The organism is Cryobacterium sp. SO1, assembly GCF_004210215.2.
In the GTDB taxonomy this organism is placed as follows: Bacteria; Actinomycetota; Actinomycetes; order Actinomycetales; family Microbacteriaceae; genus Cryobacterium.
The window spans coordinates 2,103,781-2,160,771 of record NZ_CP067394.1 but is presented as its reverse complement, the minus strand read 5'-3'; the positions used below and the strand labels follow the sequence as shown (position 1 = coordinate 2,160,771).

Below are 56,991 nucleotides of genomic sequence, written 5' to 3'. Positions count from 1 at the left end.
CTTCCGGGTGATGGAATAACCTAGGATCCTATGCAGTTGCATACACCTGAGGGCGGCGAATCCACCGGCCCCACGGACTTGAGGAGCAGCATGAGCGACATCGACACCACCACCATCCCCGGCTACAAAGCTGGAGCCTGGACCATCGACCCCACCCACAGCGTGGTCGGCTTCAGCATCCGTCACATCATGATCAGCAAGGTCAAGGGCACCTTCGAGAAGTTCGACGCTACCTTCGTCACCACCGAGAACCCCCTCGAGACCAGTGTCACGGCCTCCGCCGTCGTCACCTCGATCAACACCAACGAGGCCAACCGCGACGGCCACCTGCGCACCGGCGACTTCTTCGACGCCGAGACCTACCCGACCATCGACTTCGTCTCGACCGGCGTGCGCATCGACAAGGGCGACTACCTCGTCGACGGCAACCTCACCATCAAGGGCGTCACCAAGCCCGTCACCTTCGACTTCGAGTTCGGTGGCTTCGGCGGCGACCCCTACGGCAACTACAAGTTCGGCGCCACCGCGTCGACCCAGATCAACCGCGAAGACTTCGGTCTGACCTACAACGCGGCCCTTGAGACCGGCGGCGTGCTGCTCGGCGAGAAGGTCACCATCACCCTCGAACTGCAGGGCGCCCTCCAGGCCTAGACCCACCGCAGCAGCTGTGAAACGGGGATCCCCACCAGGGGGTCCCCGTTTGTGCTGTGCGCGGTACGGATCAGCCGGCCGCGCCGTCTGGCGCCGGCCTGAGCACCCCGGTGCGCCGTAAGACCACGCTGATCAGCGGGTCCAGTGCGAACAGGAAGAACGCGGCCGACCCGACCACGGTCGCCAGCAGCACGACCCCGAAAGACTGCGCGAGCGCACTCACGCTACTGACCCGCGCATTGTGCACGGCGGCGGCGGACGCACCCTGAACGAGGTGCCGCCTAGGTGAGCTGGCGTGGAACCACTGCCAGGTGCTGAAGAGCAGGATCACGAAGAAGTTCACCGGCAGCAGTGTGCGGCCCAGCAGGAAGCGGTTGAATTCGTCGTTGAGGATCGTCGTGAACGGAACCAGGACCACACCGAGCAGGCGGAAATTATTGAGCCAGACGATGGTGGTGTCCACCCGGGGAATGTACTCGAACTGACGCACGTGGATCAACCACAGCAGGCTGAGCAGCAGAAAGCTGATCACCACATTCAGGATGCTCGGGGCCAGGTCGGTGAGCTGACGCACGAAGTCGGTGTTCGAGGTGACCGCACCCAAGTTGTTGACGGAGACGTTCAGCACCAGGAGGGTGGCGGCGATGGCGAAAACGCCATCTGTGTACGACTCCAACCGCCGGGTGGACAACACGGTCCGCCGCGGAGGCCCGGCGCCGCCGGCGCTGTCCTGGGGCTTCGGACCACCGCTGGGCGGCTCGGGGCTGCTCGACATGCGGGCAGCCTACTCGCCGGTGATCTCCTCGCGCACGCGGCGCAGGTCCTCCATCAGTGCGCCGATCAGGATCCAGTGCTGGGGGTGGGGCGTCGTGATCATCAGCGGCGCCGTCAGGGCGAGTGGCTCGGGAGCCGGAGCCGTCGTGTCGGCCGGCTTGCCCTCCGACGGCACGGTGAGCAACCGCAGGTCGTGCGCGGCCCGTTCCAGCTCGATGGCGAAGGCCTGCACGGTGGGCTCGAGGTGCAGAGAATCGTCGTAGTGGTCTCGCAGCGCCCTCGTCATACCCAGCGCCCTGGTGACCAGGGGGACGAGGCGGGCGTAGAGCTCGGTGTCGGCGTCGAGCACTTCCCGGTGCCGGGCCTGGCGGGGATTGAGGGTGAGGCTTTCCTCGGCCTGGCTGATCGCCCGTTCGGCCTTGGCCAGCATCGGCCGCAGCAGCCGGGCCTGGATCATCAGGGTCTCCAAGTCGGCGTATTTCTGCGGGCTCAGCAGGGCGTTGGCCACCCTGTCGAAGGTAGCGGCCACCTCGAGGGTGAGCCGGGTCACCGCGTCGTGCGCGGGCGTGAGCAGCACCGGCGGTACGATCAACGCGTTGACGATGACAGCGATCGCGGCGCCCAGGATGGTCTCGATGATCCGGTCCCTGGCGTAGGTCGGTGTCGCGGCACCCAACACGAGAACGAGCATCGCGCTGATCGGGATCTGATTGGCCGAACCGGGGGACAGCTTCAGAGCCCAGGCCAGCAGGATGCACAGCACGATCGCCCCGAGAACGATCCAGCTGTCCTGGCCGAACCACAGCCCGATGCCCAGGGCTACCAGGACCCCGCCGACAACGCCGAGGCTGCGCTCAAGGGCCCGCCCCAGGGACTGATTGATGCTGGGTTGCACAACGAAGATGGCGGCCATCGCCGCGAAGATGGGCAGTTCGCCCGGCAGGAGCCACAACGAGATGACCCAGGCCAGGACCACGGCGACAGAGGTCTTGAGGGTCTGCAGCAGCGGGATCCGTCTGGACACTCGCAGGCTGGTCGTTATACGCACTGTCATAGGGTACAAGGCGCCAGGGGCCGGCCGGATCACCGGCCCGGGGCGGGCAGTCTAGGTCGCCGCTGCCACGGTCGGTGGGGCCGGGAGAACGTGCACGGGGCGGCCGAGGAAGCGTGCGTATTCGTGCAGCGCACGGTCGGCGCTACGGGCGAAGGCCGGCGATGGCGCGGCGAACGGGGCCGGGTGCACCGTGATCGCCTTGGCCTGCCAGTCACGGCGCCAGGTGCCGGCGATGCGCCCGCCTCGGACCAGGATCGGGAGGAAGATGCCGGTCTTGCCCGGGACCACCCGCGTCAGATTCTCGGGCTCGATCGCGAAGCTGCGGTCCCGGTAGCCGAGTAGGTATTCGTCGAAGCCGGGCAGGGCCAGAACGGCGTTCGGGCAGCGCCCGGCGGCAGCACGGCCGAGCGGGCCGACATCCGCGCTGCTGGGAAGAAGGTGGGGCACACCGTCCACGTCGAGCACGTCGAGGTACTCTCCCGCCACGCCGAGCGCGATTTTGGCATCGGCCATGGTGACCTGGGACCACCAGGTGAAATCGGTCAGGGGCGCCGGTCCGTGCCCGGTCAGGTACCGCAGCAGGTATTCGCCCAGCGCCTCGTCCCGTTCCAGCCGTCTGGAGACCGGCACCCAGTCCGCCAGGAGCACCAGCATCTGTTGGGAGTCGAGTTGCCGGCCCCAGCACAGGGTTCCCGACTGGGCCAGATGCCAGGTCAGGTGATAGCCCCGCTGGCCGTCGACGTTGATGCCGTGTCGCTGGAGCACCACCTGGAATTCGCCCCGGCTCAGCTCCCGCCCGCCGCTCAACGCGTCCACGGCCACGGAGCGGGCGTGTTCGATGGTCGCCTCGTCCAGGCCCAGTTCGCGGCGCCTGGTGGCTGCACCGGCCCAGAGTCTGGGTGTGCTGAGCTCGAGCAGCCAGGACAGATCCTGACTCGGCACCAGATGCAGCGTCCCCCGCATCGGCCAGGAGCGCACCACGGCGCCCGAATCGATGAGGGTGTCGATGTCGGCGGAGGAGCTGCCCGGTGCCCGAACTGCAACGGCCCACTTCGCCCAGCGCAGGTCCTGAGCCTGCAGCGCCAGCATCCGGTCAACGACCAGGGCGGGATCGCTGATGGCCCCGGTCAGCGCCTGGCTGACCAGGCGACGACGGGTGATGTCGGAGCGGGAGGCACGCGTCATGGACCGCAGCCTAGGGCACGACCGCGCGAACGGGGCCGGTGCGACCGCGCGGATCAGGCCAGATCGTCGTCCGTGCGGGCACCGAAGACGATCTCGTCCCAGCTGGGCATCGACGCACGACCACGGCGACCGGTCTGACCGGCACGAGGCTGCCCGGTGGCCGCCTGGCTGGCCCACACGTTGCGGCTCTCCTCAGGTGCCCCGGACGCCGTCTCGGCGGTCGGGCTGACCTCTTCGACCAGGCGGATACCGGGTTCGGCCGGTGCGCGCTCTGCGCGGCGGGCGTCCGGCACGGCGGAGCCGGGTGTTTCGATCTCCACGGCCGCCGCTTCCCGTTCGCCACGGCGGCGGCGCAGCGATTCAAGCAGGTCCGCGGTCTCGCTCAGGCTCTGCTGAGGTTCGGCGGCCCGCTTGATGGCCGCCTTCGACACTGCTTCGGTCGTGCCGACCGGGCGCGCGTACGGCACCGGATCGTGCAGGGGAGCCGTGTCGTTGAGGATGTCGTCGGCCAAGGATTCCTTGAACGTGAACGCGCCGCTGTCGAAGCGGCTCACGTCGGCCAAGCTGGTTTCGGCACCGACGGCCCGAAGCCGGGGGATCAGGGCACCCTTGAGCTCACCCTGCTGGGAGAGTGCGATGGCCTCACTGCCGATCGGGGACAGGGCGTTCTTCTTCGGCTCGAAGCTCCACCGGGCGTCGTGGTCGATATCGTCCGCCGTGAAGGCGAGCTTGACGATCCAGCCGGCGCCGGCCTCCTTCCAGCTGGCCCAGCGTTCGTTCGACGCACCAAGCGACGCCAGGCGTTCGCGGATGACGCTGCCGAAGTTGGCCTGCTCGTCGATCGGATCGGGGTCGATCGTGGTGTGCACGGGAACGCTGAGCGCGCTGGAGACGATGTACTCGCGTTCGGCGACCACGGGCCCCTCGAAGCGCTTCACGAAGTCCAGTGACGCCCCGGTAACCGCAGCGACGTCCTCGGCCGACATGCCGGCACGAATGTGCGCCTGCACCTCGCGGGGCGACAACTTGGGTCTGACGGATGAATCTGTTTGGGTTTGGCGAAGCCGGGACTGGAGAACCGCATCGATGGGGATCCGAAAACGATCACCCTCCTCTGACGCTGCAAGCAGCGCGCCGTTCTCGACTCCGATAACTTTCAAATCCTGCATGGCGAAAGCCCTCTCGCGATTACTGATGACCCAACCCTGCCATGCGGAGTGGCAATTTTCGGGGAATACTGCGGGCGTGCCGGAAGTTGCTGCCAGTGCCAACCTGAAAGGTTGGTGATTGGTTTGCTATTCCGCACGGATTGTTGCAAACTATGGCCGCCGATTTCGTTTATCGGCGTTAATGAAATGGATGGGCATGGCAACCGATTACGACGCACCGCGAAAGACCGAAGACGACTCAGAGTCGATTGAGGCCCTCAAGGAGCGTGTACCCGACAAAATGTCAGGTGTCGTTGATGTTGACGACTCCGACAACCCCGGTGGTTTCGACCTCCCGGGCGCCGATCTGTCCGACCTCGACCTCGACGTCGTCGTCCTGCCCCCGCAGGCCGACGAGTTCACCTGCGTGGAGTGCTTCCTCGTGAAGCACCGTTCGCAGATGTCGCACGAGACCAAGCTCGGCCCGGTATGCCTGGAGTGCGACGCCTAAGCGCGCTTAGTTACTTGATGCTGGCCGTCGCGATCCATTGATCGCGGCGGCCATTTTCTGTGGCCGACGACTGGACACGAGCCAGTACGGCGACGGATCCGTCGGGTCCGTCAGCGGGATGCGCACCACGGGGGCGATCCAGCCCCGGATCAGCAGCCAGGCGCGGGCATCCAGCTTCTGGCCGCGCTCGAGCGTGGCGTCCGCGCCTTCGAATGGAATGGCTTCACCGAGCAGGCTGGTCTCAATGCGGGCCGGGCCGGCCGTGAGCACCCCGTCGGACACCACGACGGTGGGTGACGCCAACACCAGGAGCAGGGCGCTGCCGAGGTAGAGGCCGGCCCCGGTCAGGACGCCGGCCAGAACTGAGATCGGCAGGAAGACCAGCAGGCTCGCCGGGATCACAAGCGCGATGATGATGAACAGCCACGGGGATGGCCAGAGTTTTTCGCGATAATCGGGCATGGGTCTATTCGACCAGATAACTGCACTACCCTCGACACGTGGCTGAAAGCGTCGAAGTTCTGATTACCGCGTCCGTTCTCCCGACCTACGCCCATCCGGGTGACGCCGGCGCGGACCTGCATGCCTCAGAGGCCCTGGTCCTGGCCCCGGGCGAACGCGCCCTGGTGGGTACCGGCGTGTCGATCGCACTCCCGGATGGTTATGCCGCTTTCGTCGTTCCGCGCAGCGGCCTGGCGGTCAAACACGGCATCACCGTGGTGAACTCGCCGGGAACCGTCGACGCCGGCTACCGGGGCGAGGTCAAGGTCTGCGTGCTCAACACCGACCGAGACACGCCCTTCACCATCAACGTCGGCGATCGCATCGCCCAGCTCATCGTTGCGCCGGTGGCGCGCGCACTCTTCGTGCCGGTAGAACGTCTCCCCGGCAGTATGCGTGGGGAGGGCGGATTCGGCTCGACCGGCGTCGCGCCGAAGGCCGCGGCAGACGCGATTCCCCAGATCCCTGCGTCCGCCACGGCGGATGCCCACCAGAGTGGAGAAAACCTGTGAGTGACAACGTGAATCCCGACACGCGCTCGAACACCAATGGCACCGACCTGGCCGAGGCCGGCCGCTCCGACGCAGAACGCACCGACGCAGAACGCACCGCCGCAGAGCGCGCCGAAGCGGAGCGCGCCGAAGTGGAACAGGCCGCTGCCGACCTGCACGCCAAGTCGGCCCCGGAGGACCGCGACGTCGACGGTCCCCTCGACGACTCTGAGGCCAACCCGGTCAGGCCCTACGTCGACCTCGGCGGCGTCAAGATCCTTCCCCGTGAAGGCCTCCACCTGCGGCTCGAGATCGAAGAGGGCAGCAAGCGGGTCGTGGCCATCGGCCTGGACTACGCCGGATCGACCCTGCAGGTGCAGGCCTTCGCCGCACCGCGTTCGAGCGGCCTCTGGCACGAGATTCGAAGCCAGATCGCCGACCAGATCGCCAAACAGGGTGGCTCGACCACGCCGCGCGAAGGTCCGTTCGGTCCGGAACTCGTCGCCGAGATTCCCGTCGCTGCCGGCCAGGGTCCTGCCGGGACGTCCAGGCTGGCCCGGTTCATTGGCGTGGACGGCCCGCGCTGGTTCCTGCGCGGTGTCATCGCCGGTGAGGGTGCCATCAACCCCGAGGCCGCGGCGCAGATCGAAGACCTGTTCCGCAGCATCGTCGTGGTGCGCGGGTCCGCCCCGATGCCGCCGCGCGACCTGATTCCGCTGCGGATGCCGGCCACCCCGGCAGGAAAGCCGGAACCCACCGGCGCGTAGCCCTCGGCGCTCAGCGCGCCGCCGGCGAACCCGACACCTCACCGAAAGTCACCTGATGACGGACTCCCTCTCCGGGCCAGAGCCCGACTCCCGCAGAACGCCGGACAGTGCTGACGCGGCGCCGGCCCAGCCAGCCCAGCCAGCCCAGCCAGCCCAGCCAGCCCAGCCGGTACAGCCCGACCAGCCGGCAGAACCCTCCGTCTCCGGCGCCCTCGGCGACAGCATGGCCGCGGCCGCCCGGCGGGCCGGCTTCAGCCCAGCCGCCGACGGGGAGCCGATCAGCGGCCACGCGCTGCTGGCGACCATGGGCGGCATCCGTGGCGTGGTCGAGGCCGTGCTGCCGGGCCTGGTCTTCCTGGTCACGTACACGATCACCCGCGACCTGATCCCGTCGCTGATCGCGCCGGTGCTCATCGGCGTGGTCTTCTTCGTGCTGAGGCTGGCGAAGAAACAGACCGTCACCCAGGCCCTCGGCGGACTCGTCGGCATCGGCATCAGCGCGGTGCTGGCCCTGCTCACCGGGCGCGCAGAGGACTTCTACCTGCCGGGCTTCTGGACCAACGGCGTCTACGGCGCGGTTCTGCTGGTCTCCGCACTGATCGGCTGGCCGCTGATCGGCGTCGCGGTCGGATTCCTCATGGGGGAGCAGCTCGCCTGGCGCGCCAACCCGTCCAAGCGCCGCGTGATGGTCATCCTCACCTTCATGTGGGCCGGCCTGTTCGTCCTGCGCCTGGCGGTGCAGCTCCCGCTGTACTACGCCGGCAACGTCGAGTGGCTCGGCGCCACCAAGATACTGATGGGCATCCCGCTCTACGCGCCGCTCCTGGTCGTGTCCTGGCTGATGGTGCGCTCGGTCTACGCGGCCACCGCCGCCGAGACGCCGGACCAGCCGACGCGCTAGCCCGAGCCCTCCGCTCCAGCACAGGCTCTCCCCTTCAACACCGGCTCTCACCGCGAGCCCCAGCCGCCGCGGAACACCGAGCCGTGAACGGCTTCGGTGCTATAGTTATCTCGACGTCGAGATAGTTTCCGGCGCACGTCAGAGGTTCGCGCGGCGGTCAGTACAGCGGTCAGTGCAGTAAGGCTACCCTTGCTGGCAGAACCGGGCGTCAGTTGGTCAGGATTGAGGATTGCGGACGGTTTCCCGTCGGTTTCCACGAAGGAGAGGGCATCGTGTCTGCTGTTAATAGTTTTGGAGCTCGGGACACCCTGCGGGTCGGTTCGACGGACTACGAGGTCTTTCGTCTGGACGCCGTCAAGGGATACGAGAAGCTGCCGTTCAGCCTCAAGGTGCTGCTGGAGAACCTCCTGCGCACCGAAGACGGCGCGAACATCACCGCCGACCACATCCGCGCCCTGGGCGCCTGGGTGCCCACTGCCGATCCGGACACCGAGATCCAGTTCACGCCCGCCCGCGTGATCATGCAGGACTTCACCGGTGTGCCGTGCATCGTCGACCTCGCCACAATGCGGGAAGCCGTCGCAGACCTCGGTGGCGATCCCAACACGATCAACCCGCTTGCCCCGGCCGAGCTCGTCATCGACCACTCGGTGATCGCCGACCTGTTCGGCAGCGACAACGCGCTCGAGCGCAACGTCGAGATCGAGTACGAGCGCAACGGTGAGCGCTACCAGTTCCTGCGCTGGGGGCAGACCGCGTTCGACGACTTCAAGGTCGTCCCGCCGGGAACCGGAATCGTGCACCAGGTCAACATCGAGTACCTGGCCCGCGTCACCTTCACCCGTGAGGTCCCTTCGACAGGCTCAGGACAAGCGACCGTGCTGCGCGCTTACCCCGATACCTGCGTCGGCACCGACTCACACACCACCATGGTCAACGGCCTCGGTGTGCTCGGCTGGGGCGTCGGCGGCATCGAGGCCGAGGCGGCCATGCTCGGCCAGCCCGTCTCCATGCTCATCCCCAAGGTCGTCGGCTTCAAGCTCAACGGCTCCATCCCCGCCGGCGTCACCGCCACGGATGTTGTCCTCACCATCACCCAGATGCTGCGAAAGCACGGCGTGGTCGGCAAGTTCGTTGAATTCTACGGCGAGGGCGTCGCCCAGGTTCCGCTGGCCAACCGCGCCACCATCGGCAACATGAGCCCCGAGTTCGGCTCCACCGCCGCCATGTTCCCCATCGACGACGTCACTCTCGGTTACCTGCGCCTCACCGGCCGGAGCGAAGACCAGGTCGCCCTCGTCGAGGCGTACTCCAAGCTGCAGGGCCTCTGGCACGACCCGGCCCAGGAACCTGTTTTCAGCGAGTACCTGGAGCTGGACCTCGGCACCGTCGTACCGTCGATCGCCGGCCCCAAGCGCCCGCAGGACCGCGTCGAACTCACCAACGCCAAGTCTCAGTTCGAAATCGACCTGCAGAACTACGCCACTCATGACCTGTCACGGGTGGACGCTGCCGTTGAGGCGTCCTTCCCGGCATCCGACCCGATCGGTTTCACCGCCGAGGACGAACAGAGCGCTCACCAGATCTCGCACCAGCACGTGAGCCACGCTCCGGTGTCGGTGTCCAGCCCGGTGCCGATCACCACGGCCGACGGGGGCACGTACACGCTTGACCATGGCGCTGTGGCCGTCGCGGCCATCACGTCCTGCACCAACACCTCGAACCCGTCCGTCATGCTCGCCGCCGGCCTTCTCGCGCGGAACGCCGTGAAGAAGGGCCTCAAGTCCAAGCCCTGGGTCAAGACCACCCTGGCGCCGGGCTCCAAGGTCGTGACGGACTACTACGCCAAGGCCGGCCTCACCGCTGATCTCGAGGCTCTCGGCTTCTACACCGTCGGTTACGGCTGCACGGTCTGCATCGGCAACACCGGCCCCCTGATCGACGAGGTCTCCGCTGCGATCAACGACAACGACCTCGCTGTCACGGCCGTGCTCTCCGGCAACCGCAACTTCGAGGGCCGGATCAGCCCCGACGTCAAGATGAACTACCTGGCCAGCCCGCCGCTGGTCATCGCGTACGCCCTTGCCGGGTCGATGAACTTCGACTTCGACACCGACGCTCTCGGCACGGACACCGAGGGCAACGACGTGTTCCTCAAAGACATCTGGCCGGACTCCGCCGAGGTGCAGTCCACCATCGACAGCTCGATCGACACCGCCATGTTCACCAAGGAATACGGCGAGGTCTTCGAGGGCGACGAGCGCTGGCGCTCACTTCCGACGCCGGACAGCGAGGTCTTCGAATGGGACCCCAAGTCCACCTACGTGCGGAAGCCCCCGTACTTCGACGGCATGACCCTGGAGACCACGCCGGTGTCCGACATCGTCGACGCCCGGGTGCTGGCCAAGCTGGGCGACTCCGTCACCACCGACCACATCAGCCCGGCCGGCAACATCAAGGCCGACAGCCCGGCTGGCGCCTACCTGCTGGAGCACGGTGTCGACCGTGGCGACTTCAACTCCTACGGCTCGCGCCGCGGCAACCACGAAATCATGATCCGCGGAACCTTCGCCAACATCCGGCTCCGCAACCAGCTGCTTGACGGCGTCGAGGGAGGCTACACCCGCGACTTCACCAAGCCGGATGCGCCGCAGTCGTTCATTTACGACGCCAGCCAGAACTACCAGGCCGCCGGCACACCGCTGGTGATCTTCGGTGGCAAGGAGTACGGCTCCGGCTCGTCACGGGACTGGGCAGCCAAGGGGACCAGCCTGCTGGGCGTCAAGGCCGTCATTACCGAGAGCTTCGAGCGGATCCACCGCTCCAACCTCATCGGGATGGGCGTGGTGCCGCTGCAGTTCCCCGCGGGCGAGAGCTGGGCCTCGCTCGGCCTGGACGGCACGGAGACCGTGTCCATCACGGGCATCGAGGAACTCAACGAGGGCCGCACGCCCAAGACCGTGCACGTCGTCGCGACGCCGACCGAGCATTCCGCGCCGGGCAAGGCGACCGTTGAGTTCGACGCGGTGGTGCGGATCGACACTCCGGGCGAAGCGGACTACTACCGCAACGGCGGCATCCTGCAGTACGTGCTGCGTTCTCTCGTGGCCTAACCGGCAATTCGCAGAATCGTCGCAGACTGGCGCGTAGACTCGGGGAATCCGAACTGCGCGCCCGTTCTGCGTTCTCGTGGCGCGTATTTCGTTGCTTCAATATCGTGAAAGGCTGGCCCAATGACCCTTCTGGAGACGATCCACGGTCCCCGGGACCTCGACGGTCTCTCGAAGGAGCAGCTCGTCGAGCTGGCCGCCGAGGTTCGCGCCTTCCTGGTTGCCGAAATCTCCAAGACCGGCGGTCACCTGGGCCCCAACCTCGGCGTCGTCGAGATGACCATCGCCATCCACCGGCTCTTCGATTCGCCGCGCGACGCGATCGTGTTCGACACCGGGCACCAGTCCTACGTGCACAAGTTGCTCACCGGCCGCCAGGACTTCAGCCGGCTGCGCCAGACCGGCGGGCTGGCGGGCTACCCGCAGCGGCGCGAGTCGGAGCACGACATCGTCGAGAGCTCGCACGCATCCAGTTCGCTGTCCTGGGCCGACGGCATCTCCCGTGCCTTTGAGATGACCGGCCAGAGCGATCGGCATGTCATCGCCGTCGTCGGTGACGGCTCGCTCACCGGCGGAATGACCTGGGAAGCCCTCAACAACATCAGCGACGACAACAATCGCCGCCTGATCATCGTCATCAACGACAATGGGCGCTCCTACGCGCCCACCATCGGCGGCATGGCCCGGTTTCTCAACACCGTGCGGTTGCGCGCCAGCTATAAGGCGGCGTACCTCACCAGTCGCCAGGCGTTCGACCACATGGGAGCGCCGGCCCGTGCCATCTTCCGCGGTGTGCGCGGCGGCCTGCACGGCTTTCTCAGCCGGTTCTCCAACAACGAGGCGTTGTACTCCAACCTCGACATCAAATACATCGGCCCGGTCGACGGACACGACATGGAGGCCATGCTCGAAGCCCTCAGCCAGGCTAAGGACTACGGCGCGCCCGTTATCGTGCACACCATCACCCAGAAGGGCAAAGGCTACGACCCTGCCGTGCAGGACGTCGCAGACCAGTTCCACGCTGTCGGCGTGATCGACCCCGAGACCGGGGAGCCCACCGAGTCCGCCGGAGCTCCGTCGTGGACCTCGGTATTCGCCGACGAACTGCTCAGCCTCGCCACTGAGAATCCCAAACTTGTGGCGATCACCGCGGCGATGCTGCGCCCCACCGGGCTGCACAAGATGGCCGAACGGTTCCCGGAGCGGGTGCATGACGTCGGGATCGCCGAGCAGCACGCGGTCACGAGCGCCGCAGGGCTCGCCTTCGGCGGCCTGCACCCCGTCGTGGCCCTGTACGCCACCTTCATCAACCGCGCGTTCGACCAGGTACTGATGGACGTTGCCCTGCACCGTGCAGGGGTCACGTTCGTGCTCGACCGGGCCGGGGTCACCGGGCCGGACGGCCCGAGTCACCACGGCATGTGGGACCTCGCGATCCTGCAGGTCATCCCGCACATCAGGCTCGCCGCCCCACGCGACTCGACCCGGCTCCGTGAGGAGCTCGCCGAGGCGGTTCTGGTGGACGATGCCCCCACCGTGCTGCGTTTCCCCAAGGGCAGCACGGGCGTGGAATACGACGCGTTGGAACGCCTGCCCGACGGCGTCGACGTGCTCCTGCGCAGCAGCCAGCAGGATGTGCTCATTGTCACGGTCGGCCCGATGGCCGGAATGGGCCTCGAGGTCGCGGAGCGGCTGGCTGCCCAGGGCATCGGCGCGACGGTCGTCGATCCGCGCTGGGTGGTGCCGGTGCCGAAGAGCATCATCGAGCTCGCGGCCCAGCACCGCATCGTGGTGAGCATCGAAGACGGCATCCGCGTCGGCGGCATCGGCACGCGCATCCGCCAGGACCTGCGTGAGGCCGGCGTGGACACGGCGGTCACCGAGCTCGGTCTGCCGGATGAATTCCTCGACCACGGCACCCGCGCCGAGATCCTCGAACGGGTCGGCCTGACGCCGCAGCACATCGCTCGAGACGTCGTGGCGATGGTCCTCGGCAGCAAACTGCCGCACGCCCGTGCTCTGCCCGCGGACTCCACCCGAGCCGAGGGCCCCGGTACGGGCAGCATCCCGCTGCAGCGCGCCCCCCGCGACTGACCCTCCCGGTCAGCCGGCGGCCGCGGCGGAGGCGGGCGCCCGATCCCATCTGTTACCGAAACGGACAAATGCGGCCGGTGTACCGGCCGCATTTGTCCGAACGGGCAACAGTCGCGCTGCCGCGACAGCGCAGCGTGCTAGCCGGGCACGGGTACGCCGGCGGCGGGTGACGCCGACCCGACGCCGCGCACCATCGGGGTGTGGAAGGTGCCGCCGAAGACCCGCTCGCTGGCGCCGACCCTGTCGAGATAGGGCGTGATCCCACCCATCTGGAACGGCCAGCCCGCACCGAGCAGCATGCACAGGTCGATGTCCTCCGGTGCGTGCACCACGTCGTCGTCGAGCATCCGCTTGATCTCGTCGGCCAGGCCGTCCTCCACCCGGCGGAGGATCTCCTCCGCCGTGATCGGTGTTGTTCCGCCAGCGACGATCTTCACCGCACCCTTGTCGAAGCCGGTGATCTTCCCGCTGGAATTGCGTTCAAGGATCTTGCCGTGCTCGGCGAGGCGGTGCAGGTTGGTGCTTTCGAAGAACCGGTCGGGGAACGCCGCGTGGTGGGTGTCCAGCACGTGGGCGCCGACCTTGAGACCCACCAGCTCGAGAAGCTCGAACGGTGTCATCGGCAGGCCGAACGAGGCCAGGGCGCCGTCGACGACCTCGAACGGGGTGCCGGTGTCGACGGCGTGCATGGCTTCACCGAGCAGCTTGGCAAGCACCCGGTTCACCACGAAGCCCGGAGTGTCGCGGGTGATGACGGCGTTCTTGCGCAGCTTGGCGGCGATCACCATCGCGGTCGACAGGGTGGCCTCGTCGGTGGCGGGGGTGTTCACGACCTCGATCAGCGGCATCACGGCCACCGGGTTGAAGAAGTGGAAGCCGACCAGCCGCTCAGGGTGGGCCAGCTTGGCACCGATCTGTTCCACCGACAACGACGAGGTGTTCGTCGCGAGGATCGTGGTGGGGGAGACGTGCTTCTCGATCTCGGCGAAGACGTCCTGCTTCACGCCGAGTTCCTCGAAGACCGCCTCGATGACCCAGTCTGCGTCGGCGAAGTCGGCCTTGTCGGTGGTGCCGGTCACCAGGGCACGCAGCCGGTTGGCCTCGTCGGAGTTGATCCGGCCCTTGTCCTGCAGGGTCTGGATCTCGCCATGGATGTAGGCGACGCCCTTGTCGACCCTGGCCTGGTCGAGATCGGTGATCACGACGGGCACCTTGAGCCGCCGCACGAACAACAGGGCGAACTGGCTGGCCATCAGCCCGGCGCCGATGACGCCGACCTTGCCGATGGGACGGGCCAGAGCCTTGTCCGGGGCTCCCGCCGGCCGTTTGGCGCGCTTCTGCACCAGGTTGAACGAGTAGATGCTCGCGGGCAGCTGGTCCCCGGAGATCAGGTCGGCGAGGGCGTCGTCCTCCCGGGCGAACGCTTCGGCTTTCGTGCCGGTGCGGGCGGCCTTGATCAGGTCCAGCGCAGCGTAGGGTGATGCGGCGACGGTGCCGATGCGCGACTCGAGCATCTTGCGCGCGATGCCGATGGCCGCGTCCCACTTGACCAGGCGTTCGATCTTCCCGGGGGCGTTCGGGCGGGACACGCTTTCGCGGCCGGCGATGACGGCGTCGGCCCAGCGGATCGAGTCCTCGAGGAAGCTCACCGAGCGGAACATCCGGTCGGCGATCCCCAATTCGAGGGCGTCCTTGCCGGTGAGGGTGCGGTTGTTCTTGAGCGGGTTCTCGACGATCACCTTGAGCGCGTTCTCGATGCCGACCAGGTTGGGCAGCAGGTAAGACCCGCCCCAGCCGGGGATCAGGCCGAGGAACACCTCTGGCAGGGCGATCGCCGGGACGGTTTCGTCAACGGTGCGGTAGTCGGCGTTCAGGGCCACCTCGAGACCGCCGCCGAGGGCGAGCCCGTTGATGAACACGAACGACGGCACACCCAGCGTGCCGAGCTTGCCCAGGGCGAAGTGGCCCAACTGGGCGAGCAGCTTACCCACCTCGCGGGACGGAATCTCGCTGACCTTGCTGAGGTCGGCGCCCGCGGCGAGGATGAACGGTTTGCCCGTGACGGCCACGCCGTGGATCTCGCCGCGCCCGGCGCGAGCGGTGAGCTCGTCCATGATGGCGCTGAACTCCAGAAGCGTGACGGGACCCAGAGTGTTGGGCCGGGTGTGGTCCCGCCCGTTGTCCAGTGTCACAAGCGCCAGGGTGCGTCCGCCGGTCAGCGGCACATCCCTGACGAAGGAGTGGGTGACGACTTCATCACCGGAGACCACGACGAGGGGGGAGAAGTCGAGGGTGGCGTAATCGATGGGGCTGCTTGTGGTGGTCATCGCTTGGCTGCCTTCTTGTTGAAGTGCGGGTTTTCCCAGATCACGGTGCCACCCTGGCCGAGACCGATGCACATGGCGGTGAGACCGTAACGCACCTCGGGGTGCTCGGCAAACTGGCTGGCGAGCTGGTTCATCAGGCGCACGCCCGACGATGCGAGCGGATGGCCGATCGCAATGGCCCCGCCGTACTCATTGACCCGGGGGTCCTCGTCGTCGATCCCGAAGTGGTCGAGGAAGGAGATCACCTGCACGGCGAAGGCCTCGTTGAGCTCGAACAGGCCGATGTCGGTGATCGACAACCCGGCCTTGCGCAGCGCCTTCTCGGTCGACGGCACCGGGCCAAGGCCCATCACTTCCGGCTCGACGCCGGCGAAGGCGAAGCTCACGAGCTTCATCTTGACGCTCAGGCCGAGTTCTTTCGCGGCGGCGCCGCTGGCCAGCAGGCAGGCGGTCGCACCGTCGTTCAGGCCGGACGCGTTGCCGGCGGTGATCCGGCCGTGCGGACGGAACGGCGTCTTGAGGCCCGCGAGGCCCTCGAGGGTGGTCTCGGGCCGCGGCGCCTCGTCGCGGGTGGCCAGGCCCCAACCGGCGGCGCTGCGGGTGGCGACGGACACCAGGTCCGGCTGGATCTTGCCGGCTTCGTATGCCGCCGCGACCTTCTGCTGGCTACGCAGGGCGTACCGGTCAGAGCGGCCCTTGGTGTATTCGGGGAATCGGTCGTGAATACGTTCGGCGGTGGAGCCCATGTTCAGGGCATCCTCGCTGACCAGCCGTTCACTGAGGAACCGCGGGTTCGGGTCGACCCCGGCGCCCATCGGATGGCGACCCATGTGTTCGACACCGCCGGCGATGGCGAGGTCGTAGGCGCCGAAACCGATCGCGGCGCCCATGGTGGTGACCGAGGTCATCGCCCCGGCGCACATCCGGTCGATCGCAAACCCCGGCACCGAGACGGGCAGTCCCGCCAACAGTGCCGCAGTGCGCCCCAGAGTAAGCCCCTGGTCACCGGCCTGCGTGGTCGCCGCGATGGCGACATCGTCGATGCGTTCACCCGGCACATTCGGGTTGCGTTCCATGAGTCCGGTGATCGCCTTGACGACCAGGTCGTCGGCGCGGGTATTCCAATACATACCCTTCTCGCCGGCACGACCGAACGGGGTGCGAACCCCGTCCACGAAGACGACTTCAGTTCTCTCGGCCACTTTGCCTCCATCACTCAAAACAGGTATCGCACGATCCTAGGGTGACGGATTAACAGGGAGGGAATCCTTTGATTGTTCCTACGAATCCGCATCCGGGGGCACGGAGGCGCTTTGGTGGACTTCCACAAACGCATCCGCGATTAGTTGTGCGGTCGCCTCAATCTGCCAGTCTCGCGCGCCGAGCACGGCGAGGGCGTCACCGACGGCTGCGGCATCGGCAGGTTCCGGCGGCTGCCACGCCACCCGGCGTAGGTGATCGGGGGTGAGCAGATTCTCCAGGGGCACGGCGCGTTCCTCCGACGCGGCCGTCAGAGCGGCTCTGGCGGCCTTGTAGCGCAGGTCGGCGTCGGGGTTGCGGTCGGCCCATGCCCGTGGCGGCGGCAACGCGTCGCCGTTCGCCTTCACCGAGGGCAGGTCGGTAGTGGCCTGGCCGTGCAGAATGGCTTTCCACCAGCGGTCGAGTTCGGTGCGGCTGGCGCGGCCGTTGAACTCGCGCAAATCGGCAAGGGCGGTCCGGCTTGTGGGCATCAATCGGGCCGCGGCCACGAGGGAGGCATCGGGAACCAGACGGCCGGGTGAGACATCCAGCTCCTGGGCCAGGGCGTCCCTGGCGACCCACAGCTCGCGGGCGACCGCGAGGTTCCGCTGGCCACGCACCGCGTGCAACCCGGACAAGCGGCGCCACGGCTCTGCGCGCGCGGGTTTCGCTTCCTTGGCGAGGACCGCGGCGAATTCCTGCTCGGCTATCCCGGTCTTGCCGGATTCGACAAGGAGCTCGACCATGCTGTTGCGAAGGTCCGGAAGTAGTTCAACATCCAGCGCCGCGTACACCAACCAGCTCTCGGGCAGGGGCCGGGTCGACCAGTTGGCCGCGGAGTGCTCCTTCGCGAGGTGGATGCCGAGGAGTTCCTCGACCACGGTGCCGAGCCCCACCCTGGGCAGGCCGAGCAGGCGTGCCGCGAGCTCGGTGTCGAAGATGCGGGCGGGGTCCAGGCCCACTTCCCGAAGGCAGGCGAGGTCCTGGCTGGCTGCGTGGAGGATCCACTCCTCGCCGTCCAGAGCGGCGTTGAGCTCGCTGAAGTCGCCCAGCGCCGGTGGATCGAAGAGAAAGGTGCCGGCATCCCTGCGGAAGATCTGGATCAGGTAGGCGCGCTGGGAGTAGGTGAAACCGGACGCTCGTTCGGCGTCGATGCCGATCGGACCGGTTCCAGTGGACAGCGTGTCGACTGCGGCGAGGTAGGCCGCGCGGGAATCGATGACCTGGTGGGTGAGCACGGCTGGATCAACCACGGGTTGCCCGGTGTGCCGAGAGATCTGTGACGCCCAGCGAGGTCGGAGCCGAGGTGCCGAGAGTGTTGGAGAGCATGCCGAGGTCGCCGCTGTGGCCGAGATCGGCTCCGATTGATTTCACTGCCATGGTGCTCATTCCCGCGGTCTGCCTACCGGCGCGTTCAGCGCCGGACGAATCGAGGCCGGAGATATCGACACCGACCGTTTCCCGGCCACCGGGCTCCCCGATGTCGACGGCCACTCCCAGGGTATGCAATCCGGGGCCTGTTCGCCGCATAGACGTTGCCGCCGGGCCAATCGGCTCGACAGTGCCGAGCGTGATTCCTGAGCCGGCACGTGCCGAAGCTCCCGGCTCGCCATGGTCGTGTCCCGGTCCGCGGCGTTCAGGACTCGCGTTTCCACCAGCCTCAGGCCCACCGGTGTCGTGTGCCTGCCTGTGCCGGGTGGGGGAGGCCTCCGACGGGTGGCCGTGCCGCGGCGGGACCGGCAGCTCGCCGGCGGGTGGCAGACCGGCCAACATGCACAAGAGTTCTGCCCAGCCTTCGACGTGCGCGGCGAGGTCGTTGTCCAGCGGGCTCCACGACGCGCGCAATTCGATCTGGGCGCCATCGCCCTGATGGGAGAGCTCGCCGAAACCCGAGGAGAGGATCTTGGTGGCGGTCCCGGAGGCGGCTGTGTAGTTCGCACCGCGGGCATCCAGGGCATCGACCAGCCAGGCCCACGCCACGTCGGCGAGGAACGGATCGATGCCGATATCGGTTTCGAGCGGAGCCTGGGCGAAGCAGACGACACGGAACGGACCGCCCCAGCTGTCGGGTTCCTCGGGGTCATAGAGCAGAATGAAGCGCCCGGTTCCGAAGTCGGAATCGCTGCCGTGCCGCACGGGCGTGACGTCCGCAGACAGCGCCACGGCGTACGGCGCGAGGTTCCCGGGGGCCGAAATCTCGGTGACCACCAGCTCGGGACGCGGACTGGACGAACGGATCGCGTCGAGCGCCGCGGCAAACTGCGCAGGGCGCTGGGGCTGATCCTCTGAATCGGGCACGTCTGCAGACTAGAGTTTTTTCCGTGCGCTGGTGCGAGGCACGCCGAGCAGCGCGGAGGTAGGCATGACGGGGATCGATGCACGAGCGGCTACAGGCCACGGCCTGGCGTCGGCCGGACTGGTCATCGCCGGTGGCGTGGTCACGGTCGCGGCGATCGCGACGATCGCGGTGGGGGTGCTGGCCGGCGTGATGGCGCGCCGCATCGTGACCCCGCCCACCAAACGCACCGACGACACTCGGGTGTACCGCGTCGACCTCGCTGCCGGGACGATCACCCTCGAAGCCACCATGGACGCGGTTCTTCCCGGTGACTACAGTTTCTGGTTCGCAGCGGACTCCGGGCACGCCCGACTGGGCGCCATCGTGGACCGCACAGCGAAGACCGTGACCCGTCGGATCATCACGGTGGACTTCGGCGATCTCGGCGCTGCCGGCAGGGGCCGTCTGGGCGGATACTCCTTCGTGGGCCCGTGGGACCTCGGACTCGAGTTCACCAATGTGACGGTGCCGACCGAGCTCGGCGCCGCTCCCGCCTGGCTGATCCCCGCCGAGGAGCCCTCCGGCCGCTGGGTGATCCTGGTGCACGGCCGCGGGGTCCGGCGGCACGAGACCCTGCGGGCGGTGCCGGTCTTCAACGCCGCCGGATACTCGTGCCTGCTCGTGTCGTACCGCAACGATGGTGAAGCGCCGCCGAGCGCCGACGGCCGGTTCGGACTCGGCGACACCGAGTGGAGGGATGTCGAGGCCGCTATCGAGTTCGCGGTGGGCAACGGAGCCACGCAGATCGTCCTGATGGGCTGGTCGATGGGCGGGGCGATCGCCCTGCAGGCCGCGACCCGGGCACGTCACGACGGCCGGCTCACCGGCATCGTGCTCGAATCACCCGTGATCGATTGGGCGGATGTGGTGGCCTACCAGGCGCTCACCCTCCGGCTCCCGCGCGCGGTCGTGCGCGGTGCCCTTGTGGTGATGGGACGGCGCTGGGGACGGGCCGTGACGGGCCTGCACCTGCCCATTGACTTCCCGCGGCTGGACTTCGTGGCCCGGGCGAACGACCTGAGCCTGCCGATTCTCATCCTGCACAGCGACGACGACGGCTACGTCCCATCGACGCCGTCCCGGGCCCTGGCCGAGCGGCGTCCCGACATCGTCACCCTGGTGCCGTTCGAGGTTGCCAGGCACACCAAACTGTGGAACTACGATCCGGCCGCCTGGAATGCGGCCATCCTGGGCTGGCTCGGCAGGCTCGGCACGGCGCACCCCGCCGTGACGGCCGGCGGCGACGTGGACGGCACCTCCGGCACCGTCGGTACCGACGTCTGACGCCGTCAGTCCAGGGCGGCCACCCGTTCACGCAGTTGCCGCTTGGTGCGGCCCAGCATGGCCGTCATACCGCGCAGCCGTAGCGGGGAGACGGCCTGGGTGAGCCCGATCGACTGCGGATAGTCATCCGGAACGGCCAGGACCGCCTCGACGCTCAGCCCATCGAGCCCCTGGGCGAGGATCGACGCGAAGCCGCGGGTGGTCGGGGACTCGGCCGGGGCCGTCGCGTAGAGGTGCACGGCGCGGCCGGAATCGACCTCGACAAAGATGAACACGGGTGACTGGCATTCGACGACCCGTTCGAAGAGGTCAGGGTGGTCTCGGTACCGTTCCGGAAGCTCCGGGAGCTCGTTGGAGAACTCGAGCAGCAGCATCAGGCGATCCGGCTGTTCGAGCGCGAGGAAGTCCTCGCGGATCTCGGCGAGCTGGCTGGGCAGATCGACGATGCTCATCGGGCTGCCGGGGCGATTCCGGGCGAGCTGCCCTGCACGATCGGAACCCGCACGGCGCTGCCCCACTCGGTCCACGATCCGTCGTAGTTGCGCACGTTCTCGAGTCCGAGTAGGTGGGTCAGCACGAACCAGGTGTGGCTCGACCGCTCGCCGATCCGGCAATAGGCGATCACGGGCTCGGTGCCGCTGAGCCCGGCCTCGTCCCGGTAGATGGCGTCAAGCTCTGCGCGAGGACGGAAGGTGGCATCCTCCGCTGCGGCCCGAGCCCACGGCACCGACACCGCCGACGGGATGTGACCGGCCCGCAGGGATCCCTCTTCGGGATACGCGGGCGCCGTGGTGCGTTCGCCGCTGTACTCCTCCGGTGAGCGCACGTCGACGAGGGGATGGCCGAAGTGGGCGAGAACGTCGTCCTTGAAAGCGCGAACCGGCGCGTCCTCGCGTTCGATGACCGGGTACTCGACTCGCGCGGCGGTCTCGCGGTCCGTGGTCAGTTCGCGGCCCTCGTCGATCCACTTCTGGCGGCCTCCGTCGAGCAGACGCACGTCCTCGTGGCCGAAGAGGGTGAACACCCAGAGGGCGTAAGCGGCCCACCAGTTGCTCTTGTCGCCGTAGATGACGACGGTGCTGTCACGGCTGACGCCCTTGCGGCCGAGCAGGTCGGCGAAGCCGGCCCCGTCGATGTAGTCCCGCTCGACGGGGTCGTTGAGGTCGGTATGCCAATCGATCTTGACGGCGCCGGGGATGTGGCCGGTCTCGTAGAGGATGACGTCCTCGTCGGATTCGACGACGACCAGGCCGGGGCTGCCGAGGTGGGCCTGGAGCCAGTCGGTGGAGACCAGACGTTCGGGGTGCGCATAGTCCGCAAACGCCGCGGACGGATCTGTTTCGACTGTCATGGTTTCCTCCCGGAGGGCTCGTGAGTCCGAACGACGGCGCGGCCCTGGTGTGCGTACGTTGAGGGGTGTGCGTGCATTTAGGCTGGTGGTCAACCTGAGCACAGGTCTTAAAGGTACAAGGCGGAACCCCGCACCGAAATTCCGTCTGGGTGCCGGGCAGAAACAGAAACCGGATGTCAGTCATGGTCAGTGCGACCCGAACGCCGCCTCTTCGACTCGTCGACAGGTCGCCCTCCATCACCGGCGCTGAAATCGTGTCGGAACTCGTGCCGCCGCCGCAATTCGAGCATGCCTCGTTCGAGTCCTACCGGCCCGACCTCGACTACCCCTCCCAGCTGAACGCCGTCGAACGGTTGAACGCCTTCGCGGCCTGGCGGGCCCGGCCGGGCGGATTCTTTTCCCGCACCCGCAAGGCCAAGGCCGAACTGCCCGGCATCTACCTGGACGGCGGCTTCGGGGTGGGCAAGACCCACCTGCTCGCGGCGCTCTGGCACGGCGCACCCGGACCCAAGTACTTCGGCACTTTCATCGAGTACACCGCACTGGTCGGGGCCCTCGGCTACGCCGAGACCGTGACCCAGCTGACCGGCGCGAAGCTCATCTGCATCGACGAGTTCGAGCTCGACGATCCGGGTGACACCATGCTGATGACCCGGCTGCTTGGCGAGCTGATCGCCACCGGTACCCGGGTTGCGGCCACGTCGAACACGCCACCGAACTCGCTCGGCGAGGGCCGCTTCGCTGCGGCTGACTTCTTGCGGGAGATCCAGGCCATGTCCGCGAACTTCGAAACCGTGCGAATCGACGGCCTCGACTACCGGCGCCGGGATGCGTCGGGACACGCCGACGTCGTGTCGCCCGAGGACTTCGACCATCTGAGCGAGGCCCTGCTCGAGCGCGGATCCCGGGTGACCATCGATGACTTCGGTGCGCTGATGAAGCACCTCAGCACCGTGCATCCGTCGAAGTACATCAAGATGATCAGAGGCCTTGACGTGATCGCACTGCGAAACGTCTTCCTGCTCACCGATCAGACCGATGCCCTGCGGCTTGTCGCCTTCATCGACCGGGTCTACGACGCCGAGATCCCGATCATCGCCAGCGGTGTTCCGCTGCACGACGTGTTCGATGCCGAGATGATGGAGGGCGGCTACCGTAAGAAGTACCAACGCTCCCAATCCCGGATGGTGGCGCTCACCACCGGGGAGCTGCCGCCGCACGCTGAATAGCCTGCAGGCCCGAAACACGCTGTCAACCTGGCCAGCGGTCGGTTGTGGGCATCCATCTTGTCGGTGGCGTCATCGGCACCGTGTACCTGGGCTTCTTCGAGATCGAGGTAGTGTTCGGGTGTGTCTCGCACCCGACGCCTTATCGCCGTCCTTCGTTCTGCGGTCATGGGAACCGCGGCGGGAGGTGCCGGGACTGCCACGACACCTGCTCCTCAGCCCGTTCCCGGCCAATCCGGACCGGATGCCACGATCGAGCTCGATCCGACGAGACTCGGTCGACCGGGGTGGGGTTACGCGCCCGAAAGCGATGGAGCGCTGGACCCCGGTGAAATCGTCTGGACCTGGGTGCCGTATGAGGAGCGGGACGGCCGAGGTAAGGACCGGCCGGTGGCGATCATGGCGACCCTGGGCCGGGGAAACCTGCTCGCGATTCAGCTGACCAGCAAGGACCACTCCGGAGACGACCACTATGTTCCGCTCGGCGTCGGACCGTGGGATCACGACCGGCGACCGAGCTGGGCGGGCATCGCCCGGGTGTTCCAGGTACGCCAGGGTGGCGTGCGCCGGGAGGGAACCGTGCTTGACGCCGCACGGTACGCCCTGATCGAGCGGGCGATGCGGGATCGCTTCCAGTGGCGTTGACGCCACCAGTCCAGATCGCCCCGCAGCATCACGCACAGTCGTCCCGCCCCCTTGACCAGGGCGGGCCACCGCGGCAGTATCACCTCACTGGCGGTGACCCGAACGCCGCGAGAAGCCCCGTCAAGGTCCCGGACATCCGGGGCCTTGACGGAGTACCGCGCGATGGATGCAAATCGAGGACGTTTCCCGATGGCCCCCCACTTTCCCCGGTGGCCCCGCTTACTCCGGCAACGCCACTCACTCGGCCGCTTTCAACGCCATCGGCCTTTGTGCTTCCCGCGGGCCTCGTCGAGGAACCGGACTGGTACCTGCACCGCCCGCGGCTGGACGCCCTTCTGGAGCGTTTGCGAGGCCTGAACGCCCGCATCCTCGTTCTCTGGGATGCCGCCGGTTCCGGAAAGACAACGCTGATGGCGAACTGGGCCAGGCAACTGCGGGCGGACGGCCATAAGGTGGACTGGTTCACCGGATCCGACCTGCACGAGGCCAGGGGCGCCGACGAGATCCGGCGCAGGCTCACGGCCCAAGCAGAAGGGCCGGCGCAAGCAGAAATCCCGATGCCGTCGGAACGCACCGCGCCATCAGCCTGGACCGGAACGGAACCCCGTTTCGTCTTCGTCGACGACCTGCACCTCGCCGAACACTCAGCACGCGACGGTCGCACCAACGTCACCGGGATCCTCGAGGCTCTGGTCGACACACCATCGGGTATTCGCCTCGTCGTCTCCGGTCGGCACCGGCCCGCGGCGGGAACAGCCCCGCTGGAGGCTGCCGGTGTTCTCATCCAGTGTCCCGACGACACCTTGGCCTTCACCCTGGCGGAGACCTTCGAGCTCGCCGCGCTGCACCGCATCGACCTGCCCGCCGACGTTGGCGCTGTCCTCCGGCGCCACACCGGCGGCTGGGCGACCGGGCTTGCTCTGGCGCTCACCTGGCGGCAGGCGGAGGGAGCCGCCCTGGACCTCAGGCGCTTCGACGGCGACAATCCGGCGGTGGCCGACTACCTCGCGGCCGAGGTCGTGGCGGGTCTGGATACCGGTGATCGGGTGGTCCTGATGCACTCGGCCCTCAGCGAGGTCGTCGCGCTCGACCTCGCTGTGGCGGTGTCGGACCGGTTCGATGCCGGCGACGTGCTCGAACGATTGGCTCGCCACAACACCCTGATCGCGCGCGACCCAACCGCGACCGGCGGGACTGGGTACCGGTATCACCCGATCCTGCTCGCCTACCTGCAGGCGGAAGGACGACGACTCGACGCCGGCGCTGCCACCGCCCGCCATCGCCTCGCCAGCCGTTGGTACGCGGACAGGGCCTGCGGTGCAGCGGCGATCGAGCAGTCGCTGCTGGCAGACGACGCCGACGTGGTCGGCGAGCTTCTCGAACGGTTCGGCCTCGGTCTTGTCGTGTCCGGAGCAACCGACCTGGTGCGCCGGGCGCTCGACCACATCGACGGACGGGTGGCATCGACGGCGACCCTGTGCCTGCGCCTGTTGCTCGAGCCGCCCTACGCGCCTGCGCGACGCCGGGTGCACCAGCTCCTCGCGGCCGCCGACGCTGCAGTCCAGGCCCCACCCGATCAGACTCAAGACACCGCGAGCTCGGACCGGTGGGCGTTCATCGTCGAGATCCTGCACTCGTTTCACGCCACCGAGAGGTCCGAGATCGAGAGCCACCTGGAAACCCTGCAGGCCGGCACAACGGCGCCGGCCCGGCAAGCCCTTGCTGTCGACCTCCTGGCGGCGACGGCGGAAGGACGTTGCCTCGACAAGCTCGGTCAGCCGGGTCCGGCCGAAGACATCCTCAGAGAGGTGGCCGACACAGCCAGGCTCGCCGAGTTCGACTGGTTGTTCCTCCTGGCCAGCGACCTGGCGGCGACCGCGGCGGGGCATGCCGGGAACTGGCTCCACGTGGCCATGCTGGAAGGCCAGATGGCCGCGACGGCACCAGCCGCGACGACGTCGACGATTGCTTCGACTGCGGCTTCTGAGCGTCCAGCCGGGCCGCCCATGGACTACGCCACGGGCCGGGCGCTCCTCTACGCGATGATTCATCGGTACGAGGGCTGCGAGCCTGTCGACCAGGTGACGCTGGAGATGTTGGCGGCAGTCGGTGCCACTGGTGCTGATGCCGGGGTGAGCGTTCCTGCCGAGGTCCTGTTGCTCCTCGGCCAGCTGGACAACGCGGCGCGCGCACGACAGGCCCTCGACAGGCTGATCCTCCTGATGCGGGAGGTCGGCGCTGAGCATCCGCGTGCCCTGAGCCTGTGCTGCATACCCCTGATCGAGGTGAGCGGGGCGCTGGACGGGCGCGCGGAAACGCAGCTGGTGGTGCGACTGATCGAGCGGGCGCTGGGGGAGGACTCCCTGGAGTCGCTCGTCATCAGGTTCCTTCTTGTTCCCCCCACCAGGGCGGGCCACCCCGCAGAAGAACGCCTTCGCGCCGCGGCGCTTGAGGAGCTCTCGGCCTGGCGCGGGTCAACCATCGTCAGCGCTTGGCTGGCCCTTGCCCACGTGGCCGAGGTGTCCGGCCGCCACGTCGAGGCGGACGCACGCCTGCTTCGAGCGTTGCGACTCGCGAGCAGGCTGGGTTGTATACGTCCCTTCCTGGCGCTCGGGGGACAGGGCAGCGGACTCATCCGCGGCCGGATCGGCAGGCTCGGCGATCTCGACGACTTCGCCCGACACATCCTGCAGTGCGCCGACAAGCTGCACGCACCGGCCCGGCCGTCAGTCCAGGAGCACAGCCGCAGCAGTCCTGCGCTCACGCAACGGGAGCGTGAGGTCCTCCGTGAGCTGCCGTTCCACCAGTCCGTGGCGGATATTGCGCGTAAGCGCAACGTCAGTCCGAATACTGTAAAAACCCACTTGCGCAACATCTATCAGAAGCTCGAGGCCACCAACCGCACGGATGCCGTGGCGATCGCCCAGGATCGTGGGCTGCTTTAGCCGCGACCGCACTAGATTCACCCGATCCGGGTGACTCGATGGCGTTGGGTCACGGCGACACTGAGCCCGAACCGGGTGGCAGCGCTGCTGCCGCACGTTGGCTGCCGTGCGTTGGCCGGCGCGTCTTGAGGAAGGGACAACCGATGGTGGAATTCAGGTACGGACCCGTGGAGATACTCCTGATCTCCTTCGATGGAGACAGGCCGGGCGCCGCGCTCACCAGGGCGCTGCGCGAGCTGATCGAGGAGAAGACCATCACCCTGCTCGACCTGCTTTTCGTCGCCCGCGACGCGGACGGGGAACTGCAGATCGTCGAGGTGGAAGACCTACCCCAGAAGGCGGAATTACCCGACCTGGAACTCGGCGAAATCGGCCTCGCCGGCCTGGACGATGTCGAGGAGCTAGCGGCGGAACTGCCGCCGGGTACCTCGGCTGCTGTTCTCGTGGTCGAACTTGCCTGGGCGCGGAACTTCGCCAGTGTTCTGGCCGCTTCCGGTGGTGCTGTACTGCATCAGGAGCGCATTCCCGCCGCCGTCGTGAATGAGGTGCTCGAAGCCGCACGCTGACCCGGTGTCGTCCCCCCACCCCTCCCGTTCGCAGCCGGCATCCACCCACAGCCGGCCTCCACCCACAGCCGGCCTCCACCCACAGCCGGCCTCCACCCACAGTTAGGACCAGATTATGTCACCACGTCGAATGGGACGCCCCGGGCTGATCGGCATGGCCGCACGGACAGCGGTTGTCGCCGGTACGGCCACGGCCGTGAGCGGCAATGTGCAGCGTCGGCAACAGTCCCGTGCCCAGAACGCCCAGGCGGAGGCCGATTCCCAGGCCCAAGCCCAGCAGGCCGAGTACGCCGCTCAACAGGAGCAGGCAGCTCCGTCGGCGCCGGCGGGCGACTCCGCCTTGCTTGACCAGCTGAATCAGCTCTCGCAGCTTCACAACGCCGGAGTGCTCAGTGATACCGAGTTCACGGCCGCGAAGGCAAAACTGCTGGCCTGATCGGACACGTGCTCCTGGCGATTCCCCACGCCGGGTGCCGGACCGCTAGCCTACGTGGAGGGAGCGGGGCCTTCTGGCGTCGCGACGTCACGTTCGCCTGTCGCAGACCGGAAGGAAAACATGTTTGAACTCCTCACTCCGATAATCGGTATCGCCTTTCTCGTCATCGTGGTCGGGCTGATCGTGCTTGTCTATGCCCGCTCGGTGTACAAGAACGCCGGGCCGGACGAAGCCCTCGTCATCACCGGGAAGAAGTCAAAGAAGACCATCGTCGACGGAGCGACCCTCGAGGAGTCGGGTCAGCGGGTCGTGCACGGCCAGGGCGTGTTCATCACCCCGTTCTTCCAGAAGGCGTTCAAGATCAGCCTGCGCAGCCGGGCGATCGAGATCACGGCCGTCGCCCAGGACCGCAACGGCATCACATTGACCGTGGAGGCCGTCGCGATCGTGAAGGTCGGCGACGACCCCGCCGCGATCCGCGCCGCCGCCCAGCGCTTCACCGGCCAGGACAAGAACATCGACAACTTCGCGCAGGAGGTGCTCAGCGGTTCGCTGCGGTCGTCGATCGGCGCCACCGACGTGATGACCATCATCCAGAAGCGCGACGAACTGGGCACATCGGTGCTGGCCACCGCCCGGGAATCCCTGGCGAACCAGGGCGTCGACGTGGACTCGTTCGAGATCAAGGGCATCACCGACGCCAACGACTACATTCGGGACCTCGGTCGTGCCGAGCAGGCCAAGGTGCGCCGCCAGGCCGAGGTGGCCGAGCACCAGGCCAACCGGGAGGCCCAGGAGGCCTCGATCATCGCCGAGCAGGCCGTGGCAGAAGCCCAGAACACCCTGGCGCTGCGCAAGGCGGCCCTGCAGCTCGACACCGACAAGGCCTCCGCAGAGGCTGCCGCGGCCAAGCCGCTGGCCGAGGCCAAGGCCCAGCAGAACATCGTGCAGGAGCAGGAACTCACGGCTAAGCGTCGCGCCAGCCTGCGCAAGGCCGAGCTCGACTCCGAGGTCAACGCGGTCGCCGACGCCGACGCCTACCGTGTGCGGGTCTCCGCCGCCGCCGCCGCCGAGGCGCGCGTCGCGGCTGCCAACGCCGACCGCGACAGCCGGGTCGCCTCCGCGGAGGCCATCCGGGCGGAAGGCCAGGCCAACGCCGACGCCATCCTGGCCCGCGGTTCGGCCGAAGCCGAGGCCACCCGACTCAGCGCTCAGGCCGTTGCCGAGCAGTCCGAAGCACTCATCCAGCTCCGCCTGGTCGAGATGCTGCCGAAGATCGCGCACGAGCTCGCGGCTCCGATGGGCAACATCGACCAGCTGACCGTCATCTCGACCGATGGTGCCAGCCAGCTCAGCAAGAACGTCGCCTCCGGCTTCACCGAGGTCGACGCTGTGCTGAACTCCACCATGGGAGTGGGCATCAGGGACCTGCTCAGCGGGCTCATCGGCGGCACTGCGGCCGGCACGGCTTTGGCGAAGGCCCAGGCGGGCGACGGCGTCGTGCCCGTTCAGTCACCGACGCAGGTGCCGGTCCCTGTGCAGCCCGACGCCATGCAGCCCGACGCCGTCTAGCCCAGACGTGTCAGAGCCCTGGCCGATATCGGCCGTCGCCCCGCCTCTGGCCGGCCGGGCGACGGCCAGCCAGCGATGGTCGAATCTGGTCTTCCTGCACTGGCGCGTGACGCCGGAGCAGGTTGCACCGCTGCTTCCGGACGGCCTGAAGCCTGACGTCTTCGATGGGTCGAGCTGGGTGGGACTGATCCCGTTCGTGCTCGACCGGGCGACGGTGTTCGGCAGTCCACCGGTACCCTTTTTCGGGAACTTCGTCGAGGTGAATGTGCGCCTGTACGCGGTGGATGCCCGCGGTCGCCGTGGTGTGGTGTTCGTCTCACTCGAGGCATCCCGCCTCGCGGCGGTTCTGGCCGCACGGGCGTTGTTCTCGATCCCGTACATGTGGGCACGCACCAGCCTGGACCTGGGCGCCGGGGAGCTCCGCTACAGCTCCACCCGTCACCTCGCCGCCGGCGCCCACAGCAGCATCGTGGTGCGCCCCACGACTCGCGCGGTCGTCGGCGAGCCGCTGGCCGACTTTCTCACCGCGCGTTGGGCGCTGTTCACCCGAGTACGCGGACGCACCGTGCATCTGCGCAACCACCACGAGCCCTGGGGCCTGTTCGCTGCCGACCTGGTGTCACTCGAGGACACCCTGCTGGCGACGGCGGGGTTCCCGGGACTCGCCGGCACCCGGCCGCCGGATTCCGTGCTCTATTCGCCGGGCGTGACGACCTGGTTCGGCACCAGGGGGTAGTGCGACGGACCGCGCCGGATGCGCCGACTTCAGAGCCGACTGGCACGCACGACGGCATCGGCGGCCGGGCTCGGCGAACCGTCGGGCCCACTGATCGTGCGGGTGCGGGCCTCGGCCACGTTGATGTGCCACCGGGCGGGATCGAGCGTCGCCACCACCTCGTCCGCGGAGAAAAACAGATCGGGGTCGGGCATCCGATGCGCCGTGGCGTGCACATCTGAGACATCGTGGCCGACGATCAACAGCGTGCCGCCGGGGGCGACAGCGTCGGCGAGTGCGCGAAAAAGCACCGTGCGAGGCGCTGACGGCAGGTGCATGAACTGCGCCGTGACGAGGTCGTATCGGCTGGCCGGGGGAGCCCAGCGGGTGAGGTCGTGCTGTTGCCAATCGATGCGGCCGGCACTGGCCACAGCGGCGGACGGGTCCCCGCCGGCCCGTCGGCTGCGGGCCGCGGCGCGTTCGAGGGCGACCACCGAGAAATCGACGCCGGTCACCTGCCAGCCGCGGCAAGCGAGCCAGATCGCGTCGGCCCCTTCCCCGCAGCCGATGTCGAGGGCACGCCCCGGGGTCAGGTCGGACGTCTCGGTCACCAGCACCGGGTTGGCTGCACCGCTCCAGACATCGTCAAGGGCGCTGTAGCGGTCGTCCCAGTATTCTCGGTCGAAATCGGTGCGCATCAGTTGTTTCCTTCACGGTTGTTGATGGCCTGCACCGGCGCCCAGATGCCGTGGCGGCGATCGCCGAGATGCGCGTCGCTGTTTTGAGCCTCGGCAGCAGCCGAGAAGGGCCGCCGGTACAACGCGACGGCGCTCTCCAGCTCCTCCTGGATGAGCTCGGCGTTGATCGCCGTGGCCACACCGAGACCGGCGGCAGCCGCCACGACCACCTGGGCCATCAGATTGGTCGAGTTCCCCGCCGCCCAGACGCCGGCCACCACGGATCCGTCACTGAGCACCCGGCCGCTGTCATCGGTCTCCAGGCGGCTGCCGGCGCCCATCGGATGCGGTGTCGAGCCCAACCCGAGCCCGGTCAGGAACCGGGTGCGGGCCGTGAAGACCGGCCCGACCACCAGCGCGTCCAGCGGAATCAGGTGTCCGCCGGCAAGTCGCACCCCGGTCAGTGCGTCGTTGCGGATGTCGAGGGCGGCGACGGGGCCGATCACGACGCTGATGCCACGAGCGGCCAGTTGCTCCCATTCGGCCTCGGTCGGTCCCTGATCCTCCGAGATCGTTCCGTCCGCGGCCAACATGGCCCCGTGCAGCACCAGGGTGATGTTCGGGCTCCACTGACGGAAGAGCAAGGCCTGGTGGACCGATCTCGGTCCCGTGCCGAGGATGCCGATCGCCTGATCCCGCACCTCCCAGCCGTGACAGTACGGGCAATGCAGCACATCGCGTCCCCAACGCTCGCTCAGGCCCGGCACCGCGGGGAGTTCGTCGACGAGTCCGGTTGCCACCAGCAGCCGGCGCCCGGATGCCGTGGTGCCGTTCTCGAGACACACAGTGAAGCCGCGCGGTGAGCGCCGGGTGTCGGCTGCCCGGCCCGACACGATGGTGACGCCGTAGGAGCGAGCCTCCTCCTGGCCGAGGCGCACGAGGTCGCCGGGACTGAGTCCGTCGCGGGTGAGGAAGCTGTGTACCCCGGCGGCGGGTGCGTTGCGTGGTTTGCCGTCATCGATGACGAGGACCGAACGTCGGGCGCGTCCGAGCACGACGGCCGCGCTGAGTCCTGCCGCGCCGCCACCGATGATCACCACGTCGTACACCGGTGGGGTGATTGCTGTTGTGGAGGGTACGGCGGCGGAGGTCTCTGGGCCCGGCAGCGGGGCGTCTCGGTTGGTCATATGCCCATGGTGGAGCGCACAGGATGTCTTGACAAGTTGAATTGCCACGGCGGCAAGTCACCGACCGTGAACCGGGCCCGCCGCGTTGACCTGCTTCGCGTAGAGGACCGGCTCCGACGAATCAGGCGGTTTCGACGAAATGCGCGAACGGCCGGAGCCGGCGCCGGCGAGTAGCATCGGCTGGGTGTGCCCCGTGACGGGTTGCCACCATCGCCGCACCCGCTCAGCGGGCGCGGATCACTTCAGGACGGAACCATCATGACCAGCCCAGCAGAGGCGCCAGCAGCCGGCGTCATCCTCGACGCCACCACCGTCCTCGGCGCCGAGCACTACTCAGCAGAGCTGGTTGACGCCGTGCGGGCGGCCACCAACGCTGCCGCCATTGCCGCTGGCTTGTGGTTCGGGCGCGGCGACAAGAACGCCGCGGACGCGGCAGCCGTGGCCGCGATGCGGGCCGAGTTGCTGACGGCGCCGTTTGCGGGGTTCGTGGTCATCGGCGAGGGCGAGAAGGACGACGCACCGATGCTGGCCAACGGTGAGGAGCTCGGCTCGGGCCAGGGTCCGGCCTGCGACATCGCCGTCGACCCGCTGGACGGGACCAGGCTCGTGCAGGAGGGCCTGCCCGGCTCGGTCTGCGTGATCGCACTGGCCCCGCGTGGCACGCTGTTCGATCCCCGGGACGTGTTCTACATGGACAAGCTCATCTCCTCGGCGCCGGCCCGCGGTGTTCTGGACCTGCGAACAACTCCGACCGCGAACGTGCACCGCCTGGCAGAAGCGCTGGGCAAGCCGGTCAGCGAGATCGCCGTGGCGGTGCTGGACAAGCCGCGACACGCGAGCCTGGTGGCCGAATTGCTCGGGATCGGGGCGCAAGTCGAGTTGGCGGGGGAGGGGGATGTCTCCTCGGCGATCGCCGCAGCAACGCCCGGCGGCCGGATCGACCTGGCCATGGGGATCGGCGGCACCCCGGAGGGCGTGCTCACCGCGTGCGCCGTGCGGGCCCTGCAGGGCTTCATGGAGGGCAAGCTCGCTCCCCAGACCGATGAGCAACTGCGCATGGCGCTGGCCGCCGGGCACGATCTCGACCGGGTGCTGACCCTGGACGACCTCGTGGCCAGTGATCGGGTCCTATTTGCCTCGTCGCCGGTGAAATCAGAATAGGCCGGTTGCTGTCAGCGACTGCATCAACGAGCAAGACCCCCGGTTTCCCGGGGGTTTTTCGGTGGGCGATGCGGGACTCGAACCCACGACCTCTTCCGTGTGAAGGAAGCGCGCTACCAACTGCGCCAATCGCCCGAAGCACACCCGAAAACCTCTCGACTGCGACATCTGATACTAGACCAGACGGGGGCCCGAGCGCACATCGAGACGCCACGACACGCTGCGTCCGCTCGGTTTGAATATGCGTCGCACTATCGGCTAGAGTCTTCAACGCACGCAGAAATGCGAGCAGTTGCGGATGTGGCGCAGTGGTAGCGCATCACCTTGCCAAGGTGAGGGTCGCGAGTTCGAATCTCGTCATCCGCTCGAAGTTGAATCGGCCGAAAGGCCGTTTCTCTTTACCAGGCACGTACGAAAAAGCACGGTCGGTTTGACAAGCACGGTGGATTGGCCGAGAGGCGAGGCAGCGGCCTGCAAAGCCGTATACACGGGTTCGAATCCCGTATCCACCTCCAGCCTGAACAGCACGCAACTGCTGTGACGGATCTGGGCGATTGGCGCAGCGGTAGCGCGCTTCCCTGACACGGAAGAGGTCACTGGTTCGATCCCAGTATCGCCCACAGAGAATCGTAAGCTTTCAACCAGAAACCCCCGGTGAACCCGGGGTTTTTTGTTTTTTCCCCGTGATTCCGCGGTACAACGGGGATTTCGCGGCCAAGTTGGCTCGGCTCGAGCCGTGGTGTCACACGGCGTGCTCAGGATCGAGTAGAGTCTTCCAAGCACGCAGAAATGCGAGCAGTTGCGGATGTGGCGCAGTGGTAGCGCATCACCTTGCCAAGGTGAGGGTCGCGAGTTCGAATCTCGTCATCCGCTCGAAGTGAATCGGCCGAGAGGCCGATTTTCTTTGGGTGTACTGGTTCAGTGAACACGGTGGATTGGCCGAGAGGCGAGGCAACGGCCTGCAAAGCCGTCTACACGGGTTCGAATCCCGTATCCACCTCCAGCCCGTGAGAATTCTTCGCGGTTCTGGGCGATTGGCGCAGCGGTAGCGCGCTTCCCTGACACGGAAGAGGTCACTGGTTCGATCCCAGTATCGCCCACCATCTGTGCCGCCAGCATGAACGTTCGGTCTGGCGGCCTTTCGGTCCTTGGCACCCGAGGCGATTCCGCAGAAACGCTGCAGGACGCATTGCTCACCCTGCGGGACAAACGCGTCACCGTCGATCTGGATGCGTTCTGTGCCGCTGCGGGCCTGCAGCCGCTCAACCGGGCCTGACCCGCACCCCGACACCAAGCAGACCGGCGCCCGCTAAAGTTGGATGATTCGCAATTCAAGGGAGCTATTCACGTGGTTGACGGTTTTGAGCTATTCACCGACCGATCCGTTGTCGCCATGCGCGTCAACGGCGAGCTCAGGGACCTCGCCACGACGGTGACCGAGACCGATGACGTCACCCCGGTGACCATCGACTCTCCAGACGGCCTGAACATTCTGCGCCACTCCGCCGCCCACGTGCTTGCGCAGGCCGTCCAGACCGTCAATCCGGCCGCGCGCCTGGGCATCGGCCCACCCGTCACCGACGGCTTCTACTACGACTTCGACGTTGCAGAGCCCTTCACGCCCGAGGACATCAAGTCGCTCGAGAAAGCAATGGATCGGATCATCCGCCAGGGCCAGCGCTTCGTGCGCCGTGTCGTGACCAATGATGAAGCCCGCGCCGAACTCGCCGCGGAGCCGTACAAACTCGAGCTGATCGGCCTCAAGGGGGTCTCGACAAGCTTGACCAACGATTCTTTCGCCGACGACGAGTCCGTCGAGGTGGGCGGCGCCGAGCTGACCATTTACGACAACGTCGACCCGAAGACCGGCGAAACCGTGTGGAAGGACCTCTGCCGCGGCCCGCACCTGCCCAACACCCGGATGATCGGCAACGGCTACTCGCTCACCCGCTTGGCCGCCGCCTACTGGCGCGGGTCGGAGAAGAACCCGCAGCTGCAGCGCATCTACGGCACCGCCTGGCCCTCCAAGGACGAAATGCGCGCCTACCAGGCGCGACTGGCCGAAGCGGCCAAGCGCGACCACCGCAAGCTCGGCCAGGAGCTGGACCTGTTCTCGTTCCCCGAGGAGATCGGCTCCGGCCTGGCAGTGTTCCATCCCAAGGGCGGCATCATCCGCTCCGAGATCGAGAACTACATGCGCGAACGCTTGCTCGCCAACGGCTACGACCTGGTCAACACCCCGCACATCACCAAGGGACACCTGTTCGAGACCAGCCAGCACCTCAACTGGTACCGGGACGGCATGTTCCCGCCGATGCACCTCGACGAAGAGGTCGACGCCGAGGGCAACATCACCCGCCAGGGGCAGGACTACTACCTCAAGCCCATGAACTGCCCGATGCACAACCTCATCTTCAAGGCTCGCGGCCGCAGCTACCGCGAACTCCCGTTGCGGCTGGCAGAGTTCGGCACCGTGTACCGCTACGAGAAGAGCGGCACCCTGCAGGGCCTCACCCGCGTGCGCGGGCTCACCCAGGACGACGCTCACATCTACGTGACGCAGGACCAGGTGCGGGCCGAGGTCGCCAGCCAGCTCGAGTTCGTCTTCGAGACCCTCCGTGGTTATGGCCTGACCGATTTCTACCTCGAGCTGTCCACTCGCGACCCGAAAAAATCCGTCGGCACTGACGAACAGTGGGAAGCCGCGACCGATACCCTGCGCCAGGTGGGCGAGGCTTCTGGGCTCGAACTCGTGGCCGACCCCGGCGGAGCGGCGTTCTACGGCCCGAAGATCTCGGTGCAGGCCCGCGACGCGATCGGTCGCACCTGGCAGCTGTCAACGGTGCAACTCGACTTCAACCAGCCCGAGCTGTTCGACCTCGAGTACACCGCACCGGACGGCACCCGTCAGCAGCCCGTCATGATCCACCGCGCACTGCTCGGTTCGATCGAACGGTTCTTCGCCATCCTTCTCGAGCACTATGCCGGGGCCTTCCCGGTCTGGCTTTCTCCGGTGCAGGTCATCGGCATCCCGGTCTCCGAACAGTACGAGGACTACCTCCGGGAGGTCCTGGCGACTCTCAAGGGCTCCGGGGTGCGCGTGGAGCTCGACTCGTCCAGCGACCGGATGCAGAAAAAGATCCGCAACGCCACGCTGCAGCGGATCCCGTTCCAGCTCATCGTCGGCGAAGACGACCGGGCCAACGGTGCGGTCAGCTTCCGGTTCCGCGACGGCACCCAGGAGAACGGGGTGCCCGTCGCCGACGCCATCCGCCGGATCCTCGCGGCAATCGGCACTCGCGCGCAGGTCCTCGGCGCCACCGACTTCGCCGAGGGCGGCGCACCGATCGCCCCCGTCGGTGCGGCCACCGTGGAACGGGTCTGAGGATGACCGATGCCACTCCGGCAGTCCCAGACACCGGCGGTCCGCTGGACACCCCCTGGGACCGTTTGTCCGGCAGTCCGCAGGACTTCACCGATGGGGTCCAGGTGGAGCACTCCGGCGACTTCGCCGCCGTACCGGATGCCTTCCAGCGACTGTGGACCCCGCACCGCATGGTCTACATCCAGGGCGGCCAGCAGCCGCATCCCGATGACTGCCCGTTCTGCATCGCACCGTCGATGGACGACGAGAAGGCACTCATCGTGGCGCGCGGCACGTACGCCTACGTTCTGCTGAACCTGTTTCCGTACAACAGCGGCCACCTGCTGGTCTGCCCGTACCGGCATGTTGCGACGTACGACGAGGCCACCCCCGAGGAGGTCGCCGAAATCGGTAGCCTGACCCAGGTGGCCATGCGCGTGCTCAGGGCCACCTCCGGGTGCGACGGGTTCAACCTGGGGATGAACCAGGGTCGGATCGCGGGCGCCGGCATCGCCGAGCACCTGCACCAGCACATCGTTCCGCGGTGGGCGCTGGACTCGAACTTCTTCCCGATCATCGCCGGCACCAAGGCCATTCCGCAGCTTCTGGGTGACGTGCGCCGCTCCGTGGCGGACGGCTGGCCGGTCGGGGAATCCTGACCCGCGTAATGTCCGCTCCTTTTCTCATCACCAGTGCCAACGGCCCGTCGGACGGCACCAGACGCAAGGAATAGAATCGTAGCTATGACTGACACTACTTCCACCGAGCAGTTCGGCTCGAGCCGCGTCAAGCGCGGACTCGCTGAGATGCTGAAGGGCGGCGTCATTATGGACGTCGTCAACGCCGAGCAGGCCCGGATCGCCGAAGACGCCGGCGCCGTCGCCGTCATGGCTCTCGAGCGCGTCCCGGCCGACATCCGCTCGCAGGGGGGTGTCGCCCGCATGAGCGACCCCGACCTGATCGACAGCATCATCGCCGAGGTCTCCATTCCGGTGATGGCCAAGGCCCGCATCGGCCACTTCGTCGAGGCCCAGGTGTTGCAGGCCCTCGAGGTCGACTACATCGACGAATCCGAGGTGCTCAGCCCCGCCGACTACGTGAACCACATCGACAAGTGGAACTTCACGGTGCCGTTCGTTTGCGGTGCGACCAACCTGGGCGAGGCGCTGCGTCGCATCACCGAGGGCGCCGCGATGATCCGCTCCAAGGGCGAGGCCGGCACCGGCGACGTCTCAGAGGCCACCAAACACATCCGCACCATCAAGGGTGAGATCGCCCGGCTCTCGTCGCTCACCAGGGACGAGCTGTACGTGGCCGCCAAGGAACTGCAGGCGCCGTACGAACTGGTCGCCGAGATCGCCGCGACCGGCAAGCTGCCCGTCGTGCTCTTCACCGCGGGCGGCGTGGCCACCCCGGCCGACGCGGCCATGATGATGCAGCTCGGCGCCGACGGTGTCTTTGTGGGCTCGGGCATCTTCAAGTCCGGCAACCCGCAGGAACGCGCCAACGCAATCGTCAAGGCCGTCGCGTTCTACGACGACGCCAAGGTCATCGCGGATGTCTCCCGCGGCCTCGGCGAAGCCATGGTCGGCATCAACGTGGCCGACCTCCCCGCCCCGCACCGCCTCTCCGAGCGCGGCTGGTAACACCCGCTTCATGACCGTTGGAGTACTCGCCCTGCAGGGCGACTTTCGCGAGCATGCCACCGTGCTGCGCTCCCTCGGCAGCGACGTGGTGCTCGTGCGCCGGCCGGAGGAACTGGCCGGCGTCAACGGTCTGGTGATCCCGGGCGGCGAGTCCAGCGTCATGGACAAGCTGACCCGCATGTTCGGCCTGGCCGAACCACTGCGGGCAGCCGTCGCGGCCGGACTGCCGGTCTACGGCACCTGCGCCGGCCTGATCATGCTGGCCGACACCGTTCTCGATGGCATCAACGGCCAGCAGAGCATCGGCGGACTGGACATCAGCGTACGCCGCAACGCGTTCGGCTCCCAGACCGCGTCATTCGAGACCGACCTCGACGTTCCCGTCCTGGGCGGGCCCCCGGTGCATGCGGTGTTCATCAGGGCCCCGGTCGTCGAGAGTGTCGGACCGAACGCGACGGCCCTCGCCACGGTCGCCGACGGACGCTGCGTCGCGGTGGAACAGGGCAACCTGATCGGCACGTCCTTCCACCCCGAGATCACCGGGGAACACCGGTTCCACGAGTACTTCCTGCAGAAGGTCCGGAGCGCCGGCTTCCCGTCGTGACGAACCGTTCCGGCTGCGCCAGACTGGGCGTATGACCCGCTATATCGCCCTGCTGCGCGGCATCAACGTCGGTGGCATCAACATCCGCATGGCCGAGCTCGCCGAGACCGTGCAGAGCCTCGGCCACAGCGCGGTGACGACAGTCCTCGCCAGCGGAAACGCTGTCCTGGAGTCCTCCGAGACGGATGCCGCCGCCGTCAAGTCCGGCCTGGAACGCGCGCTCTCCGAACGGTTCGGCTACGAGGCCTGGGTGGTGCTCGTGCCCTGGCAACGACTAACCGACACCGTCGCCGACTACCCATTCGAGGATCGCGTCGACTGGCACTCGTACGTGCTGTTCGGCTCGGAGCCGGCGAGCATCGATGACCTGCTCGCGGCCGCACCGGAGCTGGATCCGAACGATGAGCGGGTGCGACGGGGCACTGACGTCCTCTACTGGCAGGTGCGACGTGCGGTAGGTATCAAGAGTCCCTTCAGCGTTCTGGCGGGTAGGGCCCGTTTCAAATCCACCACCACCACCCGCAATGTGCGGACGCTTCGGAAGATTCTGGCTGTACCCTGAGGCGCTGTACCTGAACCCGTCGTGTCCGAAGCCGGTCCCAACCCCGCGGGCTAGACTGGGATCGCACCAGCGTTCGATGTCATTCGCTGTGCCACCACGCTTGATGAACAGTTCCACACCAGGCAGTGCAGCGATGCACCGCATCCACCCTGCGGCGCCCGAACAGCGTCGCACGACTCAGCGACACACGGGAGATTCATGTCCGGGCATTCCAAGTGGGCGACCACCAAGCACCAGAAGGCCGTGACCGACTCGCGTCGGGCCAAGGCATTCGCCAAGCTGATCAAGAACATCGAGGTCGCTGCCCGCATGGGCGGTGCCGACCTGTCCGGGAACCCGACGCTGGTCGACGCCATCCAGAAGGCCAAGAAGACCTCGGTCCCCAACGACAACATCGACCGCGCCGTCAAGCGCGGCGCCGGCCTGTCCGGTGAAGCCGTCGACTACACGACGATCATGTACGAGGGCTACGCCGCAAACGGTGTCGCCATCATGATCGAGTGCCTCACCGACAACAAGAACCGCGCAGCGGCCGAAGTGCGCACCACGGTCAGCCGCAACGGCGGCAACATGGCCGACCCGGGCAGCGTCGCCTACAACTTCCACCGCAAGGGCATCGTCGTGGTCTCCAAGGGAGACGACGTCACCGAAGACGACGTTCTCGCTGCAGTGCTCGACGCCGGAGCCGAAGAGGTCGTCGACGACGGCGACAAGTTCGAGGTGTTCAGCGAGGCGCACGACCTGGTGGCCACCCGCACCGCCCTGCAGACGGCCGGAATCGACTACGACTCCGCTGACATCGCCTTCGTGCCGCAGCTCAAGATCGAGGTCGACGCCGAGACCGCCCGCAAGGTGTTCAGGCTCATCGACGCCCTCGAAGAGCTCGACGACGTGCAGAACATCTACAGCAACTACGACGTCTCGGCCGAGGTCCAGGCCGAGCTCGAAGCAGACAGCGAATAACCCACCGATGACGGTCAGGGTGCTGGGCATCGACCCCGGCCTGACCCGCTGCGGCGTCGGCATCGTCGACGTCGCAGCCAATCGGTCGGCCACGCTGGTCGACGTTCAGGTGTTGCGCAGTTCTCCTGCCCTGCCCCTCGAACGCCGCCTCCTGCTGATCAGCGAGGGGCTCGAGGAGCTCCTTGACAGGCACCAGCCGCACGTCGTCGCCATCGAGCGCGTCTTCGCGCAGCAGAATGTCAGCACGGTGATGGGAACCGCCCAGATCAGCGGGGTGGCCCTGATGCTTGCCGCCAAGCGCGGGTTGACCGTCACGCTGCACACGCCCAGCGAGGTCAAGGCCGCCATCACGGGGTACGGGTCTGCCGACAAGAAGCAGGTCGGAACCATGGTCGCCCGGGTGCTTGGGCTGGCCGAGATCCCGAAACCGGCGGACGCCGCCGACGCCCTCGCCCTGGCCATCTGCCACGCATGGCGCACCGGCGCCGCCGGCGGGGTCCTTCCCACCACCGGCGCGGTGAAAGCGGGCAGCCGGTCCACCCCGGCCCTGGCTCCCGGTGCGCTGACCCCGGCCCAGAAGGCCTGGCGCGATGCTGAGCGCGGCAACGCGCCGGGGTCGGCGGCCGCAGCGTCGGCGGCGCACCGTAGGCTTGCCAGGTGATCTCTTCAGTGCGCGGCCCAGTCCTTTCAGCCCTGGGCACAACGGTGGTGATCGAGGTCGGGGGAGTCGGACTTGCCCTGCAGGTGACGCCGTCCACGGCCCTGGCCGCCAGAATCGGCACCGAATCCCGGCTGTCGACCACGCTCATCGTGCGCGAAGACTCCCTCACGCTCTACGGCTTCCCCAGTGCGGAAGAACTCGCGGTGTTCGAGCTGCTCGTCGGTGTGACGGGCGTCGGCCCCAAATCCGCTCTCGGTGTGCTCGCTGTCCTCACGCCCAAACAGATCGCCCAGGCGGTGGCCACGGATGACGATGCCGCGTTCCGAAAGGTCAGCGGCGTCGGCCCCAAGACCGCCAAGCTCATCGTGCTCTCGCTCGTGGGCAAGATCGCCGTCACCGCCCCGGCGGGCCCGGCCGGTCGTGCCGGCTCAGCCACGAGCACAGTGAGCGCCAGCGTGCAGACGGCCCTGATCGGCCTCGGCTGGTCCGAGCGGGTCGCCGCGCAGGCCGTCGACGAAATCCTGGCCGGCAGCACCGCAGAGTTCGATGCTGAGGCCGCCGGCGTGGCCGCGGTATTGCGCCTGGCGCTCGCCCGGCTCGGTCCCGCCCAGCACGCCGGTAGCGCAACCGCCGGCACCACCCAGACCGCGGAGCGCCGCTGATGACCCAGGATCCCGGCGTCGAACTGACCAACCCGGCGCTCGAGGGCGATGCGGAACTGGCCTTCGAGGGCGCCCTGCGCCCGAAGAGCCTCACCGAGTTCGTCGGCCAGCAGAAGGTGCGCGGCCAGCTCCAGCTACTGCTCACCGCGGCGTCCATGCAACAGCGCACCCCCGACCACATCCTTCTGGCCGGCCCACCCGGCCTGGGCAAGACCACCCTCGCGATGATCATCGCCTACGAGGGCAACCGGCCGCTGCGGATGTCAAGCGGCCCGGCCATCCAACACGCCGGGGACCTGGCCGCCGTGTTGTCTTCCCTCGTGCCGGGCGAGGTGCTGTTCATCGACGAGATCCACCGCATGGCCCGATCCGCCGAGGAGATGCTCTACCTGGCGATGGAAGACTTCAGGATCGACATCATGGTGGGCAAGGGCGCCGGCGCCACCTCGGTGCCGCTGGACCTAGCCCCGTTCACCCTGGTCGGTGCCACCACCCGCTCCGGCATGCTGCCCAACCCGCTGCGGGACCGGTTCGGGTTCACGGCCCACCTGGAGTTCTACGCCGACGCCGAACTCGAATTGGTGCTCGTGCGCGCCGCACGCCTGCTGGGCCTGGCGATCGAGCGGGAGGCCATCGCGGAGATCGCCGGGCGGTGCCGGGGAACACCGCGCATCGCGAACCGGCTGCTCCGCCGGGTGCGCGACTACGCTCTCGTGCACGGTGGCGACGCCGACCTGGCTGCCGTTCATGCGGCTCTTGAACTGTACGACGTCGACGAAATCGGCCTGGACAGGCTCGACCGTGAGGTCATGAACATCGTCCTGACCCGTTTTGGGGGTGGACCGGTCGGCCTGAACACACTGGCCGTGTCGGTGGGCGAGGAGCCCGAAACCATCGAATCGGTCGTCGAGCCCTTCCTGGTACGGATAGGCTTCCTCACACGTACCCCGCGAGGGCGGGTTGCCACTGCCTCAGCGTGGCGGCATTTCGGTTTGAGGAATCCTCAGGCTGCGCTCACCTTGGATGTTCTATAATTCAAGCTGGTCAGGCATGCCCCTCCGACCCGGCACCCCCCAACCACGCTCACAAATACTTCGTCGCGACATCACGCTCGCACGGGAAGGTTTCACAGTTCTATGGATCCGTTGACTCTTGTCATGCTCGCCGTTCTGGCGCTGCTCGTGTTCTTCATGTTTCGCAACGGCCGCAAGCGCCAGAAGGACACCTTGGCCCTGCAGTCGAAGATGGTGGCCGGCGCAGACGTGATGACCAACTTCGGCCTCTACGGCACCATTGTGTCGATCGATGAGGAAGAGAACAAGGTCGCTCTCGAGATCGCACCCGGCACCGTCGTGCAGATCCACCGTCAGACCATCGCGCGCGTCGTCGAGCCCACCGTCGTCGGTGACGACGTCGTCCTTGACGAGTCCGTCGACCGCGACGCCGGCACTCCGTCCGTCACTGCTGAGCCCGAGTTCGGCCAGCGCACCGCGTTCGAGCCGACGACCGAGCAGGCCGAGACAGACAACAACACCGAACCCAAAAAGGGCGACGCGTAACACCCCACTCCGGGCTCGCGTCTCGGCGCGGGCACGAGCACAGAAAGCTGAGTTTAATAGGTGGCTAAGTCGTCTCCGACCAAGAAGGCCTGGCGCTCCCTGACCTGGCTTGGCGTGATCATCGTCGGTCTGATCGCTCTCAACGGGGCGGGGGTGCTGACTGGCGGAGGTTCGTGGACACCGAAGCTCGCCCTCGACCTCGAGGGCGGTACCCAGATCATCCTGGCGCCCAAGCTCGAGTCCGGCCAGACCGTCTCCTCGGAGCAGCTGAACCAGGCCGTGTCGATCATTCGCCAGCGCATCGACTCCGCCGGCGTGTCCGAGTCTGAGATCAACACCCAGGGTGGACAGAACATCGTCGTCTCCATCCCCGGCACGCCGGACGACGCCACCCTGAACCGGATCGAATCGTCGGCCAAGCTCGAATTCCGTCCGGTCCTCGTTGCCTCAGCGCCCACCGACGCCAGTGTCGGGGCCGACGGTTCTACGGAGACTCCCACCGACGGTGCCACGGCTCCGGCCGGCGACGCGCCGGCCGGCGACGCGACCGCAACGGATGCCGCGGCAGACCCGGCTGCGGAAACGCCGGCCGTCGCCCCGACCGACGCGAGCGACCTGAACAACATCACACCCGCCCTACAGGCCCAGTTCGAGACGTTCCAGTGCAGCGACATCGACACCAGCAACGTGGCGCCCGCCGACCAACCGTTGATCACCTGCGAGACGGACGGAACGGTCAAGTACATCCTCGGACCGGTCGAGGTCAGCGGCGAGAACATCTCCGACGCCACCAACGGTCAGGTCACCACCCAGAGCGGCGCGACCACAGGCGACTGGGCGGTGAACATCGTCTTCGACGGCACCGGTACCAAGGACTTCGCGGCTGTCACTACTCGACTGAGCGGCCTGACGGGCGCACAGAACCAGTTCGCCATCGTCCTCGACGGCAGCGTCATCTCCGCCCCGCGCACCAATGCGGTCATCACCGACGGCAAGCCGCAGATCACCGGTTCGTTCGACCAGGACACCTCCAAGGCCCTCGCCGATCAGCTCAAGTTCGGCGCCCTGCCGATCAGCTTCACCGTGCAGAGCCAGGACACCATCTCCGCGACCCTCGGGTCCACGCAGCTGCAGAGCGGCCTGATCGCGGGCCTGATCGGCCTGATCCTCGTCGTGCTGTACTCCTTGGCGCAGTACCGGCTCCTCGGGCTGGTGACGGTGGCCTCGCTTGCCGTCGCGGGTGTGATCACCTACTTCCTGATCACCTTGCTGTCCTGGCGGGAGGGCTACCGGCTCTCGTTGGCCGGCGTGGCCGGTTTGATCGTGGCCATCGGCATCACCGCTGACTCCTTCATCGTGTACTTCGAGCGGGTGCGCGACGAGCTGCGTGACGGCAGGGGACTGGTGTCGTCGGTTGAGTCCGGATGGCGCCGCGCCATCCGCACCATCATCGCCTCCGACACGGTCAACTTTCTCGCCGCGGCCGTCTTGTTCATCCTGGCCGTCGGCAACGTGCGTGGTTTCGCCCTGACCCTGGGACTGACCACCCTGGTCGACCTTCTGGTCGTGGCGTTGTTCACCCACCCGGTGCTGCAGCTACTCGCCCGCACCAAGTTCTTCGGTGACGGGCACAAGCTCAGCGGGCTTGACCCGCGGGCCCTCGGCGCGGTCTATCGCGGCCGTGCCCAGTTCCGGCCCTCCGCAGAGGTGGCATCAGGCAAGGCCACCTCCGCCAGCAAGGAGGCCGCGAAGCGTCAGACCATCGCCGAACGCAAGGCGGCTGAGCTCGTCGGGACCGGCTCCACCAAGTCGACCGACGGGAAGGATTCCTAATGGCTAGTTTCAACCAGTTCGGTAACGATCTGCACACCGGCAAGTTGTCCTACAACATCGTCGGACGCCGCAAAGTCTGGTACTCGGTCGCGGCCGTCATGATCCTGATCGCGATCCTCGGCCCCGTCCTGCGCGGCGGCTTCACTTTCGGCATCGAGTTCACCGGCGGCTCCGAATTCGTGCTCTCCGAGATTTCCACCGATGACCAGGACGCCGCGGCCACAGCCGTCACCGGAGTCGTTCCCGAGGCAGTGCCGAAGGTTTCCGTCGTCGGTAGCGACAGCATCCGGGTGCAGACCGATCAGCTCAGCGACACCGAGAGCCGGGAAGTGCGGGCCGCTCTGGCCTCCGCGTACAGCGTCGACGCCGCCCAGGTGACGTCCTCGTTCATCGGCCCGTCCTGGGGCCAGGACATCACCGGGTCCGCCATCCGCGCCCTGCTCACCTTCCTGGTGCTCGCCGGCACCGTGATGGCCCTGTACTTCCGCACCTGGAAGATGGCCGCCGCCGCCATGGTCGCGCTGTTGCACGACCTTGTCATCACCGCGGGTTTCTACGGACTCACCGGCTTCGAGATCACCCCGGCGGCCGTGATCGGGTTCCTCACGATCCTCGGCTACTCGCTCTATGACACCGTTGTGGTGTTCGACAAGATTCGTGAGAACACCGCAGAGGACGGACCGGATTCCCGGCGCACATTCGCTGACTCGGTCAACCTCGCGGTCAACCAGACCCTGGTGCGCTCGATCAACACGTCGATCGTCGCCGTGCTCCCGGTTGCATCGATCCTGGTCATCGGCGCGTTCGTGCTCGGTGCCGGAACCCTGCAGGACATCTCCCTGGCGCTGCTCATCGGCATGCTGGTGGGCACCTACTCCACGATCTTCATCGCCGCTCCCCTGTACGCTCAGCTGCGGGAGAACGAACCGGAGATTCGCAAGCGCGACAAGAAGGCTGTGGCGCTGAAGGCCAAGGCCTCCGGAACCGCACCGGCCGCCGGGGCCGAGGCGACCCACGCGGACGTTCCCGCGTGAGTCCGGCTGCCCGCCGGGAATACGCGAGCTCATCCTTTCGTTTACCGTTTATCCACTAGTACAGGGATAATTGGCGCCAGGGAGTGAGGTAACGAGATGACAGAGACCACCACGCCATCCTCCGCGTCACTGCGCCGCCTGGTACCCCGCATCTTCTCCAGGGCACAGCCTGTCGGTGCGGTCGACACGCTGTTGAAGACCGTGCGCACTCACCACCCCAAGGTGGACCTGTCCATCATCGAGCGGGCATACGCGGCCGCCGAACGTGCCCACGAGGGGCAGAAGCGTCGCAGCGGTGAGCCGTACATCACGCATCCGGTCGCCGTCGCCCAGATCCTCGCCGACCTCGGCATCGGCCCCAAGACCGTGGCGGCGGCACTGCTGCACGACACTGTCGAGGACACCGACTACACCCTGGACCAGTTGCGGGCGGATTTCGGCGACGAGATCACCATGCTCGTCGACGGCGTCACCAAGCTCGACAAGGTGAAGTACGGCGACAGCACCCAGGCCGAGACGGTCCGAAAGATGATCGTCGCGATGTCCAAGGACATCAGAGTCCTCATCATCAAGCTCGCCGACCGCCTGCACAACGCGCGCACCTGGGGATTCGTGCCGGCCGAGTCAGCGACCCGCAAAGCAACCGAGACCCTCGAAATCTACGCGCCCCTGGCCCACCGGCTCGGCATCCAAACCATCAAGTGGGAGCTGGAAGACCTTTCCTTCGGCGTGCTCTACCCGAAGCTTTATGCCGAGATCGAGAGCCTCGTCAAGCAACGCACCCCACAGCGTGAAGAGTTCGTGCAGTACGTCATCGACGCGATCAACGATGACCTCAAGGCCGCGCGCATTCGCGGCAAGGTTGCCGGCCGGCCCAAGCAGTACTACTCGATCTACCAGAAGATGGTCGTGCGCGGCCGGGAATTCGACGAGATCTACGACCTCGTCGGTATCCGCGTCCTGGTCAACTCGGTGCGCGACTGTTACGCCGTGCTCGGCGCCATCCACGCCCGCTGGACGCCGCTGCCCGGCCGGTTCAAGGACTACATCGCCACCCCGAAGTTCAACCTGTACCAGTCCCTGCACACCACCGTTCTCGGCCCGAGCGGCCGACCCGTTGAGATTCAGATTCGCACCCAGGAGATGCACGAACGCGCCGAATACGGCGTTGCCTCGCACTGGAAGTACAAGGAGCAGGTCAACGGGAAGAGTTCGGGACCCGGCCCGCAGAGCGATACCGACATGGCCTGGCTCGCCCACATCTCCGACTGGCAAGCGGAGACGGCCGACCCCAACGAATTCCTCGACTCCCTGCGCTACGAAATCGGCGCCAAGGAGGTCTACGTCTTCACGCCGAAGGGGCGCGTGATCGGCCTGCCCGCAGACGCCACCCCGGTGGACTTCGCCTACGCGGTGCACACCGAAGTCGGCCACCGCACCATGGGCGCAAAGGTGAACGGGCGGCTCGTTCCCCTGGAGAGCTCGCTCAGCACCGGTGATGTCGTCGAGGTGTTCACCTCCAAGAACCCAGACTCCGGCCCGAGCCAGGACTGGTTGAACTTCGTCAAGAGCCCGCGGGCGCGCAACAAGATTCGCCAGTGGTTCACCAAGGAACGCCGTGACGAGGCCATCGAACAGGGCCGCGAAGCCATCGCCAGGGCAATGCGCAAGCAGAACCTGCCGCTGCAGAAGCTGATGAACCAGGATTCGTTCGCCGAGGTCGCCGCCGTCATGCGTTATGAAGACGTCTCCGCGCTCTACGCCGCCGTCGGCGAAGGCCACGTGTCGACGCAGTCGGTGCTGGAGAAGGTCGTCGCCACGCTGCAGAGCGTGGAGGAGAGCGACGCCACGGATCTACCGTTCGCTCCCAACGGGCGCACACAGACCCTGCGGAACAACGACTCCGGCATCCTGGTGCGCGGCGCCCCGGATATCCTGGTCAAACTCGCGCGTTGCTGCACCCCGGTTCCCGGCGACAAGATCGTGGGCTTCATCACCCGCGGCTCCGGTGTGTCAGTGCACCAGTTCGACTGCCATAACGTGCAGGAGCTGCTGAAGGAACCCGAGCGGATGATCGACGTCGACTGGGCGCCGACGTCGAAGAGCCTGTTCCTCGTGCAGATTCAGATCGAGGCGCTGGACCGCTCCGGTTTACTCTCTGATGTCACCCGGGTGCTGTCCGAGCACCACGTCAACATTCTCTCGGCGACGGTCCACACCTCCAGCGACCGGTTGGCCATCAGCCGGTTCGTGTTCGAGATGGGTGACACCACCCACCTTGACCGGGTGTTGAACGCCGTGCGACGCATCGACGCCGTCTACGACGTCTACCGGGTCAGCGACGGTTGAGGGCCGGCGGCACATCGAGTGCGCCGAGCCGACGTGCCTCCGGCAGCCGGCGTGCTCCCAGTAGCCTGCGTGCGTCCAGTAGCCGGGCGGTCGCCAGCCGGCTGAACGAGATGCCGTGCCGAACGGCTCGTTCATCGGCGTGGGCCCTGGCAGCGTCCCATCCGTCGTAGGACAGCAGGGCCGCCAGCAGCGCCGTGTCCGGCGGGACGCCGTCCGACCTGCCCCAGCGGGCGAGGTCGATGGCGGTGCGCAGGGGAGTCGTGACGAGCTGCTGCCCCAAGACCCTGGTGTCGTCCGGGCCGATGCGCACCTCGCGGAGCAGGGTGCTGGTACCGCCGGGCTTGCGTGTACGCGCGGTCACGTCCACACAGAACTGATGGCGCTCCGGCTCATCGGCGAGGCCGTAGATCCAGGCCGCGGTCATCCGCTCGGCGGCGGCATGCCCCGGCGCGAGCGACGCGAGTGCCAGCGCGCGCATCTCCGGCCCGTCATGGGCGTCAACGGGGCACCAGGCCCCGGCCACGGCGAACAGCTCGCCGTCGAGGCGGGCGCAGTTTAGCTCGGCCAGCGGCAGGTCGGCGGGGGTGAGCACGGCGGGGACGAGGGGAGTCATGGATCCAGCCTGCAGAGGTCCGGACTCACCAACAAACGGGACCGGGAATCTGTGCACAGATTCCCGGTCCCGTTGCTGCTGTGCAAACAGGCGCGTGTGTGGCTTACTGGCCGATGGCCTTCAGCCACGCCTTGCGGGTCTCGAGCGCCTCGGTGGCGTCCTTGATCTTGTGGGCGTCCTTGGTCTCCGCTGCGGCGGCCAACTCGGCCTCCAGCTTGGCGATCGCGTCGTGCAGCTGGCCGGCCAGGCCCTCGGCGCGAGCCTTGGTCTCCGGGTTGTTGCGCTTCCAGTGGTCGTCGTCGAGCTTCCGCACGGCGGCTTCGACCTTGCGCATGCGCTCCTCGACCGGCTTGACCTGGTCGCGGGGCACCTTGCCTGCGGCATCCCAGCGGCGCTGGATGGAGCTGAGAAGTTCGCGGGCCTTGACCCGGTCGGTCTCGGTGAGGAGGGTCTCCGCCTCGGTGAGGAGTTCGAGTTTGACGACGAGGTTCGCGGAGAACTCCTCGTTGTCGGCGGCATCGACCTCGCTCTTCACCGAGTAGAGCACGTCGCCCGCTGCCTTGAACTTCGCCCACATGGCGTCGTCCTGCTTCTTGCCCGAACGGCCGGCGGCCTTCCAGTCCTCGAGCAGGTTGCGGTAGGCGGGGATGCCGTCTGCGCCCTGGGGTGCGAGGGCTTCCGCCTTTTCGATGAGCTGCTGCTTGCGGTTGCGCACATCCTTGTGGGCGCTGTCGAGTTCGGCGAAGAACGCCTTGCGGTTCTGTTCGATGATGGTGCGGGCTGCCCGGAATCGCTTCCAGAGCTCGTTCGCCTCACCCTTGGGAATCCGCGGTGCGTCGTGCTGGTGGGCCTGCCACTTCGCGAAGAGGGAGTCAAGCGCTGCGCTGGTCTGCTTCCACTGTGTCTTGGCCGGGTCCTCGGCCGCGAGGCGCTCGGCCTCTTCGACGATAGCGGCACGCTCGGCGAGGGCCGCGGCGCCGGCGGCCTTGGCCTCGACACCCTGCTGCTCGGTGAGCTCAGTGACCGTGCCGCCCAGGGCGCCGAGGCGCTCTGCGAGGGCTGCGAGGTTGCCGACGGCGTTGGCCGTGGCGACGGACTTCGACAGGTTGGCGACCGACTTGGCGATGTCCGCGGCGGGAGCGCCTCCCTTAGCGCGCTGTTCGAGCAGGGTGACCTGTCCGTTCAGCTCAACGTACTTGCGCTCGAAGTAAGCGAGTGCTTCCTCAGGAGTCGCGTCGGGATACTGCCCGACGGCACGTTCGCCGTCTGTTTCGCGCACGTAAACCGTGCCGGTTTCGTCTACGCGACCCCATGGTTGCTGATCTGTCGTAGTCAAGAGCCTCACCTTAATGATTTGGTTGATTCCCCGCGGCATGAATGACTGCCAACGGCTGAATCCCTGAACGAGCCAGTATTGACACAAGCCAATACGGGATCAAGCCTATTGCAAGCCCGCCCAACGTTCAGCGGAAACGACCGAACTGTTATGCCCGAACGGTGTTTTTGCTGCAGAGAGTGTGTCTACTGCACCGAGAAGGACGTGATGGTCGCTGGGACCAGGGGAGCCCCGTCGGCTGAACCGTCCGCGACACCGGCGGCGGCGATCTGACTGACCACCTGGTCCAGCCCGGAGGTGACCTGGCCGATCACCGTGTAGCCGCCGGCCTCGTCGGCGGGGATGGTGGTGTCGGCGTAGACGATGAAGAACTGGCTCCCGGTGCTGTAGCCGTCGCCGCCGGCCCTGGCCATCGCGAGGGTGCCGGCCGGGTAGACGTTGTCCGCCGGAGCGTTTTCGATGGGTCCGAAGCTGTAGCCCGGTCCGCCGGTGCCGTCGCCGCTGGGATCGCCGCACTGCAGCACGGAGAAGCCGCCGTTGGTGAGGCGGTGGCAGGTCAGGTCGTCGTAGAAGCCGGACTGAACCAGGCTGATGGTCGACGAGACGGCCTGCGGAGCTGCCGCGCCGTCCAGTTCGACGCCCAGGGGGATGTCGTTGAGGGTGAGCGTGCCGGTCCAGGTGCGGTCTTCGGCCAGGTCACTGTCGGGGACCTCACCGGTGTTCGCGCCGGCGGCCGGGGTAGCGGTGGGTGTCGGTGTTCCTGACGCGCTGGGCTCAGGGGTGCCGGGGCCGCCGCCGAAGTAGAACAGCTGGGCGCCGACGAGCACGGCGAGAACCACAACGAGGACGCTGCCGGCCACGATGTTGTCGCGCGTGCGGCGCTTGGCCTGGTGTTCGTTCACAGCCTTGCGGCCCTGATAGGCGCGAACGCGACCACGCGCTTCGCGTTCCTGTTTGCTGCTCGGTGCCACGTGAATCCTCCAGGTGCCGCCAGCGGCGGGAAATCGGGCTTGTCGGGCACCACGGCCCAGGTCACTGTGAACTCTACGCATGCGCGGGCAGCGGGGAAAATTGACGTCGGCGGCACAAACTACGCTGGAACCATGTCTACCGTCCAGCCAGGCCTCCGTACGGGTGCGACGCCGCTCGCGGTGCGCATGCGCCCCAAGAGCCTGGCCGAAGTCGCCGGCCAGCGTCACCTGCTGACCCCAGGGTCGCCGCTGGTCAGCCTCGCCAACGACAAGTCGGGGGAGCAGGGATCGGTGTCGGTCATCCTCTGGGGCCCGCCGGGCACCGGCAAGACCACGCTGGCCCAAACCATCGCGCACAGTTCAGGGCGTCGGTTCGTCGAACTGTCCGCCGTGTCCGCCGGGGTGCGGGACGTGCGCCAGGTGATGGAAGAGGCCCGCACCAGCCGGGACCTTTACGGCCTGTCCACCGTGCTCTTCCTCGACGAGATCCACCGGTTCAGCAAGGCCCAACAGGACGCCCTGCTACCCGGGGTGGAGAACGGGATCATCATCCTGGTCGCCGCGACGACCGAGAACCCCTCGTTCTCCGTTATCTCGCCGCTCTTGTCCAGGTCCCTGCTGCTCACCCTTGAGACCCTCAGCGACGATGACCTCGGCATCGTCGTGGACCGCGCCGTCACCGATCCGCGAGGACTGGCCGACAGGTTCGTGCTCGATCCCCAGGCCCGCGGGGCGATCATCCGGCTCGCGTCCGGCGACGCCCGGCGGGCGCTCACGGCGCTCGAGGCAGCGTCGGTCTCCGCAGCCACCACCGACACGGCGGAAGGCGAGTTGCCGGTCATCACCACAGAGATCGTTTCGCTCGCGGTCGACCGGGCGTTGCTGCGCTACGACCGCAACGGCGACGAGCACTACGACGTGATCAGTGCCTTCATCAAGTCGGTGCGCGGATCCGACGTCGACGCCTCCCTGCACTACCTGGCCCGGATGATCGAAGCCGGGGAAGACCCCCGCTTCATCTGCCGGCGGATCATCGTGCTCGCCTCTGAGGACATCGGCATGGCCGACCCGCAGTCCCTGGTGATCGCGATCGCCGCCGCCGACGCCGTGCAGTACATCGGCATGCCTGAAGGCCGCATCCCGCTTGCCCAGGCCGTGGTGCACCTGGCCTGCGCACCCAAGTCGAATGCCGCCTACATGGCGCTCGACGCCGCCATCGCCGACGTGCGGAACGGCAACACCGGCCGGGTACCCAAGCACCTGCGTGACGCGCACTACCCGGGGCCAAACGGCTGGGTCACGGCAAGGGCTACAAGTACCCGCACGACGATGCCCTCGGCGTTCTCGCCCAGGACTACCTGCCCACCGAGCTTCGGGCCACCCGCTATTACCGACCCACCGAGCACGGCAACGAGCGGGACGTGTCGGCGCGGCTGGCCAAGCTGCGCAAGATCGTGCACGGGGAGTAGCGCGAAGTAGCCCCGACCCGCCTGAAACGCCGGGTCCGCGCGGCCCGGCGTGTGTTAGCCTTGTCCTCGCCTACAACTGGTTTCGTCATGCGGCTGCGTACGAAACCTCGGTTGGAGTGGATTCGCCCTGTAGCCGGGCGGCCCGTGGCACCACCCCTCTGATCTCCCATGACGTTCCGGTCTGCCCGCACGGGCTCGCCGGCCGCCCTGGTATCCAATTTCCAGTTCCATCCGAAAGGACACTGTGTCTACCAAGTCACGTACCCGCAGCAAGACCCGCCTCTCGCGGGCCCTGGGCATCGCCCTGACCCCCAAGGCCGCCAAGTACCTCGAGAAGCGTCCCTACGCTCCGGGTGAGCACGGCCGCACCAAGCGCAAGACCGATTCGGACTACGCCGTGCGTCTGCGCGAAAAGCAGCGCTTACGCGCCCAGTACGGCATCCGCGAAGCCCAGCTCAAGATCGCCTTCGAAGAAGCGCGTCGCCGCCAGGGCCTGACCGGTGAAAACCTCGTTGAGATCCTCGAGACCCGTCTCGACGCCCTCCTCGTGCGTTCGGCCATCGCCCGCACCACCGCCCAGGCCCGTCAGATGGTTGTGCACCGTCACATCCTCGTCGACGGCCAGCTGGTCGACCGTCCCTCCTTCCGCGTGAAGCCGGGTCAGCTCATCCACGTCAAGGCCAAGAGCGAGGGCACCGAGCCCTTCCAGGTTGCCGCGGCCGGCGGTCACGTCGACCTGCTGCCCAAGCTCCCGCCGTACCTCGAGGTCGAACTCGACAAGCTGCAGGCCCGCCTCGTGCGAGCCCCGAAGCGCATCGAGATCCCTGTGACCTGTGAAGTCCAGCTCGTCGTCGAGTACTACGCAGCACGCTAGTCGAGTCCGGCGCGGCGCACCGCACCGGAACTGAACTACGCTTGAGGGCGGATCACCTAGGTGATCCGCCCTTTTGGTTTTTTGTGTTTGTCAGTTCCCTGCGACGTGAAATGGATGGTGCCGAATGACTGGTGGAGATATCGCCGGCCTGATTGCCGCTGGTGTGTTTGCCGTTCTGGTGGCGTTCCTCGCGATCCCGTTGATCAAGCTCGGCCGGGTGTTCGACGAGACCACCCTGGCCATCCGCGACCTCAGCCAGAACGTCACCCCGCTTCTCGAGGAGACGACGAACACCGTCGCGCAGACCAACCATCAGCTGGCCACGCTGGACACGATCACCACGAACGTTGCCGACGTCACCGGCAATGTGTCCGCCATGGTCGCCCTGGTCGCGGCCACCGTCGGCGGTCCGCTGATCAAGCTCGCCGGATTCTCCGCCGGCGTCAGGGCTGCCTTCAGGGCGACCAAGCCCCGTCGCGGTACGAAGTAAGTCCACTACGCTGGAAAGCAGACTGTCATCGTCTCGGGCCCGCCGAACGGCGTGCGCCCAGTCCGGCAGCCACCCATTCCTCAACCTCAGGGAGCACATGCCATGAAGAACGTCATCTGGTTAGTCGTCGGCGTCGGAATCGGATTCGTTGCCGCCCACGAGGTGAACAAGACCCAGCAAGGCAAGCGGTTCTTCACCGATCTCGACGCCAAGACGCGAGAGTTCGGCGAGGCCATCTCCGAGGGCTACCGCAAGCGCGAAGCCGAACTGCACGCCGCCCTCGGCGAGGCAGAAGAGACCATCGAAGAGTTGTCCAAGCCCTAACGCGTCCCATCCCCACCGCTTCCCCCGGGTCGGATATCCGATCCAGTAACAGTACGGACCCCATGCAGACTGCCGACATTCGCGGGCGCTGGCTCGACTTCTTCGCCGATCGTGGACACACCGTCGTCCCGTCGGCGTCGCTCGTGAGCGATGACCCCTCCCTCCTCTTCACCGTGGCCGGCATGGTGCCGTTCGTGCCCTACCTCACCGGTCTGGTGCCCGCCCCGTACCCCAGGGCCACCAGCGTGCAGAAGTGCATCCGCACCAACGACATCGAAGAGGTCGGCAAGACGCCGCGGCACGGCACCTTCTTCCAGATGAGCGGCAACTTCTCCTTCGGCGACTACTTCAAGGAACAGGCGATCAGCTACGCCTGGGAGCTGCTCACCTCGAACGAGGCCGACGGCGGCTACGGCTTCGCCGAGAAGGACCTCTGGGTCACCGTCTACGAGAACGACGACGAGGCGTTCGGCTACTGGCGTGCCCTTGGCCTGCCCGAGCACCGCATCCAGCGCCTGGGCATGGACACCAACTACTGGTCCACCGGTCAGCCTGGACCTGCCGGACCGTGCAGCGAGATCTTCTTCGACCGCGGCCCCGCCTACGGCATCGACGGCGGCCCGGCCACCGACGACGACCGCTACGTGGAAATCTGGAACCTCGTCTTCATGCAGTACCTCCGCGGCGAGGGCACCGGCAAGAACGACTTCCAGATCCTGGGCGACCTGCCCAAGAAAAACATCGACACCGGCATGGGGCTGGAGCGCGTCGCGTTCCTCAAGCAGGGCGTCGAGAACATGTACGAGATCGACCAGGTCCGCCCGGTCCTGGACCGGGCCGCCGCCCTCTCCGGCCGCCGGTACGGCGCCGTGCACGACGACGACGTGCGGATGCGCATCGTCGCCGACCACGTGCGCTCTTCCCTGATGCTGATGAGCGACGGCGTCCTGCCGTCCAACGAGGGGCGCGGCTACATCCTGCGCCGTCTGATGCGCCGGAGTGTGCGCGCGATGCGCCTGCTCGGCGTGGACACGGCCTCGTTCACCGAGCTGTTCCCAGCCTCCCGCGACGCCATGAGCGCCGCGTACCCGGAGGTCGCCGCCGACTTCGACCGGATCAGCCAGGCCGCGTACGCCGAGGAAGAAACCTTCCTGCGCACCCTCGCCAGCGGTTCGAGCGTCCTCGACCTCGCGGTGGCGAAGACCAAGAAGGCCGAAAAGGCCGAACTGCCCGGCGACACCGCGTTCCTGCTGCACGACACCTACGGCTTCCCCATCGAGATCACCCTCGAAATGGCCGAGGAAGCCGGCCTCAGCGTCAACCGTGAGGCCTTCAACACCCTGATGGCGAAGCAGCGCGCGATGGCCAAGGCCGACGCCAAGGCCAAGAAGACCCACCTGGCCGACCTCTCCGTGTACAGCGCCTTCCGCGCGCACGGCGAGACCGTGTTCACCGGGTACGACATGCTGCAGACCGAGTCCAGCATCCTGGGCCTGATCGTGGACGGCGCCTCGGTGACCCGTGCCGTCGCCGGCGACATCGCCGAGGTCATCCTCGCCGAGACCGCCCTCTACGCGGAGTCCGGCGGCCAGGAGGCCGACGCCGGCCTGATCGTCGGCCCCGGCTACGAGCTCGAGGTGCTCGACGTGCAGAAGCCCGTCAAGGGCCTGATCAGCCACAAGGTGCAGGTCTCCAGCGGCGAGGTGGGCGTGGGCGACCCCGCCACCAGCGTCGTCGACCCCGACTGGCGCCGCGGCGCCCGCCAGGCGCACTCGGGCACGCATATCCTGCACGCAGCCCTTCGCCAGGTGCTCGGCCCGAACGCGCACCAGTCCGGCTCCTACAACAAGGCCGGCTTCTTCAGGCTGGACTTCTCCTGGAACCAGGCCCTGTCCCCGGCCACGCGCAGTGAGATCGAGGAGATCTCCAACAACGCCATCCGTGACAACCTGCAGGTGAGCACTCGCGAACTGCCGCTGGCAGAAGCGAAGGCACTCGGCGCGATGGCCCTGTTCGGCGAGAAGTACGGCGAGACCGTGCGCGTCGTCGACATCGGCGGCCCCTGGTCGCGCGAACTCTGCGCGGGCACCCACGTGGCCTCCAGCGCCGAGATCGGCATGATCAACCTCGTCAGCGAAGCGTCGGTCGGCTCCACCAACCGCCGCGTTGAATCCCTTGTCGGGCTCGAGGCCTTCCGCGATCTCGCCGCCGAACGGGCGATCGTGTCTCAGCTCACCAGCAACCTCAAGACCCCTCGCGAGCAGCTGCCGGCCAAGATCATGGACCTCATGCAGAGCCTGAAGGCCGCCGAGAAGAAGATCGCCTCGTTCGAGGCCCGAGCCCTGAGCGACCGGGTGCCTGCCCTTGTCGCGCAGGCGAGCCGGATCGGCGAACTCACCGTGGTGGCCGAAGACCTCGGCACGCTCAATTCCGCCGACGAGGTGCGGATGCTGGTCACCGGCACCCGTGAGCGCCTCGGCAACGACCCCGCGGTCGTCGCCCTCGCCGCGCGGGTGGCCGACAAGCCCGTCGTGATCGTGGCCACCAATGCGGCGGCCCGGGACGCCGGTCAGAAGGCCGGCGCGCTGGCCAAGCAGCTCGCCGGAATCCTCGGCGGCGGCGGTGGCGGTAAGGACGACCTGGCCCAGGGCGGTGGCACCAGGGTGGAGCTCATCGCGGAGGCGCTCAGTACCCTGCGCGCTCTGGTGGCCCACTAGCCCATGCGAACCGGCGTGCGCGTGGGAATCGATGTCGGCACGGTGCGGATCGGCGTCGCCCGCAGCGACTTCCACGGCATGCTGGCGACGCCGGTGGAGACGGT

The 56,991-nt window shown here is 67.2% G+C and carries 50 protein-coding genes, 7 tRNA genes and 2 pseudogenes (1 of these 59 only partly in view); 42 read left to right on the top strand and 17 right to left on the bottom strand.

Annotated features, from left to right (window positions below):
- The first annotated feature begins 90 nt into the window (after positions 1–90).
- Entirely contained in the window at positions 91–651 is a 561-nt protein-coding gene (locus tag BJQ95_RS10160) for a YceI family protein (protein WP_130177162.1), read from the top strand.
- 70 nt (positions 652–721) lie between these two features.
- On the opposite strand, the gene BJQ95_RS10155 is transcribed toward BJQ95_RS10160, so the two are convergent.
- Genes BJQ95_RS10155 through sepH form a run of 4 tightly spaced genes read right to left on the bottom strand, consistent with a single transcriptional unit; the run spans position 722 to position 4,833 of the window.
- A complete protein-coding gene (locus BJQ95_RS10155) occupies positions 722–1,426 on the bottom strand; it encodes a TMEM175 family protein (RefSeq protein ID WP_130177161.1) in 705 nt (234 codons plus the stop codon).
- A 9-nt stretch (positions 1,427–1,435) separates the two neighbouring features.
- On the bottom strand, positions 1,436–2,479 hold the full coding sequence (locus BJQ95_RS10150; RefSeq protein WP_370688327.1) for an aromatic acid exporter family protein: 1,044 nt from the start codon (positions 2,477–2,479) through the stop codon (positions 1,436–1,438).
- Between the two features lie 51 nt (positions 2,480–2,530).
- Positions 2,531–3,664 carry a winged helix DNA-binding domain-containing protein gene (locus BJQ95_RS10145; protein WP_130177159.1) on the bottom strand — a complete coding sequence of 378 codons (1,134 nt, stop codon included), beginning with the start codon at positions 3,662–3,664 and terminating at the stop codon, positions 2,531–2,533.
- 53 nt (positions 3,665–3,717) lie between these two features.
- Positions 3,718–4,833: a septation protein SepH gene (gene sepH / locus BJQ95_RS10140; RefSeq protein ID WP_130177158.1), complete on the bottom strand. Its 1,116-nt coding sequence runs from the start codon at positions 4,831–4,833 to the stop codon at positions 3,718–3,720.
- 196 nt (positions 4,834–5,029) lie between these two features.
- Here sepH and BJQ95_RS10135 point away from each other — a divergent pair, with 196 nt between their 5' ends.
- A complete protein-coding gene (locus BJQ95_RS10135) occupies positions 5,030–5,323 on the top strand; it encodes a DUF4193 domain-containing protein (RefSeq protein ID WP_066599570.1) in 294 nt (97 codons plus the stop codon).
- A gap of 6 nt (positions 5,324–5,329) precedes the next feature.
- Here BJQ95_RS10135 and BJQ95_RS10130 read toward each other — a convergent pair whose 3' ends face one another.
- On the bottom strand, positions 5,330–5,785 hold the full coding sequence (locus BJQ95_RS10130) for a DUF3093 domain-containing protein (RefSeq protein ID WP_130177157.1): 456 nt from the start codon (positions 5,783–5,785) through the stop codon (positions 5,330–5,332).
- Positions 5,786–5,823: 38 nt separating this feature from the next.
- On the opposite strand from BJQ95_RS10130, the gene dut reads away from it, so the two are divergent.
- The 5 genes from dut to dxs all read left to right on the top strand — a co-directional run bounded on the left by dut (position 5,824) and on the right by dxs (position 13,187).
- Positions 5,824–6,336 carry a dUTP diphosphatase gene (dut, locus tag BJQ95_RS10125; protein WP_130177156.1) on the top strand — a complete coding sequence of 171 codons (513 nt, stop codon included), beginning with the start codon at positions 5,824–5,826 and terminating at the stop codon, positions 6,334–6,336.
- A 131-nt stretch (positions 6,337–6,467) separates the two neighbouring features.
- Entirely contained in the window at positions 6,468–7,082 is a 615-nt protein-coding gene (locus tag BJQ95_RS10120) for a DUF3710 domain-containing protein (protein ID WP_130177180.1), read from the top strand.
- A 55-nt stretch (positions 7,083–7,137) separates the two neighbouring features.
- Positions 7,138–7,983, top strand: coding sequence for a DUF3159 domain-containing protein (locus BJQ95_RS10115; RefSeq protein WP_130177155.1), 846 nt, complete (start codon positions 7,138–7,140; stop codon positions 7,981–7,983).
- A gap of 272 nt (positions 7,984–8,255) precedes the next feature.
- Positions 8,256–11,096 (top strand): aconitate hydratase AcnA, encoded by a 2,841-nt coding sequence (gene acnA / locus BJQ95_RS10110; protein WP_130177154.1) that lies wholly within the window; start codon positions 8,256–8,258, stop codon positions 11,094–11,096.
- Between the two features lie 120 nt (positions 11,097–11,216).
- Entirely contained in the window at positions 11,217–13,187 is a 1,971-nt protein-coding gene (dxs, locus tag BJQ95_RS10105; RefSeq protein ID WP_130177153.1) for a 1-deoxy-D-xylulose-5-phosphate synthase, read from the top strand.
- 137 nt (positions 13,188–13,324) lie between these two features.
- Here the strand turns inward: dxs and BJQ95_RS10100 are convergent, their stop codons facing one another.
- From BJQ95_RS10100 to BJQ95_RS10085, 4 genes and pseudogenes are all read right to left on the bottom strand, one after another.
- On the bottom strand, positions 13,325–15,514 hold the full coding sequence (locus BJQ95_RS10100) for a 3-hydroxyacyl-CoA dehydrogenase NAD-binding domain-containing protein (RefSeq protein WP_130177152.1): 2,190 nt from the start codon (positions 15,512–15,514) through the stop codon (positions 13,325–13,327).
- Positions 15,511–16,716 (bottom strand): thiolase family protein, encoded by a 1,206-nt coding sequence (locus tag BJQ95_RS10095; RefSeq protein ID WP_130177151.1) that lies wholly within the window; start codon positions 16,714–16,716, stop codon positions 15,511–15,513. Before BJQ95_RS10095 ends, BJQ95_RS10100 begins: the two co-directional genes overlap by 4 nt.
- Before the next feature lie 78 nt (positions 16,717–16,794).
- Positions 16,795–18,006 carry an HRDC domain-containing protein gene (locus BJQ95_RS10090; RefSeq protein ID WP_370688326.1) on the bottom strand — a complete coding sequence of 404 codons (1,212 nt, stop codon included), beginning with the start codon at positions 18,004–18,006 and terminating at the stop codon, positions 16,795–16,797.
- Positions 18,007–18,496: 490 nt separating this feature from the next.
- Positions 18,497–19,051, bottom strand: a pseudogene (locus BJQ95_RS10085) (DUF3000 domain-containing protein); the annotation flags it as partial.
- 64 nt (positions 19,052–19,115) lie between these two features.
- Between BJQ95_RS10085 and BJQ95_RS10080 the strand changes: the two are divergent.
- Positions 19,116–20,375 carry a S9 family peptidase gene (locus BJQ95_RS10080; RefSeq protein WP_130177149.1) on the top strand — a complete coding sequence of 420 codons (1,260 nt, stop codon included), beginning with the start codon at positions 19,116–19,118 and terminating at the stop codon, positions 20,373–20,375.
- 5 nt (positions 20,376–20,380) lie between these two features.
- Here the strand turns inward: BJQ95_RS10080 and BJQ95_RS10075 are convergent, their stop codons facing one another.
- Entirely contained in the window at positions 20,381–20,827 is a 447-nt protein-coding gene (locus BJQ95_RS10075) for a SufE family protein (RefSeq protein WP_130177148.1), read from the bottom strand.
- Positions 20,824–21,726 (bottom strand): sulfurtransferase, encoded by a 903-nt coding sequence (locus tag BJQ95_RS10070; protein WP_130177147.1) that lies wholly within the window; start codon positions 21,724–21,726, stop codon positions 20,824–20,826. The genes BJQ95_RS10075 and BJQ95_RS10070 overlap by 4 nt, the downstream gene beginning before the upstream one ends.
- A 182-nt stretch (positions 21,727–21,908) precedes the next feature.
- On the opposite strand from BJQ95_RS10070, the gene zapE reads away from it, so the two are divergent.
- The 7 genes from zapE to BJQ95_RS10035 all read left to right on the top strand — a co-directional run bounded on the left by zapE (position 21,909) and on the right by BJQ95_RS10035 (position 29,852).
- The gene (gene zapE, locus BJQ95_RS10065) at positions 21,909–22,955 is read left to right on the top strand and encodes a cell division protein ZapE (protein ID WP_130177146.1); all 1,047 of its coding nucleotides are present in this window, start codon (positions 21,909–21,911) and stop codon (positions 22,953–22,955) included.
- A 120-nt stretch (positions 22,956–23,075) separates the two neighbouring features.
- Positions 23,076–23,597, top strand: coding sequence for a type II toxin-antitoxin system PemK/MazF family toxin (locus BJQ95_RS10060; protein WP_240694677.1), 522 nt, complete (start codon positions 23,076–23,078; stop codon positions 23,595–23,597).
- Between the two features lie 269 nt (positions 23,598–23,866).
- On the top strand, positions 23,867–26,542 hold the full coding sequence (locus tag BJQ95_RS10055) for a LuxR C-terminal-related transcriptional regulator (protein ID WP_256041341.1): 2,676 nt from the start codon (positions 23,867–23,869) through the stop codon (positions 26,540–26,542).
- A gap of 143 nt (positions 26,543–26,685) precedes the next feature.
- Positions 26,686–27,108, top strand: coding sequence for a DUF6325 family protein (locus BJQ95_RS10050; RefSeq protein WP_130177144.1), 423 nt, complete (start codon positions 26,686–26,688; stop codon positions 27,106–27,108).
- Between the two features lie 115 nt (positions 27,109–27,223).
- On the top strand, positions 27,224–27,544 hold the full coding sequence (locus BJQ95_RS10045; RefSeq protein WP_240694961.1) for an SHOCT domain-containing protein: 321 nt from the start codon (positions 27,224–27,226) through the stop codon (positions 27,542–27,544).
- A gap of 120 nt (positions 27,545–27,664) precedes the next feature.
- Positions 27,665–29,116: a flotillin family protein gene (locus BJQ95_RS10040; protein ID WP_130179326.1), complete on the top strand. Its 1,452-nt coding sequence runs from the start codon at positions 27,665–27,667 to the stop codon at positions 29,114–29,116.
- A 7-nt stretch (positions 29,117–29,123) separates the two neighbouring features.
- Positions 29,124–29,852 (top strand): YqjF family protein, encoded by a 729-nt coding sequence (locus BJQ95_RS10035; RefSeq protein ID WP_130179325.1) that lies wholly within the window; start codon positions 29,124–29,126, stop codon positions 29,850–29,852.
- 29 nt (positions 29,853–29,881) lie between these two features.
- Here BJQ95_RS10035 and BJQ95_RS10030 read toward each other — a convergent pair whose 3' ends face one another.
- Both BJQ95_RS10030 and BJQ95_RS10025 read right to left on the bottom strand, forming a co-directional pair.
- Positions 29,882–30,529 carry a bifunctional 2-polyprenyl-6-hydroxyphenol methylase/3-demethylubiquinol 3-O-methyltransferase UbiG gene (locus BJQ95_RS10030; protein ID WP_130179324.1) on the bottom strand — a complete coding sequence of 216 codons (648 nt, stop codon included), beginning with the start codon at positions 30,527–30,529 and terminating at the stop codon, positions 29,882–29,884.
- Positions 30,529–31,695: an NAD(P)/FAD-dependent oxidoreductase gene (locus tag BJQ95_RS10025; RefSeq protein ID WP_130179323.1), complete on the bottom strand. Its 1,167-nt coding sequence runs from the start codon at positions 31,693–31,695 to the stop codon at positions 30,529–30,531. The genes BJQ95_RS10030 and BJQ95_RS10025 overlap by 1 nt, the downstream gene beginning before the upstream one ends.
- Before the next feature lie 258 nt (positions 31,696–31,953).
- On the opposite strand from BJQ95_RS10025, the gene BJQ95_RS10020 reads away from it, so the two are divergent.
- Positions 31,954–32,856: a fructose-bisphosphatase class II family protein gene (locus BJQ95_RS10020; protein ID WP_130179322.1), complete on the top strand. Its 903-nt coding sequence runs from the start codon at positions 31,954–31,956 to the stop codon at positions 32,854–32,856.
- A gap of 62 nt (positions 32,857–32,918) precedes the next feature.
- Here the strand turns inward: BJQ95_RS10020 and BJQ95_RS10015 are convergent.
- Positions 32,919–32,991: transfer RNA gene (locus BJQ95_RS10015), tRNA-Val, on the bottom strand.
- 159 nt (positions 32,992–33,150) lie between these two features.
- On the opposite strand from BJQ95_RS10015, the gene BJQ95_RS10010 reads away from it, so the two are divergent.
- The 20 genes from BJQ95_RS10010 to BJQ95_RS09915 all read left to right on the top strand — a co-directional run bounded on the left by BJQ95_RS10010 (position 33,151) and on the right by BJQ95_RS09915 (position 48,093).
- Positions 33,151–33,222 (top strand) — tRNA-Gly (locus BJQ95_RS10010).
- Between the two features lie 75 nt (positions 33,223–33,297).
- Positions 33,298–33,371 (top strand) — tRNA-Cys (locus tag BJQ95_RS10005).
- Positions 33,372–33,404: 33 nt separating this feature from the next.
- A tRNA-Val gene (locus BJQ95_RS10000) sits at positions 33,405–33,476 on the top strand.
- A gap of 181 nt (positions 33,477–33,657) precedes the next feature.
- Positions 33,658–33,729, top strand: a tRNA-Gly gene (locus BJQ95_RS09995).
- Positions 33,730–33,785: 56 nt separating this feature from the next.
- Positions 33,786–33,859: transfer RNA gene (locus BJQ95_RS09990), tRNA-Cys, on the top strand.
- A 25-nt stretch (positions 33,860–33,884) separates the two neighbouring features.
- A tRNA-Val gene (locus tag BJQ95_RS09985) sits at positions 33,885–33,959 on the top strand.
- A 14-nt stretch (positions 33,960–33,973) separates the two neighbouring features.
- Complete coding sequence (locus BJQ95_RS09980) at positions 33,974–34,132, top strand: hypothetical protein (protein WP_165385040.1); 159 nt, start codon at positions 33,974–33,976, stop codon at positions 34,130–34,132.
- A gap of 117 nt (positions 34,133–34,249) precedes the next feature.
- Positions 34,250–36,241, top strand: coding sequence for a threonine--tRNA ligase (gene thrS / locus BJQ95_RS09975; RefSeq protein WP_240694962.1), 1,992 nt, complete (start codon positions 34,250–34,252; stop codon positions 36,239–36,241).
- Positions 36,242–36,243: 2 nt separating this feature from the next.
- Positions 36,244–36,879, top strand: a complete 636-nt coding sequence (locus tag BJQ95_RS09970) for an HIT domain-containing protein (protein ID WP_130179320.1) — start codon at positions 36,244–36,246, stop codon at positions 36,877–36,879.
- Positions 36,880–36,963: 84 nt separating this feature from the next.
- Positions 36,964–37,866: a pyridoxal 5'-phosphate synthase lyase subunit PdxS gene (gene pdxS, locus BJQ95_RS09965; protein WP_130179319.1), complete on the top strand. Its 903-nt coding sequence runs from the start codon at positions 36,964–36,966 to the stop codon at positions 37,864–37,866.
- A 10-nt stretch (positions 37,867–37,876) separates the two neighbouring features.
- Positions 37,877–38,470, top strand: a complete 594-nt coding sequence (gene pdxT / locus BJQ95_RS09960) for a pyridoxal 5'-phosphate synthase glutaminase subunit PdxT (protein WP_130179318.1) — start codon at positions 37,877–37,879, stop codon at positions 38,468–38,470.
- 31 nt (positions 38,471–38,501) lie between these two features.
- The gene (locus tag BJQ95_RS09955) at positions 38,502–39,032 is read left to right on the top strand and encodes a DUF1697 domain-containing protein (RefSeq protein WP_130179317.1); all 531 of its coding nucleotides are present in this window, start codon (positions 38,502–38,504) and stop codon (positions 39,030–39,032) included.
- Between the two features lie 198 nt (positions 39,033–39,230).
- Entirely contained in the window at positions 39,231–39,995 is a 765-nt protein-coding gene (locus tag BJQ95_RS09950; protein ID WP_130179316.1) for a YebC/PmpR family DNA-binding transcriptional regulator, read from the top strand.
- Positions 39,996–40,002: 7 nt separating this feature from the next.
- Positions 40,003–40,656, top strand: a complete 654-nt coding sequence (ruvC, locus tag BJQ95_RS09945; protein WP_130179315.1) for a crossover junction endodeoxyribonuclease RuvC — start codon at positions 40,003–40,005, stop codon at positions 40,654–40,656.
- Entirely contained in the window at positions 40,653–41,318 is a 666-nt protein-coding gene (gene ruvA, locus BJQ95_RS09940) for a Holliday junction branch migration protein RuvA (protein WP_130179314.1), read from the top strand. The genes ruvC and ruvA overlap by 4 nt, the downstream gene beginning before the upstream one ends.
- Positions 41,318–42,352, top strand: coding sequence for a Holliday junction branch migration DNA helicase RuvB (gene ruvB, locus BJQ95_RS09935; protein WP_130179313.1), 1,035 nt, complete (start codon positions 41,318–41,320; stop codon positions 42,350–42,352). The genes ruvA and ruvB overlap by 1 nt, the downstream gene beginning before the upstream one ends.
- Before the next feature lie 123 nt (positions 42,353–42,475).
- A complete protein-coding gene (yajC, locus tag BJQ95_RS09930) occupies positions 42,476–42,877 on the top strand; it encodes a preprotein translocase subunit YajC (protein ID WP_240694960.1) in 402 nt (133 codons plus the stop codon).
- A 60-nt stretch (positions 42,878–42,937) separates the two neighbouring features.
- On the top strand, positions 42,938–44,710 hold the full coding sequence (gene secD, locus BJQ95_RS09925; RefSeq protein WP_130179311.1) for a protein translocase subunit SecD: 1,773 nt from the start codon (positions 42,938–42,940) through the stop codon (positions 44,708–44,710).
- Positions 44,710–45,744: a protein translocase subunit SecF gene (secF, locus tag BJQ95_RS09920; RefSeq protein ID WP_130179310.1), complete on the top strand. Its 1,035-nt coding sequence runs from the start codon at positions 44,710–44,712 to the stop codon at positions 45,742–45,744. The genes secD and secF overlap by 1 nt, the downstream gene beginning before the upstream one ends.
- 96 nt (positions 45,745–45,840) lie before the next feature.
- A complete protein-coding gene (locus tag BJQ95_RS09915) occupies positions 45,841–48,093 on the top strand; it encodes a bifunctional (p)ppGpp synthetase/guanosine-3',5'-bis(diphosphate) 3'-pyrophosphohydrolase (RefSeq protein ID WP_130179309.1) in 2,253 nt (750 codons plus the stop codon).
- Here the strand turns inward: BJQ95_RS09915 and BJQ95_RS09910 are convergent.
- The 3 genes from BJQ95_RS09910 to BJQ95_RS09900 form a co-directional block, all read right to left on the bottom strand.
- On the bottom strand, positions 48,080–48,706 hold the full coding sequence (locus tag BJQ95_RS09910; RefSeq protein ID WP_130179308.1) for a hypothetical protein: 627 nt from the start codon (positions 48,704–48,706) through the stop codon (positions 48,080–48,082). The genes BJQ95_RS09915 and BJQ95_RS09910 overlap by 14 nt on opposite strands.
- A 103-nt stretch (positions 48,707–48,809) precedes the next feature.
- Complete coding sequence (locus BJQ95_RS09905; protein ID WP_240694959.1) at positions 48,810–50,042, bottom strand: DUF349 domain-containing protein; 1,233 nt, start codon at positions 50,040–50,042, stop codon at positions 48,810–48,812.
- 185 nt (positions 50,043–50,227) lie between these two features.
- Positions 50,228–51,013 carry a peptidylprolyl isomerase gene (locus tag BJQ95_RS09900; RefSeq protein ID WP_130179306.1) on the bottom strand — a complete coding sequence of 262 codons (786 nt, stop codon included), beginning with the start codon at positions 51,011–51,013 and terminating at the stop codon, positions 50,228–50,230.
- Positions 51,014–51,145: 132 nt separating this feature from the next.
- Here BJQ95_RS09900 and BJQ95_RS09895 point away from each other — a divergent pair.
- The 6 genes and pseudogenes from BJQ95_RS09895 to ruvX form a co-directional block, all read left to right on the top strand.
- Positions 51,146–52,482 (top strand): annotated as a pseudogene (locus BJQ95_RS09895) (replication-associated recombination protein A).
- 244 nt (positions 52,483–52,726) lie between these two features.
- On the top strand, positions 52,727–53,356 hold the full coding sequence (rpsD, locus tag BJQ95_RS09890) for a 30S ribosomal protein S4 (RefSeq protein ID WP_088456307.1): 630 nt from the start codon (positions 52,727–52,729) through the stop codon (positions 53,354–53,356).
- Positions 53,357–53,480: 124 nt separating this feature from the next.
- The gene (locus tag BJQ95_RS09885; RefSeq protein WP_130179304.1) at positions 53,481–53,846 is read left to right on the top strand and encodes a DUF948 domain-containing protein; all 366 of its coding nucleotides are present in this window, start codon (positions 53,481–53,483) and stop codon (positions 53,844–53,846) included.
- A 102-nt stretch (positions 53,847–53,948) separates the two neighbouring features.
- Positions 53,949–54,170, top strand: coding sequence for a hypothetical protein (locus BJQ95_RS09880; RefSeq protein WP_130179303.1), 222 nt, complete (start codon positions 53,949–53,951; stop codon positions 54,168–54,170).
- 62 nt (positions 54,171–54,232) lie between these two features.
- The gene (gene alaS, locus BJQ95_RS09875; protein WP_130179302.1) at positions 54,233–56,887 is read left to right on the top strand and encodes an alanine--tRNA ligase; all 2,655 of its coding nucleotides are present in this window, start codon (positions 54,233–54,235) and stop codon (positions 56,885–56,887) included.
- Positions 56,888–56,890: 3 nt separating this feature from the next.
- Positions 56,891–56,991: the 5' portion of a Holliday junction resolvase RuvX gene (ruvX, locus tag BJQ95_RS09870; protein WP_205750266.1), read on the top strand. Its footprint extends 385 nt past the window's final position; 101 of the gene's 486 nt are visible here — the first part of the coding sequence; the start codon lies at positions 56,891–56,893; its stop codon lies off the right edge, out of view.

Bases quoted from the DNA above. Each gene is read 5' to 3' on its own strand.
- BJQ95_RS10160 (WP_130177162.1), top strand. From the start codon at position 91: ATGAGCGACATCGACACCACCACCATCCCCGGCTACAAAGCTGGAGCC.
- BJQ95_RS10155 (WP_130177161.1), bottom strand. From the start codon at position 1,426: ATGTCGAGCAGCCCCGAGCCGCCCAGCGGTGGTCCGAAGCCCCAGGAC.
- BJQ95_RS10150 (WP_370688327.1), bottom strand. From the start codon at position 2,479: ATGACAGTGCGTATAACGACCAGCCTGCGAGTGTCCAGACGGATCCCG.
- BJQ95_RS10145 (WP_130177159.1), bottom strand. From the start codon at position 3,664: ATGACGCGTGCCTCCCGCTCCGACATCACCCGTCGTCGCCTGGTCAGC.
- sepH (WP_130177158.1), bottom strand. From the start codon at position 4,833: ATGCAGGATTTGAAAGTTATCGGAGTCGAGAACGGCGCGCTGCTTGCA.
- BJQ95_RS10135 (WP_066599570.1), top strand. From the start codon at position 5,030: ATGGCAACCGATTACGACGCACCGCGAAAGACCGAAGACGACTCAGAG.
- BJQ95_RS10130 (WP_130177157.1), bottom strand. From the start codon at position 5,785: ATGCCCGATTATCGCGAAAAACTCTGGCCATCCCCGTGGCTGTTCATC.
- BJQ95_RS10115 (WP_130177155.1), top strand. From the start codon at position 7,138: ATGACGGACTCCCTCTCCGGGCCAGAGCCCGACTCCCGCAGAACGCCG.
- dxs (WP_130177153.1), top strand. From the start codon at position 11,217: ATGACCCTTCTGGAGACGATCCACGGTCCCCGGGACCTCGACGGTCTC.
- BJQ95_RS10100 (WP_130177152.1), bottom strand. From the start codon at position 15,514: ATGACCACCACAAGCAGCCCCATCGATTACGCCACCCTCGACTTCTCC.
- BJQ95_RS10080 (WP_130177149.1), top strand. From the start codon at position 19,116: ATGACGGGGATCGATGCACGAGCGGCTACAGGCCACGGCCTGGCGTCG.
- BJQ95_RS10075 (WP_130177148.1), bottom strand. From the start codon at position 20,827: ATGAGCATCGTCGATCTGCCCAGCCAGCTCGCCGAGATCCGCGAGGAC.
- BJQ95_RS10070 (WP_130177147.1), bottom strand. From the start codon at position 21,726: ATGACAGTCGAAACAGATCCGTCCGCGGCGTTTGCGGACTATGCGCAC.
- zapE (WP_130177146.1), top strand. From the start codon at position 21,909: ATGGTCAGTGCGACCCGAACGCCGCCTCTTCGACTCGTCGACAGGTCG.
- BJQ95_RS10050 (WP_130177144.1), top strand. From the start codon at position 26,686: ATGGTGGAATTCAGGTACGGACCCGTGGAGATACTCCTGATCTCCTTC.
- BJQ95_RS10045 (WP_240694961.1), top strand. From the start codon at position 27,224: ATGTCACCACGTCGAATGGGACGCCCCGGGCTGATCGGCATGGCCGCA.
- BJQ95_RS10040 (WP_130179326.1), top strand. From the start codon at position 27,665: ATGTTTGAACTCCTCACTCCGATAATCGGTATCGCCTTTCTCGTCATC.
- BJQ95_RS10030 (WP_130179324.1), bottom strand. From the start codon at position 30,529: ATGCGCACCGATTTCGACCGAGAATACTGGGACGACCGCTACAGCGCC.
- BJQ95_RS10025 (WP_130179323.1), bottom strand. From the start codon at position 31,695: ATGACCAACCGAGACGCCCCGCTGCCGGGCCCAGAGACCTCCGCCGCC.
- BJQ95_RS10020 (WP_130179322.1), top strand. From the start codon at position 31,954: ATGACCAGCCCAGCAGAGGCGCCAGCAGCCGGCGTCATCCTCGACGCC.
- BJQ95_RS09980 (WP_165385040.1), top strand. From the start codon at position 33,974: ATGAACGTTCGGTCTGGCGGCCTTTCGGTCCTTGGCACCCGAGGCGAT.
- thrS (WP_240694962.1), top strand. From the start codon at position 34,250: ATGCGCGTCAACGGCGAGCTCAGGGACCTCGCCACGACGGTGACCGAG.
- BJQ95_RS09970 (WP_130179320.1), top strand. From the start codon at position 36,244: ATGACCGATGCCACTCCGGCAGTCCCAGACACCGGCGGTCCGCTGGAC.
- pdxS (WP_130179319.1), top strand. From the start codon at position 36,964: ATGACTGACACTACTTCCACCGAGCAGTTCGGCTCGAGCCGCGTCAAG.
- pdxT (WP_130179318.1), top strand. From the start codon at position 37,877: ATGACCGTTGGAGTACTCGCCCTGCAGGGCGACTTTCGCGAGCATGCC.
- BJQ95_RS09955 (WP_130179317.1), top strand. From the start codon at position 38,502: ATGACCCGCTATATCGCCCTGCTGCGCGGCATCAACGTCGGTGGCATC.
- BJQ95_RS09950 (WP_130179316.1), top strand. From the start codon at position 39,231: ATGTCCGGGCATTCCAAGTGGGCGACCACCAAGCACCAGAAGGCCGTG.
- ruvC (WP_130179315.1), top strand. From the start codon at position 40,003: ATGACGGTCAGGGTGCTGGGCATCGACCCCGGCCTGACCCGCTGCGGC.
- ruvB (WP_130179313.1), top strand. From the start codon at position 41,318: ATGACCCAGGATCCCGGCGTCGAACTGACCAACCCGGCGCTCGAGGGC.
- yajC (WP_240694960.1), top strand. From the start codon at position 42,476: ATGCTCGCCGTTCTGGCGCTGCTCGTGTTCTTCATGTTTCGCAACGGC.
- secF (WP_130179310.1), top strand. From the start codon at position 44,710: ATGGCTAGTTTCAACCAGTTCGGTAACGATCTGCACACCGGCAAGTTG.
- BJQ95_RS09915 (WP_130179309.1), top strand. From the start codon at position 45,841: ATGACAGAGACCACCACGCCATCCTCCGCGTCACTGCGCCGCCTGGTA.
- BJQ95_RS09910 (WP_130179308.1), bottom strand. From the start codon at position 48,706: ATGACTCCCCTCGTCCCCGCCGTGCTCACCCCCGCCGACCTGCCGCTG.
- BJQ95_RS09885 (WP_130179304.1), top strand. From the start codon at position 53,481: ATGACTGGTGGAGATATCGCCGGCCTGATTGCCGCTGGTGTGTTTGCC.
- BJQ95_RS09880 (WP_130179303.1), top strand. From the start codon at position 53,949: ATGAAGAACGTCATCTGGTTAGTCGTCGGCGTCGGAATCGGATTCGTT.
- alaS (WP_130179302.1), top strand. From the start codon at position 54,233: ATGCAGACTGCCGACATTCGCGGGCGCTGGCTCGACTTCTTCGCCGAT.